Consider the following 42,421-nt stretch of genomic DNA (forward strand, 5'->3'; position numbering starts at 1 on the left):
GACGCCGTCCGGTGTGCCGCTGGATCGGCCGCTTCCCTTCACCCGCACCGTGTGGCCGGGCACGGCCGCTCGCGCGTCGACGGGCTCAGCGGCAACTGCGGAGCCGAAGCGGATCGGGCCGTTCACCCGCCTGCAGTGGGCCGGCGCCGCGATCGTCGGCGGCGCGGGTCTGCTGATCGCGGCCGGCATGGCCGTCGCGCTCGTGCGGTATCTGCTCAGCACAGCGTGGGGCATCGACTTCCTCGCCGCCTATCCCGGCGAGTACCACCTGCCCGATACGGCGCCCGTGGGGTTCCCGGCGTGGCTGGGGTGGTCGCACTTCTTCAACGTGTTCCTGATGGTGCTGATCATCCGGTCGGGCCTGCGCGTGCGCTCCGAGAAACGGCCCACGGTGTTCTGGTCTCCGCGCAGCAACGGCCGCCGCAAGATGAGCCTGACGCTGTGGTTCCACCAGGCCCTCGACGTGCTGTGGCTGGTCAACGGCGTGCTGTTCGTGGTGCTGCTGTTCCTCACCGGGCAGTGGATGCGGATCATCCCCACCTCGTGGGAGGTGTTCCCCAACGCGGTCTCGGCCGGGCTGCAGTACGTGTCGCTGGACTGGCCCACCGAGAACGGCTGGGTGAACTACAACTCGCTGCAGCAGCTGGCGTACTTCGCGACGGTGTTCATCGCGGCGCCGCTGGCCGCCATCACCGGCGTGCGGATGTCGCACGTGTGGCCGAAGGAGGCGAAGGCACTGAACAAGGCCTACCCCGTCGAGTGGGCCCGCGCCGTGCACTTCCCCGTGATGATCTACTTCGTGCTCTTCATCTTCGTGCACGTCGTGCTGGTCTTCGCGACCGGAGCGCTGCGCAACCTGAACCACATGTACGCCGCACAGGACGCGGTCAACTGGACCGGGTTCTGGATCTTGGCCGTCTCGATGCTCGTCATCGCCGCCGCCTGGGTCGCGGCTCGGCCCCTCGTGCTCGCCCCCATCGCACGCCTGTTCGGCAAAGTCTCGGGCCGCTGACCCGACCCCCGCAGAGGCATCCCGCCTGGGGGATAACCCGAATCGAAGTCTCCGGCTGACTCAGGGGCGCCAGGAGCGGGGTCGGCCTACCGTGAGGGTATGACTTCCGACACCACCTCGTCCGCGCCACCCTCCATGGCCTCACCCCTGAGGGTGGCCGGCGCGATCGCACAGCTCGCCGCGCTCGGCGTCATCGGGCCTGTGATCTTCTCCCTCCTCTTCGGCCTGTTGGGCCTGGGCCTCGGACTCCTTCCGGTGCTCGGCATCGGCCTTCTGCTGCTCGTCGGCTTCGTGTACGCGATCTTCGCGCTCGGCTGGCTCGAGGCGGCCCGGATCGACGGCCTCTACGGCTTCGGGCTTGCGCGGCACCGGCCCCGCACGAGCGGTCGCCCCGGCTTCGGCGGCTTCCTGCGCACCCTGTGGCTCCAGGCGATCGACCCGATCAGCTGGCGCGGGGTCGCCAACGCGGCCATCGCCACGATCCTCGGCTGGATCGTCGTCTTCCTGGCGGGCCTGGCCGCCTCGGGCCTCGTGCTGCTGTTCACGCCGCTCTTCGCCCAGGGCAGCGCCGTCACCCTCGGCCGCACCGACATCGAGGTGCCGCTGTCGTGGGCGGTCCCGGTCGGCCTTCTCTCGACGCTGTTCGCCCTCGCCGCGATCGTCGGCCTCGGCATCCTGCACGGCATCATCTCCCGCGCCGTCGTGGTGCCCTCCCGCGAAGCACAGCTCGCCGAGGCTGCACGCACGTCGAGCGTGCAGCGGGCCGGCGCGGTGCGCGCCGCCGACGTGGAGCGCACCCGCATCGAGCGCGACCTCCATGACGGCGTCCAGCCTCGACTCGTGTCGGTCGGCATGACGCTGGGTCTGGCGCAGCAGAAGATCGATTCCGATCCGGATGCCGCGAAGGCGCTGGTCGCCGAGGCCCACACATCGACCAAGGCGGCCATCACCGAGCTGCGGCAGCTGGCCCGCGGCATCCACACCGCCGTCCTCGACGATCGCGGACTGGACGCCGCACTGTCGGCGCTCGCGGGCCGTTCGGTCATCCCGGTGCACCTCGATGTGCGCATGGACGGTCGCTGCAGCCGCGACACCGAGGCGGCCGCCTACTTCACCATCGCCGAGGCCCTGACCAACGCCGCCAAGCACGCGCGCGCCACCGAGTGCCGCGTCACGGTGCGACTGCGCGAACCGGGCACGCTGTGGGCTCGCGTAGAGGACAACGGCATCGGCGGCGCCACCATCGTCGCCGGCGGCGGGCTGGACGGCATCGTCAACCGGGTCGTCGCCGCAGGCGGCCAGGCCCGCATCGACAGCCCGGCCGGCGGTCCGACCTCGGTGGAGGTGAGCATCCCGTGCGCGTCCTGATCTGCGAAGATTCCGCGCTGCTGCGCGAGGGTCTCGTGCGGGTGCTCGAAGACGCCGGGCACCAGGTGGTGGCTGCCGTCGCAGACGCCTCCCGGCTCGACGAGATCGTCGGCGAGACCGCGCCGGACCTGTGCATCCTCGACGTCCGACTGCCGCCGACGTGGACCGACGAGGGCATCCGCGCCGCGCTCGGGCTTCGTGCCCGGCGCCCCGGACTGGCGCTCGTGGTTCTCTCGCAGTACGTCGAGGAGCGCTACGCCGCCGATCTCATCGGGGCGAGCGCCGGCTCGCTCGGCTACCTGCTCAAAGACCGGGTGGCCGACGTGTCGGAGTTCCTCGAGGCGGTGCAGCGCATCGCCGGCGGCGCCACCGTGCTCGACCCCGAGGTCGTCGCGCAGCTGCTGAGCCGCCGCTCACGCGACTCGCGCATGCAGCGCCTCACCGATCGCGAGTCATCCGTGCTCGCGCTCATCGCCGAGGGCCGGTCGAATCAGGCCATCGCCCGCACGCTGCACGTGAGTGAAGGCAGCGTCGAGAAGCACATCACCGCGGTGTTCCAGAAGCTCGGGCTCGAACCCGACGAGTCCGGCAACCGCCGCGTGCTCGCCGCGCTCGCCCACCTCGAGCACGGGACCACCCCGCCCCAGACGACTACGCCCCAGACAGGAGCAGACCGATGAGCACCACCGTCACACCGCCGCCCCCTCCCGCCCCGCCGGCTCAGCCCGGCCCCGGCCAGCCGGGCGCGAATCAGCCCGGCTCGCCGGGGGCCCCCGCATCCGGATCCTCCCGGGTGATCGCGATCCTCGTCATCGCGGTCGGTGCGATGGTGCTGCTCGGCACCGTCGTCTCGTCGGCGTTCGGCACCTGGGCCGCGGCATCCGTCCACACCACCACCCGCACGCTCGAGGTCGACGGCGTGACCGACCTCGACGTCCAGGTCGATGCGGGCAGCTTCCGCGTCGAGTTCGACGACGTCGACGATGCCGAGCTCGACGTGCGCAGCGCATGGGGGGATCGACCGCTGGAGACTCGAGCGAGAAGGCGACGAGCTTGTCATCGCCTCGCCGAGGGGCTGGCTGAACAGCTGGTTCGGCGGCTGGTTCGGCGGTAACGGCAGTGCGGTCCTGCGGCTGCCGGAGTCGCTGGAGGGCATGGATGCCGACCTCGGCCTCGCCGCCGGCGAGCTCGGTGTCGACGGCTCGTTCGGCAGCCTGGGCCTCGAGGTCGGCGCCGGACGTGCCGATGTCACCGGCTCGGCGACCAGTCTGGACGCCGACATCAGCGCCGGGCACGCCGAGGTGGAGCTCGACGGCGTGCGTCAGGTGACCACCCAGGTCAGCGCCGGTTCATTGGAGGCCGCCCTCACCGGGCGGGCGCCCCGCGAGATCACCGCCGATGTGAGCGCCGGCTCGCTGCGCCTGACGGTCCCCGAAGGCGAGTACGACATCAGCTCGGAGGTCTCGGCGGGCGACTTCCGTGACGGCATCGGCAGCACGGAGGACGCCGGCAACACCATCCGTATCACCGTGTCCGCCGGCGAGGCGGTGCTTCGCGCGCACTAGCGCGAAGGTCCTTGACGGGCCGGGTTTCGCGCGAGCGATCCCCGGCCCGTCGCGTCTGCGCCGCTGCCCGATCGCGTCAGTCGCCAGGCTCACTCGTCCACTCGGATGCCGGCGAGGTCGGCCAGGGCCGGTGCCATCAGCTGCAGCTGCTCGAGCGATATCGTCGCGCCGCGCAGGCCCTCCAGGCCGGTCACGGCGTCGACGATCGCACCCCGCAGGTCGACGTCGGCGAGCGCGGCGCCCGTCGCGTTCAGGCTCCTCACACGGCAGCCGTCGAACGCCACGCGCCGGGCCTTCGAGCCCATGAGGTCGATGTCGTCGATCGTGCAGTCGACGAAGGCGACGTCGAGAAGCTCAGCGCCGCGCAGGTTCACGAAGCCGAGTTTGCAGCGGGTGAAGCGGATGCCGCGCCACGAGGCGTCGTAGGCCTCGACCGATCCGAACCTGCTGTCGCGGATCACGATGTCGCGCAGGCCCGAGCGTGCCGCACTGGCGACCGTGATGTCGGCCCCCGAGAAGACGGATTCGACGATATGCGCCCCGCGCGCCGACCATGAGCCGACGGTCGTGCCGGTGAAGCGGCATCCATCGATCGTGTCACCGCCGTCGAGGGCCCAATCCTCGACGGCCAGTGGCGCGTAGTCCACGCCCTCGAACCGGCCCGCTTCGAACATCTCGAGGTCGCCGGGGACGAGGTCCGCCAGCACCCCGTCGTCGAAGTCGAAGGACGGCGCCTGTGTCGCCCGGGAGCTTCGAGATCTCGATGTGCGCGCGGGCATGCCACGACCCTACCCGGCGCGACCGACGCGACGTCGACACGGGCCGACGCCGCGGAGCAGTGCGCCGGCGTCGGGCTACGGGCCGGACTGGAAGGCGTCGGCGTCGGCATCCCGGCCCGCCGCGCGACCGTCGGCGAATCCCTCGGCGTACGCCTCGTCGGCGCCCAGCCGGAACATGTCGCGTTCCAGCGGGCGCACGATGGACCGGGCACCCGGCAGATCGAGCGACCCGACGAGGTCCGCACGTCCCCGAACGACGGCGACCGGCAGACGCGCAGCCTTTCCCTTGACGAGATCGGCCGCGGCGGCCAGCTCGTCGCCGACGCACGGCATGGTGACGACCAGAGGGCGCCCCTCGGCATCCGTCCCCCCGCGCAGATCCTCGAAGACCTGCACGCCCCCGGCGCCGATGGCGTGATCGGTCTGGCCGTCGCGCCACGCGCGCCCGAGCGTGTCGGAGACGATGACTCCGACCAGCACGCCGAGGCGATCGCGCAAGCCGTGCGCGAGGGTGCGAGCTGAGGCGTCGGGGTCCACCGGCAGCAGCAGCACGGTGCCCTGGGGAGTGTTGGACGCGTCGACGCCCGCCGCGGCCGACACCATCCCTAGTCGGTTCTGCACGATGCGGGTCGTCGCGCCGGTGGTCGCGGTGCGAGTCGCCACCACTCGGACGGTCTCGGACGTGATGGCGTCCTCGCGATCATCGGCGACGACGAAGCGGCCTTCGGCCTTCGACACGATCTTCGAGGTGACCACGACGATGTCGCCGTCGGCCAGGGTGTCGCCGGCGGCGTCGGAGATGATCCCGACCAGGTCGGCGCCGGCGGTGATCTCAGGGATGCCCTCGAGGGGCCAGACGGTGAGCGGCGGCTTCGGCATCCCCTCAGTCTCGCCGATCCGGCGGTGTCGCCGAAAACGACCAAGGGGCGGCCGGCGAACCGGCGCGCCCCTTCGTGAAGAAGCCGAGTGCGAGTCAGCGCACGAAGCGCACCTCGGTGAGCGTCTCACCGAGGAACGGCTCGGTGTGGGTCGCACCGTCCAGGGCGAAGCCGTTGCGGGTGTAGAACCGGTGGGCACGGGGATTGTCGTCGGCGACCCACAGGTACAGCGGCTCGCCGTCGGTGACCACGGCGTCGAACAGCTTCTGGCCGATGCCGGTGCCGTGGTACGCGTCGAGCAGGTAGATGAAGTACAGCTCCCGGAATCGCGGGGCGTCGCGGTCGCGCGACGGTCCTGATCCGGCGAAGCCCACGATCTCGCCGCCGACGAGGGCGGCGAACATCTTGAACTCGGGGCCCTGTGCGGCCCAGTGGGTCCAGAGCTCTGCGAGGCGCTTGGGAGAGACCGCTTCGAGGGCGGCCTTGCTGATGAGGTGGTCGTACGTCTCGTGCCAGCAGGTCGCGTGGACGCGCCCGAGGGCCTCGGCGTCGACGTCCCGCACCGGACGGACGACGATGTCGGTCTGGAGTTCTGCTTCCATGGCCAGACTCTACGCGCGCCGACGCGTGGCACGAAATCGGGCGAACGCAGGGTGAACGACGTGCGAAGGGGCGCTGCCGGCACGCGCAGAAGAAGCGGCTGAGGGGAGCGCCGGAGACTGTCGGCATCCCACAATCGAATCGGCCGATGAGGCGTGGATCGATACCATCACACTTCGTGAACGTGATCTGGCGGACCCTTCTGGTGATGATCACCGCGCGGCGACGCGCGAAGCGGCAGGGCCGGCTCGGGCCGACCGAGATCAGCCGGGTCCGGCTGACCACTCTGCCCACCGACATCGATCTGCTGCGCCACATGAACAACGGCCGGTATCTGTCGCTGTTCGACCTGGGCCGCTGGGACCTGCTGGTGCGCACCGGGCTGTGGGACGTCATGACGAGCCGCGGCTGGTACGCCGTGGTGTCGAGCGAGACGGTGACGTTCCGGAAGTCCCTGAATCTGTGGCAGCGGTTCGACGTCGAGTCGCGCATGATCGGACACGACGACAAGGCGATCTACCTCGAGCATCGCGCCGTCGTGGACGGCGAGGTCTACGCCCGCGCGATCATCCGCGCCCGCATGCTCAAGCGCGCCGGGGGCACACTGTCTCACGAGGAGCTCTTCGGGGCCGTCGGGCGCCCCGAGGGGATCCCCGAGGTCGATGCCTGGGTGCACGACTGGGCTGCGGCATCCGCTCTTCCGCCGACCCGTGCCGAGGCGCCCAGCGTGTGGAGCTGACGGCGCCGGAAGCGACCCTCAGCGGACGATCGCGAGAATCACAAGCGACAGCGACCCCGCCATCGCCACGTTGATCGCGGCGAGCAGAGCCGTCCACATGCGCGTCGTGCGCGCCGCGATGACGGCACCCTGGCTCAGTCGGCTTCCCATGTCTCGAAGCTACGATCCGGGCCCGCCGACGAACTGCCCCTTGACAGGAGCGGCTCTTCCACGTATTTAGCGCGGCGCAGCGCCGGGCTTCACGGGCACCGTCGGATCCTCGGGCTCGGGGACGATCGTCAGGCCGCCGGGCGAATTCGACGCCTTCGTGAGCAGCTCGATCCACGCGGGATTCAGGCGCGGCTGCCTGCTGCCGAAGTACTCGAAGGCGAGCGGAACGTGCGGGCTGAGCCACACGGACGTCCGCCCCATGCCGCTGCGCATGGGATCGGTCCACGTGAAGGCGAACGTCTCGGAGCGGCGGAGCTTCGACCAGATCACGGCTTGGAGGTGGGCGAGGACCCGGTCGTCGAACGAGACGGTGACGCGGGAGTCGTAGGTGAACGTACCCATTGATTCAGACTATCGGTGTGCGAAAGCCCCGCGCTCACACGACCTCCCGCAAGCACGCTGTGCGAATAGTACACATTTTTCGATCGCGCGTCGGGTGTTGCGGTCGGGGTTGACCTGGAACACCCTGGTGGGCATGACCAACACGCCGCTGCTCACGCGCGATCTGAAAGCGGCCGTCTCAGGCGGGCGGCTCGAGGTCGTCTACCAGCCGATCTTCCGCCTCCACGACTGGTCGGACATCACGTCCCGGCCGGCAGCGGTCGAAGCGCTCTCGCGGTGGAACCATTCGGTGATGGGGTCGGTCTCGCCGGTGCGGTTCATTCCGCTGGCCGAACGGGCCGAGTTCCTCGAAGAGCTCGATCGCCTCGTTCTGGCGGCCGCTCTGGCTCAGCTGCGCGAGTGGCACCGCGCCGGCCATGTCATCGGCCTGTCGGTCAACGCGTCCCCCACCCACTTCGCCAGCGAGTACGTCGATGCGGTGCTCGAGCGAGCAGAGAACCTCGGCACGCCGGGAGCCCTCACGGTGGAGATCATCGAAGCGCCGTCGCCTCAGCTGATCCCGGACATGAACGGTGCCCTCACACGGTTGCGCGAGGCTGGCGTCGTGATCTCGGTCGATGACTTCGGCGGTGGGGACACGACGCTCGAGATGCTCGAGATGCTTCCGATCGACGAGGTGAAGATCGATCGGACGCTCACGCAGCGCGACGACGCCGAAGCCGACGACGCGGTGCGGGCCGTCGTCGAAAGCGGCCGCGCACACGGCTGGCGCACCGTCGCCGAGGGGATCGAGACGATCGCCGACCTCGAGCGCTCGCGCGATCGAGGATGCGACCGGGGTCAGGGATTCCTGCTCGGTCGTCCCACGACGCCGGACGGCATCGAACGGATGCTCCGGCGCGCGGGCTAGTCGCTGCTAGATCTGCGGGAACTCGTCGTCCGAGTCGCCGTCATCGTCGGTCGACGCGCTTTCGCCGACGTCGATCTGCGACCACGTGACGGGCATGCCCGGCGAGAAGAGGATGTCGATCCCGGGGCCCCCGCGCAGCGGCGGAACGTTCACATAGCCGCCACCAGCCTTGATCGCCTCGAGGATCTGCTGCTTCAACTGGGTCACGGGCTCCGGGAGGAAGTAGTCCCGGCCGTCCACGGTCAGCCTGTTCACGATCGCCATTGCTCCACAGTACCCGGGCATGGCTCGAGCGCGAGGCCCCTTAGGATCGAACCGTGGGCACTCTCCATTACGGCTCTCCGGCTGCCGCTTACACGATCGACGACCGCACGCTCGCACACCTCGAGCTCGTCATCTTCGCGAAGCTCCGCCGCCAGGAGAGCCTTTCGTTCGCCGTCACCGACGAGACGACGCAGCAGCGTCAGGCCGTCTGGATCTCTCCGGCGACCACCGTCAGATTCGAGTACGACGCACCGATGCCCGAGATCAACAAGATCTGGCTGCAGGAGCTCGTCGAAGCAGCGAACTCCCCGGGCGGGCTGCGGATCCTGCCCGAGCCCGAGCCCGGCTCGTCACGCTGAGACGCGGCCTCGTCCGGCTCGTTTCGCCCGGTACATCGCGGCATCCGCCGCTGACAGCAGCTCGGCCGCGCTGAGCGAATCGGTGTGCGCCACCACCCCGGCCGACGCCGTCACGCGCAGCTGCGCGCCGTCGACGGCGATCGGCTCCGACACGGCCTCGATGGCCCGGGTCGCGATCCGGTCGGCGCCTTCCTTGTCGACGTCCACGCAGACCATGACGAACTCGTCCCCGCCCAGCCGCGCCACGACGTCGGTGCCCCGGGCGATGCTCGAGAGCCGACGTCCGACGGCCGCCAGCACGACATCACCGGCGTCGTGTCCATGGCTGTCGTTGACGTTCTTGAAGTCGTCGAGGTCGAGGAAGACGACGCCGACGCCATGGTTCGGGGTGCCGAGGAGGTCGTCGAGCCGCTCGTCGAGGAACCGGCGGTTGTGCAGGCCCGTGAGTGCGTCTCGAAGCGCCAGCTCCGCGAGCTCGGCCTGCGCCCGCGCCGCGAGAGCGGCGCGGATGTCGGCGCCGAGCTCCCGTGCGTCCAGCGCATGCTCGCCCCACGGCAGTGATCGTCCGGTCACGCTCTCGCGCCACGCGGAGAACGAACGACGCGGAGACAGCGGGTCGTCGCGGTTGCCCGGGCCCTGATCGCCCAGCCAGTCGACGGTGTGCGCGACCTCGCCGCGCACGAACACAAGGCAGTCCTCCTCGCCGAGGGGAACGATGAGAAGTCCCGCGACGCCCGGCATCTCGACGGCCAGTTCGGGCCGCTCCATCGGCAGCGCGTCGGAGGAGAATGACTCGGGTCCGAGCGAGTCGATCACGCGGGCGATCGCCGCGAGCGGCGGAAGCTGGCCCACCGTGTGGTCGGTGCCGCCGATGCGCACGAAGGCGCCGTCGGCGGGCACGACGTCGAGGATGGTCCTCTCGCCGCCCAGCAGCACGCGCGCGATGTCGCCTCGTCCATACAGAGGAGCCGTGACTTCCGCACGACGCTGACGCGCCTCGAGCTGCCGCCGCAGGTGCGCGATGCTCTCGGCGGCAGACAGCTGAAGCGAGAGCTGGCTGGCCATGACCTCGATCGCACGACGCAGGAGCACCGGGAGGCGGCGCGGCGTCCGGTGCGCGCATGTGATCATCCCGGCCAGGCGGTCGTCGATCACGAGCGCGAACGACACCGTCGACGCCTGTCCCATGTTGCGCATGAACTGCAGGTGGTGCGGCGACGCGGCGCGCAGCTCGGTCAGCCCGAGGTCGACGGTGGCATCCGGCAGCAGACTCTGCAGGCCGAGGCCGGGGTCTTCGGTGTCGACGATCGCGCGCGATCGCTTCTCGAGGTACAGCGCCCGCGCCTGGGACGGGATGTCGGAGGCGGGGAAGTGGAGGCCGGCATAAGGCTCCATGTCGGGCTCGCGCGCATCCGCGGCCACGTCGCCGTGCCCGTCCTCGTGGAACCGGTAGACCATGACCCGGTCGAACCCGGTGATCGCCTTGATCTCCTCCGCCGCACGCGTGCGCAGCTCGTCGGGATCGGTGATCGACGCGACCCGCTGAATGGCGCCGACGACACCGGTGCGGACGTAGTCGAGCTGGGCGACGATCGGCTCCAGCTCGACCATCAAGGGTGAGGTCTCGCGGTGGACGATGACGTCGTAGACGGCGCCCTCGAACTCGGCTCGCACCGGGTCGACGGCGACGCCGTGCGACACGGCCCAGCTGAGGACGTCGCTCTCCGCCTCGTCGAGCCGGCGTCCGAGCCAGTGCGCGGCATTGTCGCTCGCGAGCACGACGGTGGAGGTGGCGGGGTCGACGCCGACCAGCACGCCGTGCGACTGGATCCGGCCGATCGTGCGGATGGGCTCGGCTGCGCACTCCTGCAGGCGCAGCGCTTCGGATCGGTCGCGCTCACGTTCATTGTGGAACGCCGGCAGGGTGGGACTTTCGGTCACGAATTCTCCTCGGGGGACGCAGATCCCTCCGGCGTCACCCGCAAGGAACACCATCGTAAGCACAACGGCGCTGTGTGAACACTTGATCGAGATCGTGCCTAGCGCACCGGCGGGCGGGCCGCAAGCGGTTTGCCCGGCACTGTCCTCGTGAGGTTTCCTGGGGTGTGAGTGCCGGCGACCCGTCCGGCCCCGGACCGAAGGAGTGCGCCGTGGACACGACCACCCTCATCTGGATCATCGTCGGCATCGCGATCCTTCTCGTGATCGTCGTCGTCGCCCTGCTCCTGACCGCCCGCGGACGCCGCGAGCGCCGTATGAAGCAGCAGCACGATCGCGCCGAGAAGCTGCGCGACTCCGCCCGCGAGACCGAGGTGAAGGCGCAGGAACGCGAAGCCGAGGCCGCGAAGGCGAGGGCCGACACGGCCGCTGCCAACGCCGCCGCCGAGGCTGCGAGAGCACGCGCCGCAGAAGCCTCGCTCGACGCCGAGCGCCGAGCGAGCACGATCGACGAGCATCAGGCCGATGCAGAGAAGCTCCGGGCAGAGCAGGCCGAGGCGCTGCGGAAGGCGGACGAGGTCGACCCCTACGCCGGTGACGGACGCGCGGATGCCGCGTCGGCCCGTCCCGCAGGCGATGCGGATCCCGGCTCTCACCGTGATGTGAACGCCGACGGCGTGCGGGACGACACCACGGTTCAGCGGGACGCCTCCCGGCGTGACGAGGTCGGCTCCGACGAGGTCGTCGACCCGGCGACGCGTCGCCCGCGGCCCGACAACGTCTGACGCGTGCGCACGGCAGCGGGTCCGCCCGCTACCGTGGGTTCGTGATCGCCGTCCTCCAGGTTGCCGGCCGCCTGCTCTGGCGGCACTGGCCCGTACTGCTGACCTGGTATCTCGCGGCACTGCTCGCTCGCTATGCCCTCATCGAAGTGGCGGGCTTCGTCGGGGCCTACAGCGCCGTCGCCGGATCCCTTCTCCTGCCACTCGCCATCCTGGCGAGGCTGATCGCGCTGGTCGCGATGTTCCTCGTGCTGCGAGATGGGATGCGGCAGCTCAACGCCATCGCGCCCCTCACCACCGAGCCCGGTGCGCGGCGACGCGAGTTTCTCGACGCGCTGATGACCGGCATCCTTCCGTTCTTCGCCTTCTACGCGGCGTGGGGATATCTGCGGGAGGACGCCGTCGCGTACACGGCACGGGTACTCGAGGTGAATTCCGGACTGCGGTGGCAGGAGGCGGCCGAAGAGATCCTCGGCGAAGAAGGAGTCGTTGCCGAGCTCGCGGGTGACGGCCAGGTCGGTGAGTTGACGATCACACCCATCACGATCGCCATCGTCGTCGTCGCGTTCGTTCTCCGATGGCTGTGGAAGCGGCACCGTGAGCAGCTGCCGCGCTGGACGGGTGGCCTTGCGGCCTACCTTGAGGCGCTGTGGGTGTATTACACCGTCACGGTCGTCGGTCTGGCGCTCGGTTTCGTGAGCTCGTGGGTGGGATCCCGACAGGCGATGGTGTGGCTCGCCGACTTCCGTGAGGCCATCACAGCCGGCTTCGCGCCGCTCGCGTGGATCTGGGAGGGCATCGAGTGGTTCCTCGGCGAGGCGGGCGGCATCATCCTTCTCCCTGTCGCGTGGCTCACGATCGCCGGGGTCATCTACGGCCACGCCGTCGCTCCTGGGTCCGTCTCGGTCGACGGCATCGGCGGGGAGGCGGTCGCGCGCGCGCGCAGCCGCTACCGCTCGCTGCCCAGCCGCGTGCGGTCGCGCCTCGCGGACATCGGGTCGGACTTGGTGTCCCGGTTCACTCCGATCTGGAACGCGCTCGTTCTGATGTGGCGTTCGGGGCCGGTGCTGATCGGCGGCTTCGTGCTGCTCTACACGGTGCTGCTGGCCGTCGAAGGACTCCTGGAGTGGGGCGTGACGCGGGTCGTCGGGCCACACGGCATCGATGAGTTCTGGCTGGTGTGGGACCAGCTGATCCTCCTCATCGTGCCCCTGCTGATCGAACCGGTGCGCATCGCTCTCATCGCCGGCGGGTACGACGCGGTGATCGGCCGGCTGATCGTGCGTCAGGGCTCCACGATGAGCCGCGCGAACTCGGGGATCCGCTCGGCTGAGGTGACCTCGACGGTGAACGGCCCCGAGGCGTCGAGCGGCACCAAGTAGTCGAGGTCGAGCGCGTACGGCGCCGCCGTCTCCGAGTCGCAGGATTCCCGCAGGTCGAAGTCGCGCTCCGGGTCGAGATCGTAGGCCGATGCCGCGTCCCACTGCCGCTGTGAACCCTCGAGCTCGCGTAGCTGAGGGATCGCGCAAGAGAATCCGAGGCCATGAGGGTCGATCAGGATGCGCACTGCCACGACTCGGGCGTCTTCGGGCGCCAGCGGCCGATCGGTGAACTCGGCAGTGGCAGGCCCGACGGTGGCGTGAGCATACTCCGTGGAGTCGCCGGCCTCGACGGCAATCGGGATGCTGGCACGGCCGCTGTAGTAACCCCACCATTCGTTCCACCCCACCGCGATCGTCGTCGCCGGGACGAGGACGAGTAGGACCCCGAGCGGGACGGCGTTGGCGCGCCACCACCCCGTCATGGCTGAGCCCATTCCGTGGCGGCAAGTTCCGTCGCACCCGCATCAGTTACCTCTGCGAGGTCGAATGGAACCAGGATCATCGAGTCCAACCGCGTGTCCACTCCCTCGAGAGCGAGCTCCAGCACGGCGTTCCCGTTTGTGATTCCCACCGGGAGCTCGAACGCCACGCTCCCCGACTGCGCGATGCCGGCCGCGAGCTGCTGTTGTAGCAGTGAAGCGGGTCGTTCGCTGGCCCGGTAGCGCACTCCGTCGACCACGAGCTCGACGTGTGCCAGTTGCGCGCCGGATTCGGAGAGGACCGACGCCGCGGCCAGATTCACGACGAGCCAGTTGCCCTCCGCAGACCATCCACCGGCGCTCACCTCGCCCGCGCGGCGGATGTCGGTCACCGTCACGTTAAGGTTGCGTCCGGTCGCCGGCTCGCCGACCGCCGCTGTCACGTGGAAGGGCGCCTGCGCCTGGTCCTCTCCGGGCGTCACGAGCGCGACGAACCACGCGACGACGACGAGTCCAACGCCGATCGGCCACGGCGCCCACCGCGGCAGCCGAAAGTCACTCATCGCCGGCCCCGTCCTGATCGGCGTCGGCCCCGGCCCCGACGTCCTCGATCTTCACAGTGACGACCGCGTCGGCCTCCGGGTCGTCCCACCACTGGCCGGCCAGCACGAACGAACCATTGGTCAGGGTGGTCTCGTACAGGGTGATGTCGAGCTCATCGCCTTCCGCGTAGCGATCGGCCTCGACGGGCCACGCGTACACGATGGTCGCTGGGACCCCGGGTTGCAGCCAGGGGCTGCCGGTGGCGTCGTCCAGTCGCGCGGTCCCGCGCCGGCTGTCGTCCTCAAGGCCCGCGACGGCGAAAGTCGCGTCCATGCCGTTCGTGTTTGTCGCGGTCGCTCGCTGCGGCTGCGTCCATCGGTTCTCGATATCGGTCACGAGGACGAGAACGCGCTCGCCGTCTTCGGGCGACGCGCCCGAACCGGGCAGCTCGTCGATGAGCACCGCCCGCTGCACGGTGAGGGAGCGCTGATCGGTGGTGTGCGGCTCACCGGGCTCGAGTTCGGTCAGCGCGGGCGAAGCCGCGGTCGCCAGCCCACCGAAGGCCGCGGTCACGGCGAGGAAGAGGCCCGTCGCGATGCCGGCGAACCACTTGGTGGGGACCCGATCGCTCGCCGCGCGCACCCACTCGAACCGGCGCTTCGGCACCGGAGCGGCGTCGGGCGTCTCGGACACGAGCACAGCCTACGGGGAGTCGGCCGCCGCGTCGGCTCGCCCGATCGGAAAGGCGGCCCGCAGCGCGCGCCGCACCTCTCCGATGCCGGCGCTGGCTGCCGATGCGGACCGCTGCGCGAGAAGGACCTCTCGGGTGGGAGTGCCGGGAAGTTCGAGGAGCGAGACCGGAACGGACGCGCCCGCCCACAGCAGATCGGGGAGAACGGCCACGGCCTGCCCCGCGGCGACGAGCCGCGCGTGGGCCGACAGATCCGACAGTTCGTACCGCACGTCGGGCTCGAACCCGGCGGCCCGGCACTGCTGCACCGCCCACAGGCGCGCCGCGGTTCCCGCCGGCTCCATCACCCAGGGGCGATCGGCGAGGTCGTCGAGCGATGCCGCCGGATCGCCGGATGCCACGGCCAGGCGGATCGGGTCGGTTCCGAGTGTCTCGCGCTCGAGTCCCGGCGTGTGCGGACGCGTGTGTCCCGGGTACTGCTCTGCGATCACGAGATCGACGCCGCGTGCGGTGAGCTCGAAGAGCCCCCGCTCGGGCGGCATCTCGACGAGCTCGACCCGCAGGTCGGGTGCGCTGCCGGAGAGGAGGCGCAGCGCGGTGGGCACGATCGCGAGCGCAGCGGTCTGCATGACCGCCACGCGCACCGGGGCCGGCCCCCATTGCCCGGCCCCGCTCAGCGAATCGATCTCGCCTCGAGCCTTCTCGTCGAGGTCAAGAGCGCGCGCAGCGTGCGCGGCGAGCGCGCGGCCCTGCTCCGTGAGCCGCAGCCGCCGGCCGTCGGGGACGAGCAGGGTGACGCCGGCGTCCTTCTCGAGCTGCGCGAGCTGCTGCGAGATCGTCGACGGGCTGAACGACAGGGCCTCCGCCACGGAGGCGAGGGTTCCCCGCAGGGCGAGTTCGTGGAGCAGCCGCAGCCGTCGCAGTTCGAGCATGGCCGTCCCATCGATGGATTCGAACGATACTGATCGTAGATGGTCGCTTTTCACGAACGGACGGATGCCTCATCGTGGATTCCATGCAGAGCTTGAACCGCATCGCGCACACAGAGGTGCAGGCTGGGATCACCGAGTCTCAAGCCGCGATGTCTGGAGTGCGAATGAACGACGTGGACCCGCGCCTCGCCGAGCAGGCGGTCGCGCTGGCGCAGCGGTGGACCACCGAGAGCGCCGAGGTCGAGGTCGACCCCGCCGCCGAGCGACTGGCCGGGGTCCTCAAAGATCCGAACGGGCTGCCTTTCACGATCGGGTTCGTCGATGGCGTGATGCGTCCCGAGAGCCTTGCGGCCGCGGCATCCAATCTCCACCGCGTCGCGCCGCTCGTGCCCGACTTCCTGCCGTGGTACCTGCGGGGTGCGGTCCGCGTGGGCGGCAGTGTCGCGCCGGTGCTGCCGGCGCCGGTCGTGCCGATCGCGCGGCGGGTGCTGCGCGAGATGGTCGGTCACCTCGTCGTCGATGCGCGCCCCGAGAAGCTCGGCCCCGCGATCGCGGCGCTGCGCGAGAAAGGGGCGCGACTCAATCTCAACCTCCTCGGTGAGGCGGTGCTCGGCGAGCAGGAGGCGCTGCGCCGCCTCGAGGGGATCCACGACCTGATCCGGCGACCGGACGTCGACTACGTATCGGTCAAGGTCTCGGCGATCGCGAGCCACATCTCGATGTGGGCCTTCGACGAGGTGGTCGACAAGGTCGTCGAGCGGCTGATGCCGCTGTACCTCAGCGCCGCCGGCTCGCAGACGTTCATCAACCTCGACATGGAGGAGTACCGCGACCTCGACCTGACGATCGCGGTGTTCACCCGCATCCTCGAAGATCCCCGCCTGCGCGGACTCGAGGCGGGCATCGTGCTGCAGGCCTACCTTCCGGACGCGCTGCCGGCTCTGCAGGAGCTGACGGCCTGGGCGCAGGCACGCGTCGCGGCGGGGGGAGCGCGCATCAAGGTGCGGCTGGTCAAGGGCGCGAACTTCGCGATGGAGCGGGTCGATGCCGTCATGCACGGCTGGTCGCCGGCGACCTACGACGCGAAGGTCGACTCCGACGCGAACTATGTGCGCTGCCTGGACTTCGCCCTGCGCCCCGAGCACACCGCGGCCGTGCGCATCGGCGTCGCCGGGCACAACCTGTTCGACATCGCGTATGCGTGGCTGCTCGCCGCGCAGACCGGCGTGCGCCCCGAAACTTCGACAGGCTCTGCGCAAGCGACATCCGCCGTCGCCGGCGCGTCGCCGGATGTCGAGTTCGAGATGCTGCTCGGCATGGCGCAGGGACAGGTCGACGCCGTCTCGCGCGAGGTCGGGCACGTGCTGCTCTACGTGCCCGTGGTGCGTCCCGACGAGTTCGATGTCGCCATCAGCTACCTCGTGCGACGCCTGGAAGAGAACGCCTCGAGCGAGAACTTCCTCTCCGCGGCGTTCGACCTCGCCGACGACCCCGCGATGTTCGCGCGCGAGCGCGACCGGTTCCTCGCCTCGCTCGAGCGCGCAGCCGACGCGTCCCTGCCGATCGGCCCGCGTCGCGCGCAGGACCGCAGTGACGCGCCAGCCGACTCCCCGCGGGCGCGGGCGCGACTGCTGCGTCCGGCCGCGGGCGAAGACGAAGCCGGACTCACGCAGGCCGTGATCGGCATCGCCCGCTCCGCGGCGTCGCCGATGGGAGCACCGGGCGACACGGCGCCCATCGCCCCTTGGGCCGAGGAGCAGACGTTCGCCGGCGAGGCCTTCGTCGAGACCGCGGTGTTCTCGCCGCGTGAGAACGCGGGCGCCTTCGCCGGCGCTCCGGGCTTCCGCAACGCGCCCGACACCGATCCGGCGCTCCCGGCCAATCGCGAGTGGGCGCGCGACATCCTCGCGCGCATCGAGACCTCGCGCGCCGGCGATGCGACGATCGCGGCCGCGCGGATCGCGGACGAGGCGGCGCTGCAGAGCGTCGTGGCGCGGGTGACGGATGCCGCGGTCGGCTGGGGTTCGCAGCCCGCAGCCGATCGGGCCGCCGTGCTGACCGAGGCCGCCCGTGCTCTCGAAGCCCGTCGCGGCGAGCTGATCGAGGTCGCCGCCTCGGAGACCGGCAAGGTGTTCGCCGAGGCCGACGTCGAGGTGAGCGAGGCCGTGGACTTCGCCAACTACTACGCCGCCACCGCGCGCGAGCTGGACCGCGTCAGCGGTGCCGTCTTCGAGCCCGACCGGCTGACGGTGGTGACGCCGCCGTGGAACTTTCCGATCGCGATCCCCGCGGGCGGCGTCCTGGCCGCGCTCGCCGCCGGCTCGGGCGTGATCTTCAAGCCCGCTCCGCAGGCGCGGCGCTGCGCAGCGGTGGTCGCCGAGGCGCTGTGGGAGGCCGGTGTGCCCCGCGACGTCCTCGCTCTCGTCGACATCGACGAGGGCGGACTGGGGGAGGCCCTCATCTCGCACCCGGCCGTGTCTCGCGTGATCCTGACCGGGTCGTGGGAGACTGCGGCGCTGTTCCGGTCGTGGCGGCCCGAGCTGCCGCTGCTGGCCGAGACCAGCGGCAAGAACGCGATGATCGTCATGCCCTCCGCCGACCTCGACCTCGCGGCATCCGATCTCGTCAAGAGCGCCTTCGGGCACGCCGGCCAGAAGTGCTCGGCCGCTTCGCTCGCGATCCTCGTCGGTCCGGTCGGTCACTCCCGCCGCTTCGCGCGACAGCTCGTCGATGCCGCCACATCGCTGCGCGTCGGACCACCGACCGATCCGCTGGCAGAGGTCGGGCCGGTCATCGAGCCGCCCCAGGGCAAGCTCGAGTGGGCGCTCACGACGCTCGACGCGGGGGAGCGGTGGCTGGTGGATCCTCGCCCGCTGGACGCGGATCCCGAGCTGAGCGGACGGATGTGGAGCCCCGGCATCCGCACCGGCGTGCAGCCGGGCTCGCGCTTCCACCGCGAGGAGTTCTTCGGACCCGTGCTGGGCGTCATGCACGCCTCATCGCTGGCGCAGGCGATCGAGCTGCAGAACGCCGTCGCATACGGACTGACGGCCGGGCTCTACACGCAGAACCCCGACGACCTCGCCCTCTGGCTCGATCGCGTCGAGGCGGGCAACCTGTACGTGAACCGGGGCATCACCGGCGCCATCGTCCAGCGGCAGCCCTTCGGCGGCTGGAAGCGCTCCTCGGTCGGACCCGGCACCAAAGCGGGCGGCCCCAACTACCTCGTCGGCCTCGGCCGCTGGCGCGCGACCACCGGCGGGGCGCCGTCGGCGACGCTGCACCTGCGGGGCCTCGACTCCCGCATCACCTCGATCATCGAAGCGGCCCAGCCCTCGTTGAGCTACGAGGCGTTCGAGTGGCTGCGACGCGGTGCCCTGTCGGACGCGATCTGGTGGGACCGGGAGTTCGGCCAGGTCAAGGACGTGTCGGGCCTCGGCATCGAGCGGAACCTGTTCCGCTACCGGCCCGTCGCCGCCGTGGCGCTGCGGGCCACGGCCGACGCGACCTGGCAGTCGGTACTGCGCGCCGCGATCGCCGGGGTCCGCTCCGGAACAGCGCTCACCCTCAGCGCTCCCGTCGGGCTTCCGGCCGCCGTGCGCCGCGCTCTCAGCGACCAGCACGTCACAGTGTTCGTCGAGAGTGACGAGCAGTGGCTCGAGCGCATCACGCAGCCCTCGTCCCCGGATTCAGGGCGCGATGCCTCTGCCGGGGCGCACCAATCGCGCCCCGACCGACCGAACGCGCCGCACGCGCATGAGGTGGTCCGACCGACGCGCGTGCGCCTCATCGGGCCGGCCGCGTCGGTCGCCGCGCTGCATCACGCGGTCGCATCGGCAGTGTCGGGAGACCCCGACCTCGCGGTCTACGACAACGACGTGACGACGGCGGGCCGACTCGAGCTGCTGCCGTTCCTGCGCGAGCAGTCGGTCACGATCACCGCCCACCGTTTCGGCAACCCGGACCCCTGGTCGGAGTCGGTGATCTGACGCGCCCGTTGGACCGAGCGTCGAGCTCAGTCCGCCTCGGTGCCGGGGAATCCGGTCGACTCTCGCTGCACGATCCGGAACGCCGGCTTGAACGTCTCGGGCGGGCGTCGCTCGCCCTTCTCGACGATGCGCTCGATGAGCCGGTCGACGGCGATCGCGGCGATGTCGGCGCGACCGGTGTCGACCGTCGACATCGACGGAACCGAGTACTTGCTCTCGTCGATGTTGTCGAATCCGATCACAGCGACGTCATCGGGCACGCGCAGCCCCTCTTCGCGGAGGGCGCGCAGCACGCCGAGGCCGAGTGCGTCGTTGAGGGCGAAGACCGCATCGAAGTCGACGCCCTGCTCGACGAGGTGATGCGTCGCTTCGGCGCCTCCTGCCCGGCTCCACCGGTTCATCTCCGTGGCGCGGACGAGATCCGGGTCGAGGTCGATGCCGGCCGCATCGAGCGCCCGGAGGTACCCCTTCAAGCGGAGGTTCGCCGAGCTCGCCTCATCGCCGCCATCGAGGTCGGCCCCGATGAGCGCGATCCGTCGTCGCCCGATCGCCACCAGGTGCTCGACGGCCGCCTGCGCGGACGACGTGTTGTGCATCGTGACGTGATCGGTCGGTCCGCCGAAGATGCGCTCACCGAGAAGGACGAGAGGTCCGTCGCCGTCGAGTGCCGCGGCGTCATCCTGACCGAGGCTGACGGGGCTGAAGAGCAGGCCGTCGAGGAAGCGGGGCCGGTTGCCCGTCACGGCGCGCAGTTCGGCGTCGCGATCGCCGCTCGTCTGCTCCACCATGACGCCCAGTCCGCGCTTCTCCGCCGCCCGGATCACCTCGTCGGCGAGCTCGGCGAAATAGTTCTCGCGAAGCGAGGGAACGGCCAGCCCGATCACTCCCGTCCGTCCGGAGCGGAGTCCTCGAGCCGAGAGGTTGGGGCGGTAGTCGAGCTGCTCGATCGCCTCGATCACGCGGTCACGGGTGCCCGGCCGCACGTGGGGATAGTCGTTGATGACGTTCGACACCGTCTTGATCGAGACGCCGGCCACCCGAGCGACGTCATGCATCGTCGGCCCCATCCGCGCCCAGCCCTTCCGTGTGCGATCACTGCACTCTACTGCGTCCTCGTGCGGCCGATCCTCGCAGGCGCAGCACCGGTGGGGCGAGGGCGGAGAGCCGGTGTGCAACGTTGTGCTCGCCGCGCGAAGACAGCCGGCGGCTTGCGGAGTTTCGACGCGTCCGCAGAAATTCTCGAAGCGACCTTGACAGTCCTCAGCGGCGGTGCAACAGTGTCTACAACGTTGCTCTACAACGTTGTAGACCAGCCCCGCACGGAGCGCCCACACGCGCCCGAGCTCTGGGGTGCGGTCGTGCACCGACGAAGAAGTCAGCAATACCGAAAGGAAACTCCAGTGAAGACGAAGCCAGTCCTTGCTGCGGTCACAGCGCTCGCCCTGGCCGGAGCCCTGTCCGCATGCACCGCCGGAGGCGGCGGCGATAACGGCGGCGGCGGCAACGACGACGCGAACTGCACGAACACGATTCCCAAGGAGGATCTGCCTGTCGTCACCATGTGGGCCTGGTACCCCAACATGGAGCTCGTCGTCGACAACTTCAACGAGGAGAACGACGAGGTGCAGGTCTGCTGGACGAACGCCGGCGCGGGCGGCGACGCCTACGACAAGTTCCAGACCGCGATCTCAGCGGGCAGCGGCGCTCCGGACGTCATGATGGTCGAGGCAGACCGCATCGCGACATTCCAGGCGCAGGATGCCCTCGTCGACCTCAGGGACCTCGGCTACGAGGACGTCGCAGACAGCTTCAGCGACGGCGCCTGGAAGGACGTCTCGGTAGGTGACGGCATCTACGGTGCACCGGTCGACGGCGGCCCCATGGGCATGATCTACCGCACCGACATCTTCGAGCAGTACGGCATCACCCCGCCGACGACGTGGGCCGAGTTCGAGACGGCCGCGCAGACGGTGAAGGATGCCGGAGGCCCCGTCTTCGCGAGTTTCGCTGCGAACCAGCCGGCCGAGGTCACGGCGCTGATGTACCAGAACGGCGCGGAGCCGTTCACGTACGACCCCGCGGACGAGGGCGCGATCGGGATCGACCTGAACAGCGACGAGATCAAGGAAGTCCTCGACTACTGGAGCGGTCTCGTCGAGAAGGGCCTGGTCGGCACCGAGGACCAGTTCACGCCCGAGTACATCGCGGGCGTCATCAACGGCGACTACGCCACCTACCTCTCGGCCGCCTGGGCTCCGGGCTACCTGCAGGGATCCGGCGTGGGCGAGGGTGCGGACGCCGGCGTGTGGGCGAGCGCTCCGATGCCGCAGTGGGATGCGAACAGCCCGATCGCGATCAACTGGGGTGGCTCGGCTTTCTCGGTGTCGAGCCAGGCGAACGATCCCGAGCTGGCGGCTCAGGTGGCCTTCGGCGTCTACGCGGACCAGGCATCGCTGGACGACGGCTGGCAGAACCAGATCATCTTCCCGCTGAACGTCGAGGTGCTCGAGTCGGAGGAGTTCCTCAACTACGAGGTTCCGTTCTTCGACGGCCAGCAGGCCAACAAAGAGGTGTACGTGCCGGCGGCCAATGCCTACGAGGGCATGACCTACACGCCGATCGGCCAGTACTACTACTCGCAGCTCACGGAGCAGATCGCCCGCATCAACGACGGCTCGGCAACGGGCTCTGAGGCTGCGGACGCACTGCAGGAGGCGGTCGTGGCCTACGCAGAGGAGCAGGGGTTCACCGTCCAGTGACATGACGCGGAGGGCCGGTTCGTGCTCGTGCGGACCGGCCCTCGGTCATCCCTTACATACCCGGAGAAATCATGACAGCGACAATCGCACCTCCCGCGAAGACGAAGGTTCGCAGATCGACCGCGGCGCGACAGAACCTCTTCGGATGGCTCTTCGTCGGACCGTTCGGAATCATCTTCCTGGCCCTTCTGGTCCTGCCGATCGGCTATGCGTTCTACTTGAGCCTGTTCCAGAAGTCGCTGATCGGCGGCACGAGGTTCGTGCTCTTCGGCAACTACGCCAAGGCCTTCACCGACCCGTCGTTCCTCGACGGCGTCTGGTTCGTCATCAGATTCTCGCTGGTGCTCATCCCGCTGCAGATGGCCGTCTCGCTCGCGATCGCGCTGATGCTCGACATCGTGGTCACCAGGTTCGCCCGCTTCTCACGTCTCATGATCTTCCTGCCGTACGCGATCCCGACCGTGATCGGCGCCCTGATGTGGGGGTTCCTCTACAGCGACAACTTCGGCCCGCTGGCCGAGGTCTTCGAAAGCGTGGGTAGACAGGCGCCTGACTTTCTGAGCACCGGTCTCATCTTCTACGGCCTGCTCAACATCGTCACGTGGCAGTGGGCCGGCTACTACATGATCGTCATCTACGCGGCGCTGCAGGGGATCGATCCCACGCTCTACGAGGCAGCCCGCATCGACGGCGCATCCCAGTGGCAGATCATCCTGCGGATCAAGATCCCGCTGGTCGCCCCGGCGCTGCTGCTGATCCTCGTGTTCGCTCTCATCGGCACCCTGCAGTTCTTCAATGAGCCGCAGATCCTGCAGCAGCTGGCCGCCGGAGCCATTCCCAACGACTTCACGCCGAACATGTACGCGTATCAGCAGGCATTCTCGCTGGCCAATTACAACTACGGTGCGGCGATCTCGTTCGCCCTGGGCGCAGTCGTCTTCGTCTGCGTCTACATCTTCCTGTTCGCCACCCGCAAGCGAGGGAGCGTCCTCTCATGACCGTCACACCCGTCGAGGTCACGGGCATCCCCTCCGCGCCCGACGATGCCTCCAAGCAGAAGCGGCCACCCCGCGCTCGCGGCCGCATCCCGCTGAACATCGTGCTCGCGCTGCTGTTGATCTACTTCCTGATCCCGTTCTGGTGGCTCATCGTCAACAGCTCCAAGAGCGCGGCCGGACTGTTCGGGGGCGACAGCTCGCTCTGGTTCGCCGACGACATCGACTACATCGGCAATCTGATCGACCTGTTCACGTACAGCGGGGGGATCTACGCTCGATGGCTGGCGAACTCCGCCCTCTACGCGATCGCCGGAGGCGTCGGCGCCACCGTGCTGGCGGTGCTGGCCGGCTACGGCTTCGCGAAGTACCGCTTCTTCGGCCGCCGTGCCTCGTTCGCGATCCTGCTGGGCGCGGTGATGGTGCCGACGACTGCTCTCGTGATCCCGACCTTCGTCCTGTTCGCTCAGGCCGGCCTGACCAACACGATCTGGGCGGTGATCCTCCCGACGCTGCTCAACCCGTTCGGCGTGTACCTGATGAACGTGTACGCCCGCGACGCGGTGCCCGACGAGCTGCTCGACGCCGCACGCGTGGACGGCGCGGGGGAATTCAGGACCTTCCTGCAGGTCGCCCTTCCGCTTCTGCGACCCGCCATCGTGACCGTTCTGCTGTTGTCGGTCGTGGCGTCGTGGAACAACTACTTCCTGCCGCTCGTCATGCTGTCGGACAACCGGCTGTTCCCCGTGACGGTCGGGATCGGCCTCTGGAATTCGACTGCGGCGACCTACGGCGCCGCCGGCGGTCAGACCCTCTGGAGCATCATCATCCTCGGCTCGCTCGTCTCGGTGATTCCGCTCATCATCGCCTTCCTCGGGCTGCAGAAGTACTGGCAGGGAGGGCTGTCCATCGGAAGCCTCAAGTGATCCTCGCCTGACCCAGAACCCCTTTCCCCTTCCCCGCTTCCTGGAAGAGCAGAATGATCCGCGCACACCTCACCATCGACCCGCATTTCACTATCGGACCCATCAATCGACGTCTCTTCGGCTCCTTCGTGGAGCACCTGGGGCGCTGCGTCTACGACGGCATCTACGAACCGGGCCATGAGAAGGCCGACGAGGACGGCTTCCGCACGGACGTCATCGAGCTGGTGCGCGAGCTCGGCGTCTCGACGATCCGCTATCCCGGCGGCAACTTCGTCTCGGGATACCGCTGGGAGGACGGCGTCGGGCCCCGCGAGGAGCGACCCCGGCGTCTGGATCTGGCCTGGCACTCGACCGAGACCAACCAGATCGGGCTCGATGAGTTCGCGACCTGGACGAAGAAGGTGGAGGGCGAGCTGATGTACGCGGTCAACCTCGGCACCCGCGGCATCCTGGAAGCACTCGACGTGCTGGAGTACGCCAACCTCCGTTCTGGAACCGAGTGGTCCGACAGGCGGGTCGCGAACGGCTACGCCGAGCCGCACGACATCCGCATGTGGTGCCTGGGCAACGAGATGGACGGACCGTGGCAGCTCGGCCACAGCACAGCCCACGAGTACGCCCAGCTCGCGTCGAAGACGGCGAGCGCCATGAAGCAGATCGATCCCGGCCTCGAACTCGTCGTGTGCGGCAGCTCGGGTGCGCAGATGCCGACCTTCGGCCACTGGGAGCACGTCGTGCTGAGCAAGACGTACGACAACGTCGATCTCATCTCGTGCCATGCCTATTACGAGCCGAAGGGCGACGACTACGGCAGCTTCCTGGCCTCGGGCGTGAACATGGATCGGTTCATCGACGCCGTGGTGGCCACGGCGGATCACGTGAAGGCCGTCCGCCGCAGCGACAAGACGATCAACATCTCGTTCGACGAGTGGAACGTCTGGTACCAGTCCCGCTACAACGAGGTCGACAAGATCACCGACGTCGCGGAGTGGCCCGTCGCGCCGCGACTGCTGGAGGACTCGTACTCGGTTCTCGACGCGGTCGTCTTCGGAAGCCTGATGATCTCGCTCATCCGGCATGCCGACCGGGTCACGGCGGCGAGCCTGGCGCAGCTGGTCAACGTCATCGCGCCGATCATGACCGAGCCGGGCGGACCTGCCTGGCGGCAGACGACGTTCTATCCGTTCTCCCTCACGAGCCGGCTCGCTCGGCAGGTGGCCCTCGAGCTCAAGCTCGACTGCCCCACCTATGCCACCGAGGAGTACGGCGATGTGCCGATCGTCGACGCGATCGCCACGCGCGACGAGGACGGCGGTCCGACGACGGTCTTCGCCGTCAACCGGAGTCTCACCGATGAGGTCACCCTCGAAGTCGACACGGCAGCCCTGGGCGCAGTCGCCGGCGCCGAGGCGGTGTCGCTGTTCGACGACGACATCCACGCCGCGAACACGCTAGGCGATCCGGAGCGCGTGACGCCCCGCGCGAACACGTCTATCGAGGTAGGGGAGGGGACGATCAGGATCACTCTTCCTCCGGTGTCATGGACGGCACTGACTCTCGACTGAGCGGCCGGCGCGGATCCTCCGGAGCACGATTGGGGTGAGGTGATGGCACGAACCCAGCGCGTGACCCTCAGCGAGATCGCCGCGCAGGCGGGGGTGTCGCTGTCGACCATCTCGAAGGTGCTCAACGGCGGGTCCGATGTGTCGTCGTCCACGCGGGCGCTCGTCGAGGAGCATCTCCACACGAGCGGCTACCGTCGCAGGAAGAGCAGGCAGCGCCGCGAGTACATCGAGGTGGTCCTCTACGAACTCGAGAGCGAGTGGGCACTGAGGATCCTCGAGGGCGTACGCGAGAGCGCCGCCGAGGCGGGGCTGGCGGTCTCACTCTCGGTCAGCGGCGACCGTCGCGCGCCGGGATCGGAGTGGCTGGAATCCGTCGTTCGCCGCGCTCCCACCGGCATCGTCCTGCTCTTCGCCGGCATCCCGGAGGAGGAGCAGCGCAGGCTCCGAGCACGCGGCATCCCGTACGTCATCATCGATCCCGCGGGCGATCCCGCTCAGGACGTCCCGTCGGTCGGTTCGGCGAACTGGTCGGGCGGGCTGGCGGCGACACGGCATCTGCTCGATCTGGGACACCGCCGCATCGCGGCGATCACCGGCCCCGAGTCGGTGATGTGCTCGCTCGCGCGGCTCGACGGGTATCGCGCGGCGATGTCGTCGGCGCGGACCCCCGTCGCGCCGGAGTGGGTCCGCTTCGGAGACTTCCGGCGCGAAGGAGGAGAGCAGCACGCAGCCGAGCTGCTGCGCCTGCCTGATCCGCCGACGGCCATCTTCGCCGGCAACGACGCGCAGGCGCTTGGGGTGCTGCACGCGGCGGCCGCTCTGGAGGTGAGCGTTCCGGAGCAGCTGTCGGTGGTGGGATTCGACGATCTCGCCATCACCGAACTCGCCCGGCCGCGGCTGACGACCGTGCACCAGCCGCTGCGCGAGATGGCTGAGGAGGCCACACGGCTCGTCCTGCGGCTCCTGGACGACCCGCAGCCCGACGTGACGCGGATCGAGCTCGCGACGCGGCTCGTGATCCGCGATTCCACGGCCGGGCCGCTCGCCGTCGCCCTCGCGTGACGAGCCTCGACCACATGATCGTTGCGTCGGACGCTGATTTACGACGTTGTACATTTTTCCTTGACCGCTAACGATCACGTCTGCAACAGTGGGGCCGACGGGAATTACTACGTTGTAAAGCAGCATCGCCGCTGCCCCGTCTTCGCACCTCGGCCCGCGGGCCTCGCGCCCTCGCCGGTCGTTGAATCACACGAGATGAGGAATCGATGCAGATCACATCCGAGAGCCGGCGTCCTCGCCGGTCCGGCAGGTCGAGACGGGTCGTCGCGCTGGTCACAGCCGCACTCGTCGCCCTGACCGGTCTCGCGGCTGCCGCCCCCGCGGCCGCCGCCGATCCCTGGATCGCCGTCCAGGAGGACGGGTACCTGCGGATCGCGGTCCCCGCCGCCGCCGTCGAGGAAGCGGTCGGACCGGTATCGCAGGTCGTCGTCGAGGGCAACTTCGGGCCCTCGCACAATTGGGCGCAGATCGGTCTGCAGCGCAGCGGCGCCAACTGGACCGCGACCTACGGACCCTTCGAACCGGGCCTGTACTACTACCAGGTCACCGGAGACGACAGCAAGGTGCTGAAGGATTCGAGCAACCCGACGAGCGTCGCCTCCGAGCCGGAGTGGAGCACGTTCTTCATTCCCGGTGAGTCCGCGGCCCTGCTCGCCGACAGCGCCGAGGAAGCGGGCACGATCGAGACGCTCGCGTACGACAGCTCCGTCGCCGGCGAGGAGCGGCAGGCGCTCGTGTGGGTGCCTCCGACCTACAAGCCCAAGGGCAAGAAGCTCCCGGTGCTCTATCTGCAGCACGGTGGCGGACAGAGCTACCGCGATTGGGTGGAGGTCGGGCGGGCCGAGCAGATCCTCGACAACCTCTGGCTGTCGGGTCAGCTCGAAGACATGCTCGTCGTGATGGGCAACGGGAACGTGGACGACTTCTCGGCGGAGCTGCTGGAGAACATCGTTCCCGCGGTGGAGGGCACCTACAACGTGTCGCCCTCGAAGAACAAGCGCGCGCTGGCTGGTCTGTCGATGGGCGGCGGTCAGACGTTCGAGGTGTTCAGCGAGCACCCGGGAGAGTTCAGCGCGATCGGCACGTTCGGCGCCGGGCGCTTCGGTGACCTGGACGACATCCCGGTCCGGAAGATGAACAACCGCACCGACCTCTTCCGCGTCTATGTCGGCAACAAGACCGACGTCGCGTACAACGACGTCTTCGACTCCTTCCAGAAGTTCGATGCGCTCGGTCTGGAGTACCAGTTCGACGGCGTGAACCCGGATGCGGGACACAACTGGAACGCGTGGCAGGAGAACCTCATCGACTTCGCGCCCCGTCTGTTCACGGGAGCGTCGTCGGACCCGGGCATGAGCGAGGGGCACACGGCCCTCACGGAGCGGTTCGAACCGCCCGCTCCGGGCACGACGCCGACCCCCTTCATCACCGACGACGGCTTTGTGACGTTCGAGACCACGACGGACTTCGCCGACGCGGAGTACGTGTCGGTTTGGGCGAACTGGGCCCCGGGCGGCAGCTGGCTCCGAGTGGAGATGAACAAGGTCGGCGACCGCTGGCGCGCGACGGTGGGTCCGCTCGAGGAGAAGTTCTACCACTACCGGCTCATCGTCGACCGTCAGGCGGTCAAGGATGCATCCAACCCGACGAAGGTGACGTCCGAGCCGGCGTGGAGCACGTTCCTCATCGAGGGCGAGGGATCGCGCCTGCTCACGGACGTCCCGGAGGGGCAGGGTGGCGACCTCGAGGTGATGTCGTACCAGAGCTCCGTCGCCGGGCAGGAGCGCAGCGCGTACGTCTGGACCCCGCCGGGGTACGACGCCGAGCGCCCCGAGCCCTATCCGCTGTTCGTGCTGAACCACGGCGGCGGACAGAGCTGGACCGATTGGGTCGAGGTCGGGCGGGCGCGCCAGATCCTCGACAACCTGTCCAACGACGGGTCGATCCAGCCGATGGTCGTCGTGATGCCCAACGGCAATGTCAGCGACTACCCCCGGGAGTTGCTCGAGAACGTCGTGCCGGTGACCGAGGAGCGCTACAACGTCAGCAGCAATCCCGCCAAGCGCGCGCTCGCCGGGCTCTCGGCCGGTGGTGCGCGCACGGTCTCGGTGCTCAAGGCACACCCCGGTGAGTTCGCGTGGATCGGGACGTTCGCGGCCGGGTTCGGCGGCACGGCCGGAGTGGATGCGGCGGCGATCAACGCCGGCACGGAGCTCTACCGGCTCTACACCGGCGACATCACCGACTTCACCTACGGGTCGGTGATGAACTCCCTCCCGGTGCTGGACCAGCTGGGCATCGAGTACGAGTTCAACGGGGTGACTGTCGGGCCTCACGGATGGGACGTGTGGCAGAAGAACCTGATCGACTTCGCCCCGCGCCTGTTCCAGACCCTCCCCGCCGACACCGTGCGGCCGGAGGCGACCCTGGTCTCGCCGGCCACGCCGGGTCCGTTCGGGGCCGTGGACCTGCGAGTCGACGCCGCTGACCTCGGTGGTCTGGAGCGCATCGTGGCGAACGTCTACCGCGGTTCGACTCTCGTGCAGAGCACTCAGACAGCGATCGGCGGCGCCGAGAGCGGTGTGCACACGGCGACGGTGAACCTGCCGTCGGGCGAGTACACGGTGCGCTACAACGCGCAGGACCGCGCGGGCAACATCTCCCAGACGGGATCGTTCGCGTTCACGGTCGACGTCGACGCACCGACGGCGACCGTGAAGGACGGTGCCGAGTTCACCGTGCCGGCCGGTGATGCCTACTCGGTCATCAGCTACAAGCTGCATGACCCGGTGGGAATCGACAAGGTCGTCATCAACGGTGTGACGAAGGACCTCACGAACAACGCGTGGTCGGATGTCAACGGCATCCGTCCCGGAGTGTTCGGGGCGGTCGCCGGTGAGAACGAGATGGTCGTGTTCGACATCGCGGGCAACACCGCGAGCTACACCTTCCAGCTCCAGTAGGACGCACATGCACCGACGCTCTCCCCGGATGGGGGGAGCGTCGGCGCATGTCTGCGCGGCGTCACCCCGAAGCCGGCATCCGGCTCACGGCGAGGGCATCGCGGCGGTGTCGCTGACCATCAGACCATCGTGTCATGTAAAGAATTCTTGACAGAACCGATCGTGCGGGGCTACTCTCCGGTGTAAAGAATCTTTTACTCGGAGGGTCGTCGTCATGGTTTACGAAGAGCGCAACGTCTGGGCGGGGCTCATCGTCAGCCTCGTCGGGATGACCGTCTATGTCATCGTCGTGCTGAGTCGGGCCGGAGGCGGCCCGCTCACCGAGGTCGACTGGGTCCCGATCATGCTGTGGACCATCGGCGGCAGCATCGTTGCCACCATCGTGCTCAGCATCCTGTGGGGCATCCTCGCCGGCATGTTCGACCCGGAGGGCGTCGGCAAGTCCGACCAGCGCGACCGCGACATCGCACGGATGGGGAGTCGCGTGGGTCAGGCCTTCCTCGTGATCGCCGGCCTCGGCGTGATCGTGCTGTGCGCGGTCGAGGCGGACTGGTTCTGGATCGCCAACACGATGTTCTTCGGCTTCGCGCTCTCGGCGATGGTCGGCGGAGTCGCCAGCGTCATCGCCTACCGCCGGGGGCTGGTCTGATGGTCAAGCCCACGCGCGTCACCAACGCCATCCGTTCGCTGCGCGAGTCCGCGGGACTCACGCAGGCCGATCTGGCCGGGCGCATCGGCGTCACCCGTCAGACCCTCATCGCGATCGAGCAGGGCAAGTACTCGCCCACGCTCGAGCTCGCCTTCCAGATCTCCCGCGTCTTCGGGGTCGGCCTCGATGACGTCTTCCAATACCCGGAGGCATGACATGACCGCTCGAGCCCCTCACGACGCGCCCGCTCTCACCGGCACGATGCCCGCGTGGCGTCAGCATCGCTACGGCGATCCCGATGTTGTCGCCCTCGAAGAGACCCGCATCCCCGCTCCCGGACCCGGCGAGGTGCTGCTGCGCGTTCGCGCGACCGCACTCAACAACGGCGACATCCGCGTGCTCCGCGGTGAACCGCTACTGGTGCGTCTCGCGTTCGGCCTGCGGCGCCCGAAGCAGCCGGTGCGGGGAATGGATGTCGCCGCCACCGTCGCCGGGCTCGGGAAAGGCGTCACGGAGTTCGCGGTCGGCGACGAGATCGTCGTCGAGCTGCCCGCGGGCGGCGGGCTCGCCGCCTCTGCGATCGCGCCCGTGAAACGGCTGGTGCGGCGGCCGGCCGGTCTGGCCCCGGCCGTCGCGGCCGCCCTTCCCATCGCGGCGGGCACCGCGTGGCAGGCGCTCGATCGGGCGCGCGTCGCAGCGGGCCAGCGGGTCCTCGTCATCGGCGCCTCGGGCGGGGTGGGGCACTTCGCCGTGCAGCTGGCCGCCCTCCGGGGCGCCGAGGTGTGGGCGCTGTCGGGCGAGCCGAATCGGGAGCTTGTCGAAAGCCTCGGCGCAACCCGCACCTTCGACTACCGGCGGGTGCAGCCGGGGTCGGCCGAGCTTCCGGACGGCTCGTTCGACGCGGTGATCGACATCGCCGGCACCGCTCCGCTGCGCGCGCTGCAGCGACTCGTGCGCGACGGCGGCGCGGTCGCACTCGTGTCGGGCGAGGGCGGACGGGTTCTGGGTCCGATCGGCCGGCTGGCCGCGGCATCCGCTCGCTCGCTCTTCTCGCGCCGGCGGTTGCGGCCGGTCGCGGCCGTCGCGAACCGCGACATCCTCGCCGAATTGGTCGCGCTGGCCGAGGCAGGCCGCATCCAGCCCGTCATCGAGCGCACCTATGCGTTCGGCGAGAGCGCCGCCGCGCTTGTGCACGTGGCCGCCGGCCACACAGCCGGCAAGGTCGTGGTGCTCGCGGCATAAGAGCGTGCAGATCTCAGGCTCTGCACAGGAGGCGTGAGAGAATGAGGGCGGCGTGCCCGAGTCGCCGGCTTCCGCAGCTCCGCCGGGCCTCTGGACAGCGTCCGCCGCACGTTCGCAAGGAGACTGATGTCCACCCACGACACCGCGCCCGCCGCCTCGACCACCACCGCCGCTTCGACGGGCTCAGCGACCGGAACCGGATCAGCGACCGGAACCGGATCAGCGACCGAGACGGGCTCAGCGTCCGGGACGGAGCGGATCCAGCAGCACCGCCGCTACCTCATGTGCCGTCCCGAGCACTTCACGGTGAGCTACACCATCAACCCGTGGATGGAGCCGGCGAACCCGACCGACACCGCGCTCGCGGTGCGGCAGTGGCAGAAGCTGTACGACACCTACATCGAGCTGGGCCACGACGTGCAGCTCATCGATCCGATCGAGGGCCTGCCCGACATGGTCTACACCGCCAACGGCGGCTTCGTGATCGATGGCATCGCGTACGGCGCGAAGTTCCGTTTCCCGGAGCGCGTGCCCGAGGGCCCCGCGTTCATGGAGTGGTTCCGGGCGAACGGCTTCGAGGTCGCCGAGCCGGTCGAGGTCAATGAGGGCGAGGGCGACTTCCTGCTCGTCGGCGACACGATCCTCGCGGGCTCCGGCTTCCGCTCCACCGGCGACAGCCACCGCGAGCTCGCCGACGTCTTCGGCAAGGAGGTCGTCAGCCTCACGCTCGTCGATCCGCGCTTCTATCACCTCGACACCGCGATCTCGGTGCTCGATCCCGTCGAGGGACCCGGCGGCGTGCAGCGCGCCAACATCGCGTACCTGCCCGGCGCGTTCGACGAGGCGAGCCAGGCGATCCTCGCCGAGCGCTACCCCGATGCGATCCGCGTCGCCGATGCCGACGGGGCCGTCTTCGGACTCAACTCGGCCAGCGACGGCCGCAACGTGATCATCTCGCCGCGTGCGAAGGGCTTCGAGGCCCAGCTGCGCGAGCGCGGCTACAACCCCGTGCTGGTCGACCTGTCCGAGCTGCTGCTCGGCGGCGGCGGCATCAAGTGCTGCACGCTCGAGCTGCGGCACTGACAGGAGCATCATGACCCCCTCGCACGCCACCCTCGACACCGGGATGATCCGCATCATCGCCGGTGAGGAAGAGCACGTCGCCCACAACTACCACCCGCTTCCCGTCGTGATCTCGCGCGGTGAGGGCGCATGGGTGACGGATGTCGAGGGCAAGCGCTACCTCGATCTGCTCTCGGCCTACTCGGCGCTGAACTTCGGGCACGGGCATCCCGCCCTGCTGGCCGCCGCCCAGGAGCAGCTGAACCGTCTCACGCTCACCAGCCGGGCGTACCACAACGACCGCCTCGGCCCCTTCGCCGCGGCGCTGGCAGAACTGTGCGGCAAGGAGCTCGTGCTGCCGATGAACACCGGCGCCGAAGCGGTCGAGACCGGCATCAAGGTCGCGCGCGCATGGGGTTATCGCGTCAAGGGGATCGCCCCGGATGCCGCGGCCATCGTCGTCGCGCACGGCAACTTCCACGGGCGCACCACCACGATCGTCGGCTTCAGCGACGACCCCGATGCGCGCGGGGACTTCGGTCCGTTCGCGCCGGGATTCGTGGGCGTCCCGTTCGGCGACGCCGCGGCGATCGAAGCGGCGATCACGCCCGAGACCGCAGCCGTCCTGATCGAGCCGATCCAGGGCGAGGCGGGCGTCGTGCTGCCTCCCGACGGATACCTGCGTGCCGTCCGCGAGATCTGCACCGCCCACAACGTCCTGATGATCGCCGATGAGATCCAGTCCGGTCTCGGCCGCGTGGGCGAGACGTTCGCCTGCGACCGCGAGGGCGTGGTCCCCGATGTGTATCTGCTCGGCAAGGCGCTGGGCGGCGGCATCCTTCCCCTCTCCGCCGTCGTCGCCGACCGCGACGTTCTCGGTGTCATCCGGCCCGGCGAGCACGGCTCGACCTTCGGGGGCAATCCGCTGGCGGCGGCCGTCGGGCTGCGCGTGGTCGAGATGCTGCAGGGAGGCGAGTTCCAGAGCCGTGCGAAGCTCCTCGGCGAGCACCTCGAATCCACGCTGGGCGCGCTCGTCGGGCAGGGCGTGACGGCCGTGCGCGTCGTCGGGCTGTGGGCCGGCGTCGACATCGACCCGGCGGTCGGAACGGGACGCGACGTCGCCGAGAAGCTCATCGGGCGCGGTGTGCTCGTGAAAGACACGCACGGGCAGACGATCCGCATCGCGCCGCCGCTCGTGGTGCGCGCGACCGAGCTCGACTGGGCCGTCGAGCAGCTGCGGGTCGTGCTCGCAGGCTGACGCCTACGCTCCCGAGCCGCTGTTCGTGAGCCGGCCCGGTTCGGAGGCCTCGGCCGTGTCTGTCCCTGCGACCCCGAAGTGCCGGCGCATCGCGCGGCGGGCGCTCTCGGGATCGCGAGCCTCGATGGCATCGACGATCTCGTGGTGGACGCGGTCATCGGCGTAGCGGCTGACGCCGCCCCCGGCCGTCCGCGCCAGTTCGCGGCGCCGGGCGGCGATGTCGGCGCGGAGCACGTGGTACAGCCCCGCGTGGAGAAGGCGCAGAACCGAGTTGCCGACAGCACGTTCGAGATGCCGATGGAACGCCAGGTCGGCTTCCAGCGCGGCGACCTCGTCGCCGGACTCGGCCGACTCGATCATCCGATCGACGTCGGCGCGCAGCACCGCGACCTGCTCGGGCGTCGCCCGCGTCGCCGCGGCCTCGGCGATCGACTCTTCGACCATGACCCGGGATTCGGCGAACTCCTCGTCGCTGACCAGGCCGAGCGCGCGCGAGAGCGAGAAGTACGAGCTCACGAACTCGGATGTCGGATCGGCGAGGTAGGTCCCGCGCCCCTGCGCCCGCTGCACGAAGCCGAGACGCTCCAGAACGGCGAGCTGTTCGCGCAGCGCGCCTCTGCTCATTCCCAGCGCTTCGCAGAGATCGCGCTCGGGCGGCAGCCGCCGTCGTCCGGACTCCTCGTCGATCGTTGCGACCTGCAACAGGCGCGCGACAAGCGCCTCCAGCGGCTCAGACACTGACTACCTCCCCCAATGAGGCGGCGTTCTTCCCCCCGGAGCCGCCTTCCGGCATGCTACCGGGCGTCGGTGTCCGGACGCGCCAACGGCGACGAAATGCGTGCTCGTCAGGTGATCTGGACGGTGCGCTCGTGCCAGCCGGTGGCGCCGTCCGGCGCCGGTGCGGCCCGCTCGGGGGTCTGCTGCGCTCCGTCCTTGCCGACCGCGCGGCAGCGGATGACGTGCTCTCCGGATGCCGCCGCCCAGGGCATGCTCCACTGCACCCAGGTGTCGTCCGAGATGGCGGTGGCCAGCGTCGCAGCCTGCCAGGGTCCGTCGTCGATCTGCACCTCGACCGCAGCGACGCCGGTGTGCTGCTGCCACGCGACGCCCGCGATCACGGTGTCGCCGGCGTCGAGGCTCTGGCCGGTGCGCGGCACGTCGATGCGGGACTGCAGCTTGATGGGCCCGCGCTCGGACCAGCCGCGGTCGGTCCAGTACGCGCGGGTCGTGTCGAACCGCGTGACTTCGAGTTCGACCAGCCACTTCGTCGCCGAGACGTACCCGTACAGCCCCGGCACCACCATGCGCACCGGGAATCCGTGCGGGAGCGGAAGCGGCTCGCCGTTCATGCCGACGGCGAGGATGGCGTTGCGGGAATCGGTGAGTGCCTCGAGGGGAGTGGATGCCGTGAATCCGTCGACCGAACGCGACAGCACCATGTCGGCGTCGGCCGTCGGGCCGGCGCGAGCGAGCAGCTCGCGCACCGGGTAGCCGAGCCAGCGGGCGTTGCCGATGAGTGTGCCGCCGACCTCGTTCGAGACGCACGCCAGCGTGGTCCAGCTCTCTTCCAGCGGAAGCGCGAGGAGCTCGTCCCACGTCAGCTCGAATTCCTGAGCGACCATCCCGTGCACGCGAAGCTTCCACTGGGCGGGGTCGACCTCGGGAACGATGAGCGCGGTGTCGATGCGGTAGAAGCTTCCGTTCGGCGTCACGACGGGAGCGAGGTCGGCGATGCCGAGCTCCGCCCCGGCCGGAACGGGCGGGGCGGCCGAGACGGGGGCGGGAAGCCGCAGGGCATCCCGGGCGGCGGTGACGACGGCCGACCCGGCCAGTCGCACCTGGCTCGCGAGGACGGCGAGGATTCCCCCCGCGGCGGCGGCCCCCGCCCAAGCGAAGAATGCACGGCGGCTCGGTTGCCGGACTTCAGGCGGCTGTTGCGGAGCCGCCGTGATGGGGCCGCTTCCCGCGGCCGCCCCGCGCTCCTCGACCGCCCCGGCTGCCGGGCGTGGCGGCTCGTACCGCGCCGGGGCCGGTCCGCGCAGGAGTCCCACCAGTCCCGCGAGCGTCGCCACCGCGACGGCGCCGGCGATGAGCGACGGGATCCACGACAGCGCGCCGGCATCGGGGCGCGTGGCGGCCACGACCGATCCCGCCGCGCCGACGGCGCCGACGAGCACCACTCCGCTCGGCGGCTTCCGCACCTCGAGCCACCCTGCGAGCGCCGCGGCGAGCACCAGGACGATCCCCATGCCGGTCAGCAGGGCGATCTTGTCGTCGGTGCCGAAGAGGGTGATGGCGGCATCCTTCGCCCACGGCGGGGCGATGTCGATGAGGGCGCCGCCGACGGCTCCGACCGGGCTCGAGGCGGGGGCGAGGAACCGGGCGGCGAGCTCGCCGATGCCGGCGCCGAGCGCGACGGCCGCCACTCCCGCCAGCCAGGCGAGGGGAGTGGGGGTGCGGCGCGCATCCGGGGCCGGAGCCATGGGGCAAGCGTACGTCTGGACCGCCCGCGGAAACACTGCGGCAACATGCCCCGCATTAGGCTCTTCGCATGGGTGATCTGTTCGACGGCTACGGCTCGACGCTGGCGCCGCGCAAGACCCCCTCCGGAACGCCGGCGTTCGACGAGATGTTCGGCCACCCGGCACACCCCGGTGCGGCGGCCGAGTCCCGCCAGGCGTACCGCGAGCTGTATCAGGCGCTGGCGCAGATGACCCAGGAGGAGCTGCGCGGGCGCACCGACTCGCTGGCGAGCTCGTATCTCGCGCAGGGCGTCACCTTCGACTTCGCCGGCGAGGAGCGGCCGTTCCCGCTCGACGCCGTACCCCGCGTCATCGCCTATGACGAGTGGTCGCGCATCGAATCCGGCGTCAAGCAGCGGGTGCGCGCGCTCGAGGCCTTCCTCGACGACGCCTACGGGCACCAGCACTGCGTGCGCGACGAGGTGCTGCCGGCCCAGCTCATCTCGAGCTCTCAGTACTTCTACCGCCAGGCCGCCGGCATCCACTCCGCCAACGGCGTGCGCATCCAGGTCTCGGGCATCGACCTGATCCGCGACGAGCACGGCGAGATGCGGGTGCTCGAAGACAACGTGCGCGTGCCCTCCGGCGTGAGCTACGTCATCTCCAATCGCCGAGTGATGGCGCAGACGCTGCCCGAGCTGTTCGTGTCGATGCGGGTGCGGCCGGTGGGCGATTACCCCAACAAGCTCCTGGCGGCGCTCCGGGCGTCGGCGCCTGCCGGCATCGAAGACCCGAACGTCGTCGTGCTGACGCCCGGCGTCTACAACTCGGCGTACTTCGAGCACACGCTGCTCGCGCGGCTCATGGGCGTCGAACTCGTCGAGGGCCGCGACCTGCTGTGCGTGGGCGGCAAGGTCTTCATGCGGACCACTCGCGGACCGAAGCGCGTCGACGTCATCTATCGCCGCGTCGACGACGACTTCCTCGACCCGCTGCAGTTCCGTGCCGATTCGATGCTCGGTGCTCCCGGGCTCATGCTCGCGGCGCGCCTGGGCAACGTCACGATCGCCAACGCCGTGGGCAACGGCGTCGCCGACGACAAGCTGCTCTACACCTACGTGCCCGACCTCATCCGCTATTACCTCGCCGAGGAGCCCATCCTCAAGAACGTCGACACGTGGCGGCTCGAAGACCCGGGCGCCCTCGAGGAGGTGCTGGATCGCCTGGACGAGCTGGTGGTCAAGCCCGTCGACGGGTCGGGCGGCAAGGGACTGGTCGTAGGGCCGGATGCCACGCCCTCCGAACTCGAGAAGCTGCGGCAGCGGCTGCTCGCCGACCCGCGCGGCTGGATCGCGCAGCCGGTCGTCATGCTCTCGACGATCCCGACGCTCGTCGAAGACGGCATGCGTCCGCGCCACGCCGACCTCCGCCCCTTCGCGGTCAACGACGGCGAGGACGTCTGGGTGCTCCCGGGCGGCCTCACCCGCGTCGCCCTTCCCGAGGGGCAGCTCGTCGTGAACTCCAGCCAGGGCGGCGGCTCGAAGGACACGTGGGTCATCGGCGGCTCCGCGCCCGCTCACGTGGAGTACGGGCAGGGTCTGGGCGTGTCCGGACTGGTCGCGGATCAGGCCGCGACGGTCACCGCCGCGATCCCGATCATCTACGACGGCCAGCCCGAGCCGACACACTCTCCGCAGGACCGTCCGCGCACCCGCACCGAGCAGCAGGAGCAGCAGCAGCAGGAGCAGCAGCAGGCGCAGGGCGCGGCTGCGGCATCCGCCTCTCCGGCCTTCTCGTCCGAAGAGCCGGGCGAGGAGGCGCCATGCTGAGCCGCATCGCCGAGTCCCTCTTCTGGATCGGACGCTACATCGAGCGGTCCGACGGCACCGCCCGCATCCTCGACGTGCACCTCCAGCTGCTGCTGGAAGACCCGTGGATCGACGAAGACACCGCGTGCCGGTCGCTCCTGAGCGTCATGGGATCGCTGCCGCCCGCCGACGTCGACCAGGTGCGCCGCGAAGACGTGCTCGCCCGCCTCGCGGTCGACCGCATGAATCCCTCGAGCATCGCCTACGCGCTCACGGCGTCGCGCGAGAACGCACGCCGCGCCCGCGAGATCGTGTCGACCGAGCTGTGGGAGACCCTCAACACGACGAACGCACGGATGCCGCGGCGCCTGCAGGCCGACCGCGTGCACGAGTTCTTCCAGTGGGTGCGCGAGCGGGCCGCGCTCGCGGTGGGCATCGTGGACTCGTCGACCAGTCGCGACGAGGCCTGGCAGTTCTTCACGCTGGGACGCAGCATCGAGCGCACCGACATGACGGCGCGGATGCTGGCGACCAGGTCTCTCACCGAGGCATCGGGTCCGTCCTGGACGACGATCCTGCGCTCGTGCGGCGCGTACGAGGCGTATCTGCGCACCTACCGGGGCATGCCGAGCGCGCGCAACGCCGCCGAGTTCCTGCTGCTCGACCGGCTGTTCCCTCGCTCGATCATCTACTCGATCCAGCGGTCCGAGGAGTGCATGAGCGCGATCGACCCGCGCGCCGACCGCGTGGGCCACTCCAACACGGTGCTGCGGGCCCTCGGCCAGATCCGCAACGACCTCGAGTACCGGCCGATCTCCGAGATCCTGAACGAGCTGCCGCAGCACATGCAGCGGGTGCAGACGGTCACGCGCGAGGCCTCCGAGGGCATCCGCAGCCGGTTCTTCCCGACGCAGGCCGAGCCGAGCTGGATCGGAGAGATCTCATGACCCGTCGACCGGTTGGTGAGCTTGTCGAACCACAGAGACCGCGACAGGCTCAGCGGCCGGCAGATCGCATCGGCGAGCGGGAGGGACGCTCGTGAAGAGACTCCGTATCGAGCACCAGACCGGCTTCTCGTACCAGGGGGACGTGTCGGCGTCGTACAACGAGGCGCGCATGCTGCCCGGCTCGACCGACAGCCAGTTCGTGCTCAACTCCGCGCTCGACATCGAGCCCTCGACATCCGTCAACCAGTACGTGGACTACTTCGGCACGCGCGTCGCGGCCTTCGACGTGCTCTCGCCGCACTCGGCGCTCACGATCACGGCGCGTTCGCTCGTCGAGGTCCGTCCGCGCCCCCTGGAGCACATCGATATCACGTGGGACGGCCTGGCGCGCGAGTCCAAGCGCTCGATGGACACCGTCGAGCAGCTCACTCAGACCGGCCGTACCCGCCCGCACGCCGAGGTGACCGAGCTCGCGCGGTCGATCGCGGCGACGCACGAGCATCCGGGCCGCGCTGCGCATGCGATCGCCGTCGCCGTCGGCGACGCGGTCGAGTACATGCACGGCATCACCGGTGTGCATTCCACCGCGAGTGACGCGTGGGAGGCGCGCAAGGGCGTCTGCCAGGACATCGCTCACGTGACCCTCGGCGCGCTCCGCGAGGTCGGCATCCCGGCGCGCTACGTGTCGGGGTACCTGCACCCGCGGCCGTCCGCCGAGGTGGGCGTGGCCGTGACGGGCGAGTCGCACGCGTGGATCGAGTGGTTCGCGGGCGAGTGGCAGGGTTTCGACCCGACGAACAACATCGAGATCGGCGACCGCCACGTGCTCGTGGGGCGCGGCCGCGACTACAGCGACGTGCCGCCGTTGCGGGGCGTCTACGCGGGGCCCTTCAAGAGCCACCTGCACGTGAAGGTGACGATCACCCGCGAGGCGTAGCCGGCGGCCGCCTGGAATGCCGACGCCCCGGGCTCCAGGTCAGGCCGGGGGCGCGTCGGGGTCGAGGGTCTTGAGGGTGTCCTCCTCGGCCGGGTTGTCGGCCTCGAGCTGCTCCTCGGTGGTCTCGTCACCGCCGGTGGGGCTGTCGTCGGCGGGTTGGTCCCCGGATTCCTGCGGTGCTCGATCGTCGCTCATGTCTTCACGCTAGGCCCCTGCGTCACACCTCGGGAGGGGATTGACGTCGAGACCCAGGAGTCGGATCGGAACTCTTGACCCCGCGAATGAATCGTGTCACCGTAGAGCGGTCTACAGAGCGTAGAGCGGTCTACGGACCGCGCACCTCAACGGAGAGGGATCGACGATGACGTTGCTCGAGAGAAATCCGGAAGGCCGCCCGCCGCGAACACGGCGGCGCCTCACCGCCCTGCTGATGGGCGCGGTGATGCTGGCCGCGGGCGGTGTGGTCGCCATCGCGGCACCCGCCGCGGCCGCCGACTGCGCGACGGTTCCCTGGATGGACACCGCGAAGTCCGCCGACGAGCGCGCCCAGGCGCTGCTGGCCGCCAGCAGCCAGCACCAGAAGTACCGCTGGCTGGTGGAGCAGCCGGCCAACAGCCCGCAGCAGACGACGTGGTCGGGCGACGTCGTCTATCCCGCCCAGGTCGAGTGCACGCCCACCGTGATCTACGCCAACGGACCGGACGGCGTGTACGGCAGCCGCGGGACCACCGCGTGGCCCGGTCCGATCGCCGTCGCGGCGACGTGGGATCTGGCTCTGGGCCAGCAGAAGGCCGAGGCGCACGGCCGAGAGTCGTTCGACAAGCGCAGCGCCGTCGTGCTCGGCCCCGGCATCGCGAGCGGCCGCACTCCGCTGTCGGGTCGCGGATCGGAGTACTTCGGCGAGGACCCCCTGCTGTCCGGCCTGATGGCCGCCGCGAACGTGCGCGGCCTCGAGAACCGCGAGGACGGCAAGCCCGTCGTCGCCAACCTCAAGCACTACGTCGCGAACGAGCAGGAGACCGACCGGGAGGAGAGCTCGTCGAACATGGACGAGCGCACCCTCCGTCAGGTGTACGAACTGCCGTACGAGATCGCCGTGAAGGAGAGCGATCCCGGCAGCATCATGTGCTCGTACAACCAGGTCAACGGCGTCTACGCGTGCGAGAACGACATCCTCACGACGAGCGTCCGCGACCAGATGGGCTTCGAGGGCTATGTCATGAGCGACTTCGGGTCGGTGCACTCGACCGCCCAGTCGCTCAACGCCGGACTCGACCAGGAGCTCAACCGGCCGATCTGGTTCACTCCGGCCAAGCTCGATGCCGCGCTCGCGGCGGGCGAGATCACGCAGCAGCGGATCGACGAGGCGGCGTACCGCGTGGTGAGGTCGTACATCGAGGGTGGTCTGTTCGATCACCCCGTGCCCTCGACGCCGGTTGCGGACGTCTCGACGGCCGAGCACAAGCAGCTGGCGCGGCAGATCGCCGAAGAGAGCACCGTGCTGCTGAAGAACGACGGCGCACTGCCGCTCGCCGACGACGCGGCGACGGTCGCCGTGATCGGGCAGACGGCCTCGACCGTCGCCACCGGCGGCGTGAGCGCGAAGACAGGGTGTGCGTGGTACCTCGTGTTCATCCGCGGGACCGCGCTCAACTGCGACGCCATCGCGGCGCCGCTGGACAGCATCACCGCGAAGGTGGAAGCCGCCGGAGGCACCGTCCTGTACGACAGCGGCACCGATCCCGCCCAGGCAGCGGCGGTGGCCGCGCAGGCGGACGTCTCGGTCGTGTTCGGCCACTACACGATGGGTGAGACGACCGACCTGGCCGACCTGCGCCTGGACGCGAACGGCGATGCCCTCATCGCAGCGGTGGCCGCGGCATCCGACAAGACGATCGCCGTGCTCAACGCAGGCAGCGCCGTCGAGATGCCGTGGATCGGCGACGTCGACGCGGTGCTGCACGCCTGGCACTCGGGCGAGCAGTTCGGTCCGGCGTTGGCCGGCCTGCTGTGGGGCGACGTCAACCCGTCCGGCAAGCTGCCGATGACCTTCCCCGTCTCGCTCGCCGACACGCCCACGAACA

41 protein-coding genes are annotated in these 42,421 nt (G+C 69.6%); 26 read left to right on the forward strand and 15 right to left on the reverse strand.

Annotation, left to right across the window (positions count from 1 at the left end; all coding sequences use genetic code 11):
• From WYM_RS15670 to WYM_RS21230, 5 genes are all read left to right on the forward strand, one after another.
• Positions 1-1,012, forward strand: a 1,012-nt coding sequence (locus WYM_RS15670; protein ID WP_019181788.1) for a cytochrome b/b6 domain-containing protein, incomplete at its 5' end; no start/stop codon positions are given.
• Between the two features lie 99 nt (positions 1,013-1,111).
• Positions 1,112-2,380: a sensor histidine kinase gene (locus WYM_RS15675; RefSeq protein WP_019181789.1), complete on the forward strand. Its 1,269-nt coding sequence runs from the start codon at positions 1,112-1,114 to the stop codon at positions 2,378-2,380.
• Positions 2,368-3,060: a response regulator gene (locus WYM_RS15680; RefSeq protein ID WP_019181790.1), complete on the forward strand. Its 693-nt coding sequence runs from the start codon at positions 2,368-2,370 to the stop codon at positions 3,058-3,060. Before WYM_RS15675 ends, WYM_RS15680 begins: the two co-directional genes overlap by 13 nt.
• Positions 3,057-3,494, forward strand: coding sequence for a hypothetical protein (locus WYM_RS21225; RefSeq protein ID WP_157525254.1), 438 nt, complete (start codon positions 3,057-3,059; stop codon positions 3,492-3,494). The genes WYM_RS15680 and WYM_RS21225 overlap by 4 nt, the downstream gene beginning before the upstream one ends.
• A 40-nt stretch (positions 3,495-3,534) precedes the next feature.
• Positions 3,535-3,945 carry a hypothetical protein gene (locus WYM_RS21230; RefSeq protein ID WP_019181792.1) on the forward strand — a complete coding sequence of 137 codons (411 nt, stop codon included), beginning with the start codon at positions 3,535-3,537 and terminating at the stop codon, positions 3,943-3,945.
• A gap of 89 nt (positions 3,946-4,034) precedes the next feature.
• Here the strand turns inward: WYM_RS21230 and WYM_RS15695 are convergent, their stop codons facing one another.
• From WYM_RS15695 to WYM_RS15705, 3 genes are all read right to left on the reverse strand, one after another.
• Entirely contained in the window at positions 4,035-4,724 is a 690-nt protein-coding gene (locus WYM_RS15695) for a pentapeptide repeat-containing protein (protein ID WP_019181793.1), read from the reverse strand.
• A 75-nt stretch (positions 4,725-4,799) separates the two neighbouring features.
• Positions 4,800-5,603: a coenzyme F420-0:L-glutamate ligase gene (gene cofE, locus WYM_RS15700; protein WP_019181794.1), complete on the reverse strand. Its 804-nt coding sequence runs from the start codon at positions 5,601-5,603 to the stop codon at positions 4,800-4,802.
• Between the two features lie 94 nt (positions 5,604-5,697).
• Positions 5,698-6,204 carry a GNAT family N-acetyltransferase gene (locus WYM_RS15705; protein ID WP_019181795.1) on the reverse strand — a complete coding sequence of 169 codons (507 nt, stop codon included), beginning with the start codon at positions 6,202-6,204 and terminating at the stop codon, positions 5,698-5,700.
• A 176-nt stretch (positions 6,205-6,380) separates the two neighbouring features.
• Between WYM_RS15705 and WYM_RS15710 the strand changes: the two genes are divergently transcribed.
• A complete protein-coding gene (locus WYM_RS15710) occupies positions 6,381-6,941 on the forward strand; it encodes a thioesterase family protein (RefSeq protein WP_019181796.1) in 561 nt (186 codons plus the stop codon).
• A gap of 18 nt (positions 6,942-6,959) precedes the next feature.
• On the opposite strand, the gene WYM_RS22420 is transcribed toward WYM_RS15710, so the two are convergent.
• Positions 6,960-7,091, reverse strand: coding sequence for a hypothetical protein (locus tag WYM_RS22420; protein ID WP_019181797.1), 132 nt, complete (start codon positions 7,089-7,091; stop codon positions 6,960-6,962).
• 66 nt (positions 7,092-7,157) lie between these two features.
• Positions 7,158-7,493, reverse strand: a complete 336-nt coding sequence (locus tag WYM_RS15720; RefSeq protein ID WP_019181798.1) for a hypothetical protein — start codon at positions 7,491-7,493, stop codon at positions 7,158-7,160.
• Positions 7,494-7,626: 133 nt separating this feature from the next.
• Here WYM_RS15720 and WYM_RS15725 point away from each other — a divergent pair, with 133 nt between their 5' ends.
• Complete coding sequence (locus tag WYM_RS15725) at positions 7,627-8,403, forward strand: EAL domain-containing protein (RefSeq protein ID WP_157525256.1); 777 nt, start codon at positions 7,627-7,629, stop codon at positions 8,401-8,403.
• Positions 8,404-8,409: 6 nt separating this feature from the next.
• On the opposite strand, the gene WYM_RS15730 is transcribed toward WYM_RS15725, so the two are convergent.
• On the reverse strand, positions 8,410-8,667 hold the full coding sequence (locus tag WYM_RS15730; RefSeq protein ID WP_019181800.1) for a hypothetical protein: 258 nt from the start codon (positions 8,665-8,667) through the stop codon (positions 8,410-8,412).
• 53 nt (positions 8,668-8,720) lie between these two features.
• On the opposite strand from WYM_RS15730, the gene WYM_RS15735 reads away from it, so the two are divergent.
• The gene (locus WYM_RS15735) at positions 8,721-9,026 is read left to right on the forward strand and encodes a hypothetical protein (protein ID WP_019181801.1); all 306 of its coding nucleotides are present in this window, start codon (positions 8,721-8,723) and stop codon (positions 9,024-9,026) included.
• On the opposite strand, the gene WYM_RS15740 is transcribed toward WYM_RS15735, so the two are convergent.
• On the reverse strand, positions 9,018-10,967 hold the full coding sequence (locus WYM_RS15740; protein WP_019181802.1) for a bifunctional diguanylate cyclase/phosphodiesterase: 1,950 nt from the start codon (positions 10,965-10,967) through the stop codon (positions 9,018-9,020). The two genes, WYM_RS15735 and WYM_RS15740, sit on opposite strands and share 9 nt — an antisense overlap.
• A gap of 209 nt (positions 10,968-11,176) precedes the next feature.
• Here WYM_RS15740 and WYM_RS15745 point away from each other — a divergent pair, with 209 nt between their 5' ends.
• Both WYM_RS15745 and WYM_RS15750 read left to right on the forward strand, forming a co-directional pair.
• Complete coding sequence (locus WYM_RS15745) at positions 11,177-11,749, forward strand: hypothetical protein (protein ID WP_019181803.1); 573 nt, start codon at positions 11,177-11,179, stop codon at positions 11,747-11,749.
• A gap of 41 nt (positions 11,750-11,790) precedes the next feature.
• Positions 11,791-13,128, forward strand: coding sequence for a hypothetical protein (locus WYM_RS15750; protein ID WP_019181804.1), 1,338 nt, complete (start codon positions 11,791-11,793; stop codon positions 13,126-13,128).
• Here WYM_RS15750 and WYM_RS21830 read toward each other — a convergent pair.
• From WYM_RS21830 to WYM_RS15765, 4 genes are read right to left on the reverse strand one after another with little or no spacing between them, the layout of a single operon-like run.
• Positions 13,032-13,550, reverse strand: a complete 519-nt coding sequence (locus WYM_RS21830) for a hypothetical protein (protein ID WP_157525258.1) — start codon at positions 13,548-13,550, stop codon at positions 13,032-13,034. The two genes, WYM_RS15750 and WYM_RS21830, sit on opposite strands and share 97 nt — an antisense overlap.
• On the reverse strand, positions 13,547-14,110 hold the full coding sequence (locus tag WYM_RS15755; RefSeq protein ID WP_019181805.1) for a hypothetical protein: 564 nt from the start codon (positions 14,108-14,110) through the stop codon (positions 13,547-13,549). The genes WYM_RS21830 and WYM_RS15755 overlap by 4 nt, the downstream gene beginning before the upstream one ends.
• Positions 14,103-14,783, reverse strand: a complete 681-nt coding sequence (locus WYM_RS15760) for a hypothetical protein (protein WP_237739441.1) — start codon at positions 14,781-14,783, stop codon at positions 14,103-14,105. The genes WYM_RS15755 and WYM_RS15760 overlap by 8 nt, the downstream gene beginning before the upstream one ends.
• Positions 14,784-14,792: 9 nt before the next feature.
• Positions 14,793-15,713 (reverse strand): LysR family transcriptional regulator, encoded by a 921-nt coding sequence (locus WYM_RS15765; RefSeq protein ID WP_019181807.1) that lies wholly within the window; start codon positions 15,711-15,713, stop codon positions 14,793-14,795.
• Positions 15,714-15,877: 164 nt separating this feature from the next.
• Between WYM_RS15765 and WYM_RS15770 the strand changes: the two genes are divergently transcribed.
• Positions 15,878-19,702, forward strand: coding sequence for a proline dehydrogenase family protein (locus WYM_RS15770; protein WP_019181808.1), 3,825 nt, complete (start codon positions 15,878-15,880; stop codon positions 19,700-19,702).
• 26 nt (positions 19,703-19,728) lie between these two features.
• Here the strand turns inward: WYM_RS15770 and WYM_RS20525 are convergent, their stop codons facing one another.
• Positions 19,729-20,757 carry a LacI family DNA-binding transcriptional regulator gene (locus tag WYM_RS20525; RefSeq protein WP_202802646.1) on the reverse strand — a complete coding sequence of 343 codons (1,029 nt, stop codon included), beginning with the start codon at positions 20,755-20,757 and terminating at the stop codon, positions 19,729-19,731.
• Positions 20,758-21,102: 345 nt separating this feature from the next.
• Between WYM_RS20525 and WYM_RS15780 the strand changes: the two genes are divergently transcribed.
• The 11 genes from WYM_RS15780 to rocD all read left to right on the forward strand — a co-directional run bounded on the left by WYM_RS15780 (position 21,103) and on the right by rocD (position 34,183).
• On the forward strand, positions 21,103-22,461 hold the full coding sequence (locus tag WYM_RS15780) for an ABC transporter substrate-binding protein (RefSeq protein ID WP_019181810.1): 1,359 nt from the start codon (positions 21,103-21,105) through the stop codon (positions 22,459-22,461).
• Between the two features lie 71 nt (positions 22,462-22,532).
• Positions 22,533-23,459: a carbohydrate ABC transporter permease gene (locus tag WYM_RS15785; RefSeq protein WP_019181811.1), complete on the forward strand. Its 927-nt coding sequence runs from the start codon at positions 22,533-22,535 to the stop codon at positions 23,457-23,459.
• Positions 23,456-24,382 carry a carbohydrate ABC transporter permease gene (locus WYM_RS15790; RefSeq protein WP_019181812.1) on the forward strand — a complete coding sequence of 309 codons (927 nt, stop codon included), beginning with the start codon at positions 23,456-23,458 and terminating at the stop codon, positions 24,380-24,382. Before WYM_RS15785 ends, WYM_RS15790 begins: the two co-directional genes overlap by 4 nt.
• A gap of 53 nt (positions 24,383-24,435) precedes the next feature.
• Positions 24,436-25,947, forward strand: coding sequence for an alpha-N-arabinofuranosidase (locus WYM_RS15795; protein ID WP_019181813.1), 1,512 nt, complete (start codon positions 24,436-24,438; stop codon positions 25,945-25,947).
• Between the two features lie 42 nt (positions 25,948-25,989).
• Positions 25,990-27,009, forward strand: a complete 1,020-nt coding sequence (locus WYM_RS15800; protein WP_019181814.1) for a LacI family DNA-binding transcriptional regulator — start codon at positions 25,990-25,992, stop codon at positions 27,007-27,009.
• A gap of 206 nt (positions 27,010-27,215) precedes the next feature.
• Entirely contained in the window at positions 27,216-29,972 is a 2,757-nt protein-coding gene (locus tag WYM_RS15805; protein ID WP_019181815.1) for an alpha/beta hydrolase-fold protein, read from the forward strand.
• A gap of 214 nt (positions 29,973-30,186) precedes the next feature.
• Positions 30,187-30,621: a hypothetical protein gene (locus tag WYM_RS15810; RefSeq protein WP_019181816.1), complete on the forward strand. Its 435-nt coding sequence runs from the start codon at positions 30,187-30,189 to the stop codon at positions 30,619-30,621.
• Entirely contained in the window at positions 30,621-30,836 is a 216-nt protein-coding gene (locus WYM_RS15815; protein WP_019181817.1) for a helix-turn-helix transcriptional regulator, read from the forward strand. The genes WYM_RS15810 and WYM_RS15815 overlap by 1 nt, the downstream gene beginning before the upstream one ends.
• 1 nt (position 30,837) lies before the next feature.
• A complete protein-coding gene (locus tag WYM_RS15820; RefSeq protein WP_019181818.1) occupies positions 30,838-31,863 on the forward strand; it encodes an NAD(P)-dependent alcohol dehydrogenase in 1,026 nt (341 codons plus the stop codon).
• Positions 31,864-32,145: 282 nt separating this feature from the next.
• Positions 32,146-32,946 carry a dimethylargininase gene (gene ddaH / locus WYM_RS15825; RefSeq protein WP_157525262.1) on the forward strand — a complete coding sequence of 267 codons (801 nt, stop codon included), beginning with the start codon at positions 32,146-32,148 and terminating at the stop codon, positions 32,944-32,946.
• A 10-nt stretch (positions 32,947-32,956) separates the two neighbouring features.
• Positions 32,957-34,183 carry an ornithine--oxo-acid transaminase gene (gene rocD / locus WYM_RS15830; RefSeq protein ID WP_019181820.1) on the forward strand — a complete coding sequence of 409 codons (1,227 nt, stop codon included), beginning with the start codon at positions 32,957-32,959 and terminating at the stop codon, positions 34,181-34,183.
• 3 nt (positions 34,184-34,186) lie between these two features.
• Here rocD and WYM_RS15835 read toward each other — a convergent pair whose 3' ends face one another.
• Together WYM_RS15835 and WYM_RS15840 are read right to left on the reverse strand one after the other, a co-directional pair.
• The gene (locus WYM_RS15835) at positions 34,187-34,921 is read right to left on the reverse strand and encodes a FadR/GntR family transcriptional regulator (protein WP_019181821.1); all 735 of its coding nucleotides are present in this window, start codon (positions 34,919-34,921) and stop codon (positions 34,187-34,189) included.
• Positions 34,922-35,028: 107 nt separating this feature from the next.
• Complete coding sequence (locus tag WYM_RS15840) at positions 35,029-36,666, reverse strand: molybdopterin-dependent oxidoreductase (RefSeq protein WP_019181822.1); 1,638 nt, start codon at positions 36,664-36,666, stop codon at positions 35,029-35,031.
• A gap of 68 nt (positions 36,667-36,734) precedes the next feature.
• Here WYM_RS15840 and WYM_RS15845 point away from each other — a divergent pair, with 68 nt between their 5' ends.
• The 3 genes from WYM_RS15845 to WYM_RS15855 all read left to right on the forward strand — a co-directional run bounded on the left by WYM_RS15845 (position 36,735) and on the right by WYM_RS15855 (position 40,337).
• Entirely contained in the window at positions 36,735-38,474 is a 1,740-nt protein-coding gene (locus tag WYM_RS15845; RefSeq protein WP_019181823.1) for a circularly permuted type 2 ATP-grasp protein, read from the forward strand.
• Positions 38,468-39,400 carry an alpha-E domain-containing protein gene (locus WYM_RS15850; RefSeq protein ID WP_019181824.1) on the forward strand — a complete coding sequence of 311 codons (933 nt, stop codon included), beginning with the start codon at positions 38,468-38,470 and terminating at the stop codon, positions 39,398-39,400. The genes WYM_RS15845 and WYM_RS15850 overlap by 7 nt, the downstream gene beginning before the upstream one ends.
• Before the next feature lie 91 nt (positions 39,401-39,491).
• Entirely contained in the window at positions 39,492-40,337 is an 846-nt protein-coding gene (locus tag WYM_RS15855; protein ID WP_019181825.1) for a transglutaminase family protein, read from the forward strand.
• A 39-nt stretch (positions 40,338-40,376) separates the two neighbouring features.
• Here WYM_RS15855 and WYM_RS22015 read toward each other — a convergent pair whose 3' ends face one another.
• Entirely contained in the window at positions 40,377-40,532 is a 156-nt protein-coding gene (locus tag WYM_RS22015; protein WP_019181826.1) for a hypothetical protein, read from the reverse strand.
• Positions 40,533-40,698: 166 nt separating this feature from the next.
• Between WYM_RS22015 and WYM_RS20530 the strand changes: the two genes are divergently transcribed.
• A partial coding sequence (locus tag WYM_RS20530) for a glycoside hydrolase family 3 protein (protein ID WP_019181827.1) occupies positions 40,699-42,421 on the forward strand: 1,723 nt, incomplete at its 3' end.

Source organism: Microbacterium yannicii PS01 (genome assembly GCF_000304335.1).
GTDB classification, from domain to species: Bacteria; Actinomycetota; Actinomycetes; order Actinomycetales; family Microbacteriaceae; genus Microbacterium; species Microbacterium yannicii_A.

Coding starts and splice junctions, on each gene's coding strand:
- WYM_RS15675 (WP_019181789.1), top strand. CDS start 1,112: ATGACTTCCGACACCACCTCGTCCGCGCCACCCTCCATGGCCTCACCC.
- WYM_RS21225 (WP_157525254.1), top strand. CDS start 3,057: ATGAGCACCACCGTCACACCGCCGCCCCCTCCCGCCCCGCCGGCTCAG.
- WYM_RS21230 (WP_019181792.1), top strand. CDS start 3,535: ATGGATGCCGACCTCGGCCTCGCCGCCGGCGAGCTCGGTGTCGACGGC.
- WYM_RS15695 (WP_019181793.1), bottom strand. CDS start 4,724: ATGCCCGCGCGCACATCGAGATCTCGAAGCTCCCGGGCGACACAGGCG.
- cofE (WP_019181794.1), bottom strand. CDS start 5,603: ATGCCGAAGCCGCCGCTCACCGTCTGGCCCCTCGAGGGCATCCCTGAG.
- WYM_RS15705 (WP_019181795.1), bottom strand. CDS start 6,204: ATGGAAGCAGAACTCCAGACCGACATCGTCGTCCGTCCGGTGCGGGAC.
- WYM_RS22420 (WP_019181797.1), bottom strand. CDS start 7,091: ATGGGAAGCCGACTGAGCCAGGGTGCCGTCATCGCGGCGCGCACGACG.
- WYM_RS15720 (WP_019181798.1), bottom strand. CDS start 7,493: ATGGGTACGTTCACCTACGACTCCCGCGTCACCGTCTCGTTCGACGAC.
- WYM_RS15725 (WP_157525256.1), top strand. CDS start 7,627: ATGACCAACACGCCGCTGCTCACGCGCGATCTGAAAGCGGCCGTCTCA.
- WYM_RS15730 (WP_019181800.1), bottom strand. CDS start 8,667: ATGGCGATCGTGAACAGGCTGACCGTGGACGGCCGGGACTACTTCCTC.
- WYM_RS21830 (WP_157525258.1), bottom strand. CDS start 13,550: ATGACGGGGTGGTGGCGCGCCAACGCCGTCCCGCTCGGGGTCCTACTC.
- WYM_RS15755 (WP_019181805.1), bottom strand. CDS start 14,110: ATGAGTGACTTTCGGCTGCCGCGGTGGGCGCCGTGGCCGATCGGCGTT.
- WYM_RS15765 (WP_019181807.1), bottom strand. CDS start 15,713: ATGCTCGAACTGCGACGGCTGCGGCTGCTCCACGAACTCGCCCTGCGG.
- WYM_RS15770 (WP_019181808.1), top strand. CDS start 15,878: ATGAACGACGTGGACCCGCGCCTCGCCGAGCAGGCGGTCGCGCTGGCG.
- WYM_RS20525 (WP_202802646.1), bottom strand. CDS start 20,757: ATGCATGACGTCGCTCGGGTGGCCGGCGTCTCGATCAAGACGGTGTCG.
- WYM_RS15785 (WP_019181811.1), top strand. CDS start 22,533: ATGACAGCGACAATCGCACCTCCCGCGAAGACGAAGGTTCGCAGATCG.
- WYM_RS15790 (WP_019181812.1), top strand. CDS start 23,456: ATGACCGTCACACCCGTCGAGGTCACGGGCATCCCCTCCGCGCCCGAC.
- WYM_RS15795 (WP_019181813.1), top strand. CDS start 24,436: ATGATCCGCGCACACCTCACCATCGACCCGCATTTCACTATCGGACCC.
- WYM_RS15800 (WP_019181814.1), top strand. CDS start 25,990: ATGGCACGAACCCAGCGCGTGACCCTCAGCGAGATCGCCGCGCAGGCG.
- WYM_RS15805 (WP_019181815.1), top strand. CDS start 27,216: ATGCAGATCACATCCGAGAGCCGGCGTCCTCGCCGGTCCGGCAGGTCG.
- WYM_RS15810 (WP_019181816.1), top strand. CDS start 30,187: ATGGTTTACGAAGAGCGCAACGTCTGGGCGGGGCTCATCGTCAGCCTC.
- WYM_RS15815 (WP_019181817.1), top strand. CDS start 30,621: ATGGTCAAGCCCACGCGCGTCACCAACGCCATCCGTTCGCTGCGCGAG.
- WYM_RS15820 (WP_019181818.1), top strand. CDS start 30,838: ATGACCGCTCGAGCCCCTCACGACGCGCCCGCTCTCACCGGCACGATG.
- ddaH (WP_157525262.1), top strand. CDS start 32,146: ATGTGCCGTCCCGAGCACTTCACGGTGAGCTACACCATCAACCCGTGG.
- rocD (WP_019181820.1), top strand. CDS start 32,957: ATGACCCCCTCGCACGCCACCCTCGACACCGGGATGATCCGCATCATC.
- WYM_RS15840 (WP_019181822.1), bottom strand. CDS start 36,666: ATGGCTCCGGCCCCGGATGCGCGCCGCACCCCCACTCCCCTCGCCTGG.
- WYM_RS15845 (WP_019181823.1), top strand. CDS start 36,735: ATGGGTGATCTGTTCGACGGCTACGGCTCGACGCTGGCGCCGCGCAAG.
- WYM_RS15850 (WP_019181824.1), top strand. CDS start 38,468: ATGCTGAGCCGCATCGCCGAGTCCCTCTTCTGGATCGGACGCTACATC.
- WYM_RS22015 (WP_019181826.1), bottom strand. CDS start 40,532: ATGAGCGACGATCGAGCACCGCAGGAATCCGGGGACCAACCCGCCGAC.